Consider the following 57286-nt stretch of genomic DNA (forward strand, 5'->3'; position numbering starts at 1 on the left):
AAATAATTTTGCGGCGCGTCTGACTGCTAAGCATGCAGACGCTCGATTTGATTGCATAGCGAGTGAAAGAAAAATTATGTCTATCCTTTTATTATCTGGTAGCCCTTCGACGCCATCGCGCTCGGGTCGTTTGCTGCATGAAATTGGGCGTCGTCTGAACGCTCTTGGGAAGCAAACGGTTAGTATCCACGTTCGCGATTTGCCGCCACAAGCCTTGATGCATGCGGATTTCAGTGATCCTGAACTACAAGCGGCACAACAATTAATCAAACAAGCCGACGCGGTTGTCGTAGCTACGCCAATTTATAAAGCCGCCTACAGTGGCTTATTAAAAACTTTCCTCGATATTTTGCCGCAAGAAGGTTTGGCAGAAAAAATCGTGTTACCGCTTGCTGTCGGTGGTGGCCAATCTCACATGCTGGCGCTGGATTATGGTCTGCGCCCTATTTTACAAGCCTTGGGAGCTCAACAAGTATTGAACAGTATTTATGCTACTGAAGCGCAAGTCGTCTGGAATGAGGCCAGTGGTCTGCAGATTGCCTCAGAAATCGAAGGTCGCGTGCAGCAAGGCGTTGAGAGTCTGATCGACAGCCTGCAATGCAAAGCGGCAAAGCGTGCTAAGCGTCAAGCAGAACAAGAGGCCGAAGTGCGAACGCTGGCGCTGTTTGAGGCTTGATGTAATAAAGCATATTCAAGCCATAAAAACTTAACAGAATAAATTTCAATGTCGTATTTAAACATGCAGTTTAACGCTGCAGGGCGTCGCTTTATCTCCAACTTTATGAATCTTTCGTAGCAGAAGAAAAGGAATAGCAAAAATGGATCAACATCAAAAAAATCGCCGCCAAACCATCGCCATGCTATCTGCCATGTTAGCGAGCGGAATGACCAGCGTGGCTATTCCTGGCTTTGCAGAAAATAAAGTGAGCAGCACGTTACGTATCGGATACCAAAAATACGGCCCGCTGACAATTTTAAAAGGCACTGGCGCATTAGAAAAGCGTCTGGCACCGCTTGGCGTAGAAGTGAAGTGGACTGAATTTCCAGCCGGACCGCAATTGCTGGAAGGATTAAATGTCGGCAGCATCGATTTTGGTACCACGGGCGAAGCACCGCCGATTTTCGCACAAGCAGCGGGCGCGGATCTGGTCTATGTTGCCAATGAACCGGCAGCACCAAGTGGCGAGGCTATTGTCGTTCCAAAAAATTCCACACTGAAATCGGTTGCCGAATTGAAAGGCAAAAAAATTGTCTTGAATAAAGGCTCGAATGTCCATTACTTGTTAGTCAAAGTGTTAGAAAAAGCCGGTATTGCGTATCACGATGTACAGACAATTTTCTTACCACCCGCCGATGCCCGTGCCGCATTTGAACGCGGCAGTGTCGATGCGTGGGCAATTTGGGATCCGTTTCTGGCGGCTGCCGAAAAGCAATTGGGCGCTCGTGTATTGATCGATGGTAAAGGGGCGGTCAGCAATCATCAGTTTTATCTGGCAGCACGCCCGTATGCGCAAAAACGTCCTGACGTACTGCAAGCACTGCTGGATGAGTTGGGTCGCACTGATGAATGGGTATTGCAAAACGCCAAGCAAACCACAACAGTTTTTTCCGCGCAGACTGGTTTGCCAGCGGATGTGGTTGAACTTTCTAACTCTCGTTTTAGCTTTCATGTGCAGGCTATTAGTGAGCAAGTGATACGTGAACAACAAGGTATTGCCGACACGTTCGCTGATCTCAAATTGATCCCGAAAAAAATACAAATTAAAGACGCTGTTTTCGATCTCAAACTCAGCATCAAATAGTCAGCATTAAATAAGGAACATGGTATGAGTCTCAATATATTCTGGTTTATTCCGACGCATGGTGACAGCCGCTATCTGGGCACAACCAAGGGCGCGCGTGAAATCAATTACGATTACTTACGACAAATTGCAGTGGCGGCCGATACCCAAGGGTTTGACGGAGTATTGTTGCCTACCGGACGCTCTTGCGAAGATGCGTGGGTAGTTGCTTCCAGCCTCATGAGCGCGACCCGCAAATTAAAATTTCTGGTGGCATTACGCCCTGGCTTAACGACGCCAGGTTTGGCGGTGCGCATGGCTTCTACCTTTGATCGTTTGTCGAATGGTCGCTTGCTTATCAATATTGTCACTGGCGGTGATCAGGGTGAATTAGAAGCCGATGGCTTGTACGCTGATCATGCAAAGCGTTATGAAATCACCGATGAATTTTTACGTATCTGGCGTGCATCATTAGCAGGTGAAGGTGGTGAGGCTGGTTACGATTTTGAAGGCAAGCATCTGATCGTCAAAGGCGCTAAAACCTTGTACCCACCAGTGCAAACACCGCATCCGCCTTTATATTTTGGTGGTTCTTCAGAACCAGCGCATGAACTCGCGGCGGAGCAAGTCGATGTGTATCTGACCTGGGGTGAACCACCTGCCGCTGTCGCAGAAAAAATTGCCGATATGCGCGCTCGCGCAGCCAGGCATGGCCGCACTTTGCGTTTTGGCATACGTCTGCATGTCATCGTGCGTGAAACCAATGAAGAAGCCTGGGCCGCGGCTGACGATTTGATTCGTTATGTCGATGATGATGTGATCGCCCGCGCTCAAAAAGCCTTCGCCAAAATGGATTCCGTCGGACAGCAAAGAATGGTGGCACTGCATGGCGGCAAGCGCGACAAATTAGAAGTATCGCCAAATCTATGGGCAGGCGTTGGTCTGGTGCGCGGTGGCGCGGGGACTGCGTTGGTGGGTGATCCGGAAACGGTTGCAGCGAGGATCAAAGAATACGCCGATCTGGGTATCGATACGTTTATTTTTTCTGGCTACCCGCATCTGGAAGAATCGTATCGCTTTTCGGAATTGGTCTTCCCATTGATAGGCAAAACCTTACCAAGAGTGACGAGTTCTGTGACGGGACCATTTGGCGAGATCATGGCCAATGGCATTACGCCCAAAGTCTCGCAAAGTTAGTCGCCAACTTCGGGAGTCAAAAATGGGACCGTTCATCACTGACATATCTCCGGAACGCAGCAATGCGGAAGTTCCGCAGGCAGGCTTTAGCGCACAACCGAATCAGGTACTCAGTGCTGATTTGCACGCATTAGTTGCGCACGCTGGCAGATTTGTCCGGCATCTGACGCCATGGTTGCTGCCGTGGCTGGTGCCAATCATCTTGCTGGTGACATGGCAACTGGCGGCGCAGTTTGGCTATTTATCGAGTCGGATATTGCCGGAGCCGCTGGCAGTATTAAAAGCCTTCTGGAGTCTCACTATTTCTGGCGAGATTTTTATTCATGTCAAAACCAGTTTATGGCGTGCGATCTCGGGCTTTTTAGTTGGTGGTGGTTTGGGTCTGCTACTCGGTTTGTTCACCGGTACGTTTAAATTTGCAGAAACTTTGCTTGATTCCAGCCTGCAGATGATACGCAATATCCCGGCATTAGCTTTGATGCCTTTGGTGATTTTGTGGTTTGGTATTGATGAGACAGCAAAATTATTTTTGGTCTCGGTTGGCGTCTTTTTTCCGGTGTATCTGAATACCTTTCATGGAATACGCTCAGTAGACAAAGGCCTGATAGAAATGGCGCGCAGCTATGGCTTGTCAGGCTGGGCTTTATATCGTGATGTGATTCTGCCGGGGGCATTACCATCAATACTGGTTGGGGTGCGCTTTGCACTTGGTCTGGTGTGGGTGTTGCTGATTGTTGCCGAGACGATTTCATCGCAATCTGGCATCGGTTACATGACAATGAATGCGCGTGAGTTTTTGCAAACGGATGTGGTGCTGGTTGGCATTTTGCTGTACGCCTTGCTGGGGAAGCTCGCCGACAGTTTGTCACGCGCAGTCGAACATTACACCTTGCGTTGGCATCCTGGCTATCAAAGGAAAAATCAACATGGCTGAAATATTTGGATATCCGTCAACGACAGCGGCGCGTATTGCTGCTCTCCGTTTTGAACTGGAGGATGATTATCCTGTCATTGAGCGCACCGTGTCTGAACCAAAGCCCCAGCGTGGCACGGCAATCCATTTGCATGGCGTACAAAAGTCGTATGCCAGTCGCGAGGTTTTAAAAGCACTCGATCTGGATATTGCGCCGGGTGAATTTGTGGCGGTGATTGGTCGTAGTGGCTGCGGGAAAAGTACCTTATTGCGTCTGTTAGCAGGTCTGGAAAAAGCGGACGCCGGTGTGCTGGAGACCGGTGCCAAAGCGAAGATAGCGAGCATTCGTGAGCAAGATGGCGGTACCCGTGTGATGTTTCAGGATGCACGCCTGTTGCCTTGGAAAACCGTGCTCGACAACGTGCGCTTAGGTTTGCCGGGCGATACAAGCAGTAACAAGAAGCTTGCCCTCGGTGCATTAGAAAAAGTTGCACTTGCCGATCGTGCCAATGAATGGCCGGCGGTGTTATCTGGTGGTCAGCGGCAACGTGTTGCATTGGCACGTGCACTGGTGCATCAACCATCGTTATTATTACTTGATGAGCCGCTCGGAGCACTAGATGCATTGACCCGTATAGAAATGCAAAGCCTGATTGAACAATTATGGCAAGAGCAGGGTTTCACTGCATTGCTGGTCACGCACGATGTACAAGAAGCGATTGCGTTGGCGGATCGCGTGATTTTGATTGAAGACGGACAAGTGAGTCTGGATTTGAAAGTCAATTTGCCACGTCCACGAGCACGTGGTGATGCCTTGTTTGCTGAGTTGGAAGAACATATATTGGCACGAATTTTACAGCGCCCTGGCAGCATCGCTAACAACCAGACTGAAATAACGCCGTTGGCGACGTTTAATCCCTTAGCCTGGGCAATCTGACTTATTTTTTATATTTACTTCGAGCATATTTCCCCTTCACATTAACGAAAGCACACCATGACGATTCAAGCAATCAATGTACGAAATCAATTTCGCGGCAAAATCAAAGCCATTAACGAAGGTTCAGTCGTCTCTGAAGTCGATGTAGAAACGCCTGCCGGTATTGTGACTTCCGTCATTACGACGCGCTCAATCAGAGATTTGAATTTGGTTGTCGGTAGTGAGGTGGTGACTTTAGTCAAGGCGACTGACGTTTCTATCGCCAAACTATAAATCTAGATCAGCCATCACTGAAAAACAGTCAGTGATTTGAAAGGAAAAATAATGCGCCATGTGACTTTGCAAAATTATCTGAGTCGTCTGCAGAGCTCGCTCGCCAGCAGCAATTTGTGGATCGATGGTCAGGGTAGAGCGCGCGGTCGCTATTTCAATGCCAGTCTGACCAGCGCTTTTCAGGCGATACGGTCTGGCAATGATTTGCGTGCAATCGCTTTTGAAGGCTATGCGCGTAGCTATGATCCGAATGATCAAGGTCTTAACATCTGGCGTCTGCTCGATTACGTTGCCAATGATGAAGAATCGGTGGAATTAGATCGTTTGTGCCGCTTACTGCATACGATTAATTTTTATCGTCAACAAACGACACAGGAACTAGATTTATTTTTAAGTGTGCATAGCCGCTTGTTAGCTGCGGTGGAAGGTAACCACGGTGCGGCTTTTCGACGCATTTTAGACGTGTTGGAGTTGCCGCATCAGCAAATCGTTTTACAACTGCCGCAAATCACGCCCAGCCAACGCTGGGTGCTGACCCATGTCGCAGAAAATTATCGTCGCAATGGTTTCAGAATCGGTGTGAACGCCGCCAATCTGGAGCAAGCCAGCGATTTACTCGCGCGGGTCAGGCCAGACACCTTGAAAATCGATGTCAATGCGGCCAATAATCCGGCGGCACAGATTGTTTTACTAGAACAAGCCGATCGCGGACAGTGCCAAGTGATTTTCAGAAAAATAGAAAATGAACGGCAGCTCAAACAATTGCAAACGGGTAATAACACTGTGAGCCCTTATGCCGTGCAAGGTTTTCTATTTGATACGCCTAAGGCCAGCTTGTATCCAGAAGAAGAGCAAACCCTGATCACCGAGGCACCGCTTCAGCTCGATCATGTCTGCGTTTGATGTCATCTGCTATCGAACACAATGATAGCTAACAAATTAGCGCACAAAAGCACGTCGATATATCTTAAACGTCTAAAGACATAACAAAAAATTCGTTTTTCATATATGGAAAACCTGCCAATATGCAAGCTCTTTAGTTGAATCCGTAATAAGGACTGACACAAGAGCGCCCCGGCAGCGTGACGATTTGTGCGCTTTTTTCTGGTTTTACCAATAAAACCAGAAAAACTCGCTTCTCCACCATCCCTTGCCGGAACGTTCTATGTCAATTCTGTAAAAGGGCTAGGTATGACATTGGCAGCGTTACATTCTTCAGGCGGGGCGACGCGCAAGCGTGTGATTCCCGGCTTTCACCTTTCGCTAGGCTTTACCCTGTTTTATCTGGGATTGATCGTGCTCATCCCGTTGTCAGCGGTGTTTCTCAAGACGTTCACCATGACCTGGCCAGCGTTTTGGGAAACCATCACTTCAGACCGCGTGATGGCGTCCTATCGCCTGAGTTTTGGTGCTTCAGCCTTGGCGGCGTTGGTAAACGTGATTTTTGGCGGCATCGTTGCCTGGGTTTTGGTGCGCTACAAGTTTCCTGGCAAACGTATTATTGACGCGATGGTCGATTTGCCATTCGCATTGCCGACCGCTGTCGCAGGTATCACCTTAGCGACGCTGTATGCCCCAAATGGCTGGATAGGTCAATTGTTAGCACCACTGGGTATCAAAGTGGCTTTCACACCGCTTGGTGTGCTGGTGGCATTAACCTTTATCGGTTTGCCCTTCGTGGTACGCACCGTGCAACCAGTACTCGAAGAGGCTGAAAAAGAATTAGAAGAAGCCGCGTTAAGCCTCGGCGCAAATCACTGGCAAACCTTTACCCGTGTGACTTTGCCGACGATTCTGCCAGCCTTGATGACCGGCTTTGCCCTCGCATTTGCACGCGCGACGGGCGAGTATGGTTCCGTTATTTTTATCGCTGGCAATATGCCTATGGTGTCTGAAATTACCCCTTTATTCATGATTACTAAGCTTGAACAATACGACTACGCCGGTGCGACAGCCATTGCGGTCGTGATGTTGGTGTTGTCGTTCAGCATGCTGTTGACGATCAATGCCTTGCAAGCCTGGATGCGTCGTCGCCAATCTGCGGGGAGAGCACTATGAGCGCGATTTCTACGCCAACATTGCCGCCATTGCCAACACCGCGTCGTGTTGAACCACCGTTAAGTCTGGCAGCAACTACAGAGCCACGCTGGGTGCGGTATGCCTTAATGGCTGCAGCATTTGGTTTTCTGACGCTGTTTTTGTTTGTACCTTTGGTCGCTGTGTTTGCAGAAGCATTTAAAAAAGGCTGGCACGTCTATCTGGAATCGATTTCAGAACCGGATGCGCTGTCAGCGATACGTCTGACCTTGATCGCAGCGGGTATTGCGGTGCCTTTGAATTTAGTTTTTGGTGTGGCAGCGGCATGGACCATCGCCAAATTTGAATTTCGCGGCAAGAGCATTTTGCTGACATTGATCGATTTGCCGTTTTCAGTTTCGCCTGTGATATCTGGTTTGATTTATGTGCTCTTGTTCGGCGCGCAAGGTTGGTTTGGTGAGTGGTTGCGTGACCACGACATCAAAATATTGTTTGCCGTACCGGGCATTGTTTTAGCGACGATTTTTGTAACCTTTCCATTTGTAGCACGAGAATTGATACCGTTGATGCAAGCGCAAGGCAGCGAAGAAGAAGAGGCCGCGCTGGTGTTAGGTGCATCGGGCTGGCAAACCTTTTGGTACGTGACTTTGCCAAATATTAAGTGGGGTTTGCTGTATGGCGTGATCTTGTGTAACGCCCGGGCAATGGGTGAATTTGGCGCGGTGTCGGTGGTGTCGGGCCATATCCGGGGCGAGACCAATACCATGCCTTTGCAAGTAGAAATTTTATATAACGAGTACAACTTTGCGGCCGCTTTTGCTGTCGCCTCATTGTTGACTTTACTGGCCTTGCTGACCCTGGCCTTAAAAGCACTGGTCGAATGGCGCACTGCTGAAAACAGCGCGTCACTGACTGAAGCTAATTAAGTATTTGCCGGAGAAATTATGAGTATCGCAGTTAAACAATTACAAAAACGTTTTGGTCAATTTACCGCGCTCGATAACGTGTCGCTGGATTTTCCGGATGGTGAACTGACCGCTTTATTAGGCCCATCTGGTTGCGGTAAAACGACCTTGTTACGCATTATTGCTGGTCTTGAATATGCCGATCAGGGACAGATTTTGCTCGATGGTCAGGATGCTTCGCAACAGCACGTACGCGAACGTCAGGTTGGATTTGTGTTTCAGCATTATGCCTTGTTCAAACACATGACAATTTTCGAAAACATTGCATTTGGCCTGCGTGTTAAGCCACGCAATCAACGCCCGAATGAAGCGCAGATCAAAGAAAAAGTCACCAAATTGTTGGAGTTGGTACAGCTCGATTGGCTCGCAGATCGTTATCCTCCACAGTTATCAGGAGGCCAGCGGCAACGTATCGCATTGGCACGCGCACTGGCTGTCGAGCCGCGTGTGTTGTTGCTGGATGAACCGTTTGGGGCATTAGACGCCAAGGTACGTAAAGAATTGCGTCGCTGGTTGCGTAGACTGCATGATGACTTACATGTCACCAGTATTTTTGTCACGCATGATCAGGAAGAAGCATTGGAAGTTGCCGATAAAATTGTCTTGATGAATCACGGTAAAGTTGAGCAAGTCGGCGCTCCGGCAGAAGTTTATCAACATCCGGCGACGCCTTTTGTGTATGGATTTTTGGGCAATGTGAACCTGTTCCGTGGGCGTGTGCATGAAGGTGTTCTGGATGCCGATGGCGTGCCGTTTTCCGCGCCAGCTCATGCAGAAACCAAAGACGCATTCGGTACTGGTTATGTGCGTCCGCATGAGTTTGAAATTGATCGCTATTCGCCTGGTGCGGAAGGTTTGATCGCACAACTGCGTCGCATTCATAGCATAGGCCCGTTGGCGCAACTGGAACTGGAACGCGAAGATAACGGCGATGTGCTCGAAGTGATGATTTCCAGCGAGCGTTATCAGCAATTAAAACTCAAAGTCGGTGAAGTGCTGGTTGTGAAGCCTAAACGCTTACACGTCTTTGTCGATACGCATTAGTCAATATTAATCACAATATTAATCACTGAGTCAGTGCCCCAGAATCTCATTACCATATCGAGAGCCTATTATGAATTTTCAACAACTAAGATCCATCCGCGAAGCATCCCGCCGCGGTTTTAATTTGACCGAAGTCGCCAATGTTCTGTTCACTTCGCAACCGGGCGTCAGTCGCCAGATCCGAGAGTTGGAAGAAGAATTAGGCGTCGATATTTTTGAACGTAATGGCAAACGCCTGACTGGTCTGACAGAGCCAGGCAAAGGCATTTTGCCTATCGTCGAACGCTTATTGCTGGAAGCGGAGAATCTGCAACAGGCTGGCAATGAATACTCTGACCAGACCAAGGGCACATTGACGATCGCTACCACCCACACGCAAGCACGTTATGTTTTGCCTAAAGTTGTGCAGCAATTCCGTCAGGCTTTTCCAGATGTCAGAATTGCCTTGCAACAAAGTTCCCCTGACCATATCGCAGAATGGGTGTTGTCTGGTAAAGCCGATATTGGGATCGCGACTGAAGGCTTATCGCAATTTAAAGATCTGGTGTCATTTGCCTGCTACAGTTGGAATCATGTATTAGTGGTTCCTGAAGGTCATGCGTTGTTGAAAAAAGAACAGGTGAGTCTGGAAGATATTTCTAACTATCCGCTGATTACCTATGACGTAGGCTTTACTGGTCGCGGGCACATTGATGCTGCGTTTCAGCAAGCAGAATTGCGCACCGATATCGTCCTGACGGCAATGGATTCCGACGTGATTCAACAATATGTGGCGCTGGGTCTGGGGGTCGGTATTGTGGCGTCGATGGCAATTGAAGCCAATCGCGGTAACAATTTAAGGACGATTGCTGTTGATCACTTATTTACTCCGAATGTCACACGTTTAGCAGTACGGCGCGGCGCTTATTTGCGTACTTATACCTATGATTTTATCCGCCAGTTTGCACCTGATTTGAGCAAAGAAGAGATCATCAAGGCCGTTGGTGAAGCCGATGCCAGTCAGGCTGATTGATGTAGATTTGCTACGTAAGCTGAGGTGCTACGAGCAGGTCTGGCAGGTGTCGTGAAACTGTCATAGGTCTCTGCTAGAATGGACGGTGAACTTATTGTTGCCGTCTATTTTTTTTCGAGGCTCATCATGCTATATCCGGAATTGTTCAAATCCTTAGAGCAAGTGCGTTGGAATATGGATACCGATATTCCATGGGATCAATACGATGCGTCAAAATTAACACCGGAGCAGGCACAAACTATCAAAATGAACGCCATTACCGAATGGTCGGCCTTGCCTGCTACCGAGATGTTTTTGCGCGACAATCGCGACGATAGTGATTTTTCCGCATTTATGTCGATCTGGTTTTTTGAAGAGCAAAAGCACTCTTTGGTGTTGATGGAATATCTGCGCCGTTTTCATCCAGAATTGGTGCCCACCGAGGCGGAACTGGATAATGTCCGCTTTGAGTTTGATCCAGCCCCCCGTCTGGAAACCCTGATGCTGCATTTCTGCGGCGAAATCCGCTTAAACCACTGGTATCGCTGCGCGTCTGAATGGCATACCGAGCCAGTCATTAAACACATCTACAAAATCATCAGCCAGGACGAAGCCCGTCACGGCGGCGCTTACTTACGCTACATGAAAAAATCGTTGGCAGAAGTCGGCGATGTGGCACGCGCCGCGTTTGCCAAAATTGGCGTCTTGATGGCATCTGCACGTCGTACTGAAAAACCGTTGCATCCAACCAATCTCCACGTTAATCAGGCACTATTTCCACAAGATACGATTCAAAGCCGCTTGCCAGATCCTGACTGGCTTGAGCGTTGGCTGGATGGGCAGATCAAATTCGATGGTATATGGGAAAAGAAAGTAGTTGATAGGATTTTGCACAACATGTCTTTGCTCTTTGAACGCAGTTTTGACACTGTGCAAGACTTGAATCGCTACCGCAAAGAAATTTCTCAGCGTCTGGTGGTTCCCGCAGTATGAGTGACAATAGCACTAGCGCATCTCGTTGCCTGAACGAAGCTGCCGTGTACAATAGCCGCTGCCCAGCGGCTTTTTTGTGTCCGCTTTATTTTATTGCCAAGTGTTAAGTGATTTATGCCTGATTTTGAACAAAAAATAGCTTCCCGCGCCGATTTAGCTGCCCGTATTGCGAATTTGCCTAAGCCCGTGGTGTTGACCAACGGCGTGTTTGATATTTTGCATCGTGGGCACGTAACCTATCTTGCCCAGGCTCGTGCACTAGGGGCATCACTCGTTGTTGCGGTAAATACCGATGCGTCGGTTAAACGTCTGGGGAAGGGTGATGATCGTCCTATCAATTTGTGTGAAGATCGTCTGGCAGTATTGGCCGCATTGGAAGCCGTGAGTCTGGTCGTACCATTTGACGAAGATACCGCTTTAGAAGTGGTCCAACAGGCGCAGCCCGATATTTACGTTAAGGGCGGTGATTACCAGATGGATGCGATACCAGAAGGTCAGGCGGTATTGGCCTATGGAGGTCAGGTGCAGGCGATCGCGTTTGAACACGAACGTTCGACTACCCGTTTATTAGAAAAAGTTCGCGCCGCCAGCTAATCGTGATTTGCGTCTGGAAGGAGAAAACGCCATGTCAGAGACTGGCGAAAGCAATGTCAACCCAGCAGCATTTCCTTTCTGGCCGCATCACGTACGTTTCTGGCAAGCCAATACGCAAGATGATGCCGGCAGGCCGTTGTGGATAGGTGCAGCGACTTACGATGCCGGTGTGGGAATCAGCTATACCACTGGTCAAATTACGCATCATATTGCTGCCGAAGTCGATAAAGAACGCGATAAGCTGATTGCCGATTTACAGCAAACTGGTGCGCTGGTGATACAGTGGATTGATTCTTTTCAACCAACGCACGAAGGGCGTAATGGCGGCGCTGACCGCTTTGTGACGGATGGCAAGCTAGGTGTGATTGAATAACGTTGAACATACAACCCGAGACAGCGGGCGCGTATCATTCGCCTCAATAGGTTTTTTCTGCGGGGCTGTTGATGATGGGGATCTGTGTTCTAAACCGGCCCCGCCTTTATCACTCATCAAAGCTTTGAACACAAGGACGCTTCTCAAATTCTGCCTGCAAACCGTCCAGAAAAACTCTGGTTCTGGCAGGCATTAACCGGCGTCCCGGAAATACGGCCCAGACATCGATGGTGGGTAATTGCCAGTCGGATAGTACAGGTACTAAGGCACCACTTTCCAGATAAGTTTGGAGGAAGGTGTCCGACAGCATCAAAATGCCGTCACCATTTAATGCCAGACGTGTCAGCAATTCCGGTGAATTCGCAGTTGCCCGTCCTGGTGGAATACCTTCCCATTGTTCATTTTGGCGGCTTAACTTCCACATTGCGGGTTCGCCATTACGACCTAGCAAACGCAACGCGTCGTGTTCCATTAATGCTTCCGGTTCTGTTGGCATGCCGCGTCGTTGTAGGTACGATGGCGCTGCGTATAGGCCGGGTTTGAATACCGTCAGTCGTCTTGCCGCCAATGAAGCATCATCAGGTAAATCGCCAACCCGGATCGCCACATCGAAATTCTCTCCGATCAAATCAACACGCCGTGGCGACAGATCTAGCTCTAAAGAAATCGCCGGATATTGTTGAATCAACGAGGATAAAAAATGACTCATCTGATGATTCGCAAAATCGTTTGGCATCGATATCCGCAATCGACCTGAAGGCTGCGCTTGTCGATGCTGGGTCAAGGCCAAGGTTGCCTCCACCTCGTCTTGCACCTGTTGCGCGTGTTGCAGCACGCTTAGTCCAAAATCGGTGATGGTTAGTTGACGTGTCGTTCGTAATAACAGGCGCTCACCTAACTGCGTTTCCAGCGCCGAGATACGACGGGACAGGCTGGATTTTGGCATCGCCAAGCGATCAGCCGCCTTACTAAAACTGCCTTCTTCCACCACGCGGGCGAAGAGCAAGAGGTCATTAGCTTCGAGTTGCATCGTCTATTTTGCCAAATATGGAACAATAATATCCATTTTATGCTCTTCCGGATAAAAATTGGAACATATAAAGTAGCTACATCGCCATTCATTTTCTGAACAACATGAAGACAGAGATTGAATCGCAGATTTTAGATTGTCTAATTGATTACAGAGGATTATATGAATATTTTACAAATTAACTCCAGCGTTCGTGCATCAGCATCTCATTCCAAACATTTGAATCAGGTGATCGTTGAGCGTGTCCTTTCAGCACATCCGGAAGCGAATATCGTTTCACGTGATCTGGCACAGACACCACAACCGGTGCTCGATGAACAGGCATTACAGGCATTATTTACTCCAGCTGATCAACGCAATGCAGAGCAACAAGCGAGAGTCGCATTGGATGATGCCTTGATTGCTGAAATTCAGGCGGCGGACGTCGTTGTCATTGGTGCCCCTATGTACAACTTTGGCGTATCTGCACAATTGAAAAATTGGGTCGATGCGATTGCAAGAGCGGGCGTGACTTTCCGCTACGGTCAGAATGGTCCAGAAGGCTTATTGACTGGTAAAAAAGTCTATGTGGTGCTGACGCGTGGTGGCATGTATCGCAATACGCCGAATGATTCGCAAATGCCGTACCTGAAAAGCGTTTTTGGCTTCTTAGGAATGACTGATATCAGTTTCATATATGCCGAAGGTTTGGCAATGGGGCCAGATGCAGAAGCAGCAGCGTTGGCGTCCGCAAAACAGCAAATCGAAGAACTCGTAAGCGCTTAAATAAAATCAGAAAGCGAAAAAGGAAATAGTATGAAAACCGCAGAAAACTATGCATTACTCGTTGCCCGTGTTTTGATGGCTTTGATTTTCGTTGCATCAGGTGCTTCAAAAATCAGTGGATTTGAAGGCACACTTGGTTATATCGCAAGTAAAGGTGTGCCGTTCCCGGCGCTTGCTGCAATTGGTGCCATCATTGTAGAAGTAGGTGGTGGCTTAATGTTGATGGTGGGCTGGAAAGCCAGGTGGGCTGCTTTAGCGATGATGTTATTCACGTTTGCCGCTGCCTTTATTTTTCATGATTTCTGGAATGCGGGTGCCGATGCGGCGCAGAACCAGATGATCCATTTTATGAAAAATATTTCTATGGCTGGTGGTTTGTTGTTTGCTGTAGTGCATGGCAGTGGGAAATTCAGTGTTGAGCGTCAGTCATAAAGCGCATACCTGCAGATCGTAAGTTTATTGTTTCGTCATTTGTAACAACACCTGGGACTAGCCACGTCCCGGGTGTAATTTTTACTAATGTTTGCTATGCTTAGAAGACTAGATCTTGATTGATTTAGTTTCAATGCAACCAGAATGAGTTGTGTATGAGTTTTATCAGATCATGCTTTATTGTTCCGACTTTATTGGGGGTAATATGCGCTTTTCATTCTGGTCTCAGTTACTGAAACTGGGTATTGCTTGCCTCGTGAGCACTACGCTCTGTTTTCCAGTATTTGCCACCGAAAAATTAATCGTCTATGTAACGCCTGGTCTTGATTTGCCCTTCTGGCGAACCTTAGGTCATGGAGTTCAGGCATCCGCTACGGCAAATGGCTACCAATACGAAGTGTTCGATAGTAAAAACAGCGATGCCAATCAAATGGCGCACGTCAAGGCGGCGATTGCTAAAGGTGCTGCTGGCATTGTTATTTCCCCCACCGACAGCAAATCTGCGTTTGAAATTTTGGCGGTTGCCAGTCAGGCCAAGGTGCCAGTAGTGATTGCCGATATTGGTACCAACGGCGGTGAATTTGTTTCTTATGTTAAATCAGATAATTACAAAGGTGCGTACGGCGTTGGCGTTGCGTTAGCTGCTGCCATGAAAGAACGCGGTTGGACTAATGAGCAGTTTGCGATGTGCACCATTTCATTGGCGAGAAAAAATGGTCAGGACAGAACCAATGGTTTCAGGGATGCCATGAAAGAGGCTGGTCTGACCAATATGGTCGCGATCAAACAAATGCAAACCTATACGATAGAAGAAACCTATGGGTTTGTGACAGAGTTATTGGCGACTTATCCAAAGTTACGTGGCTTATTCATCGAAGTGGATAAACCCACATTAGGGGCGCTCAATGCACTCAAAGACAAACGTAAAAGTATGGATATTCTGGTTGGCTCTTTTGATGGTATTCCCGAGTTTGTTGATTTTCTCAAGGGTGGCTCCTTGGTCGCAGTAGGGATGCAACAACCGTATCTGATCGGTAGTAAGGCGGCAGACGCACTATTTGAGGCGATTAAAGGCCAGACACCGCCTAAACAAATCGTTGTACCCATATTGATTGCCACAAATAAGAATATTAATGAATTGTTGCCAACAGCCAATAAGACAGTTTTTGGATTAGAAATGAAGTGACTGTGGTTTGGTGACAACGTCAGCATCTTCCCAGAGGGGGATAAAAATGTTGTCACCATTCATGAGTTCATTTATTCAGTCGAATTTGCCTTGGCACCAGATCTCATTCTGAATCCTATGTGTATTACAAGACGAATCGTGTTTGTCACGAGTAACTCTTTTCTTTTATCTGTGATGATCAGCATATGCCCGTTTTTCGTTTGAAGCTGTGGCAACGTTTGGCTCTTAGCTACGGTACCGTGATCGCATTATTAGTCGTAACCAGTCTGGTGAGCTTGCAGATGTTATCGGAATTTCGCGCGACCACAGACGATGCACTTAAAGATAAGTATCCAAAAACAATACTCGTTGATGAAGTCAAAGGCGAGTTAGAGAAGATCGCCAGGGCAATGCGAAATACTTTATTTCTCACTGAGCCCGAGCAAATACAGACGCAGTTAAAAGATATCCAGTCTGCTAACGAGCGCATGTCAGTGACCTTGCAGAAGTTGAGAAATGAAATCACTACTGAACGAGGCCGTGCACTGATACATCAAATTGATGTGGTTCATTCCGCCTACATCGTTAATCAAGAAGACTTCGTCAATTTGGTTGGTGAGAAGCGCATGAGCGAAGCGCGTAATTTGTTGCTGGTCGATTTACATCCTTATCAAATTCAATATTTTGATGCTTTGCATGCGCTCAATCTTTATCAAAGCGAATTGATGGCGAATGCCAGCAGCGAAGTATCGCAAACATACTTTTTAGCGCATAAAGTTATTTTAATTTTGACCTGTTTTGCTGCTCTCTTGAGTTTGATTATTACCGTCTGGATCACCCGCTCATTGCTAAGGCAACTAGGAGGTGAACCAAATTATGCAGCGCAGATAGCGAATAAAATCGCCAGCGGTGATCTTCATGGAACGATCAATATCGCAAAAGGTGATTGCAGTAGTTTATTGTCTGTTATGAGCAATATGCGAGATGCATTAGCGGAGCGAACTGATGCTCTTGAGAGCGCTAATACCGAATTAGGAGCAATGGTCGCTACGTTAAAGCAAACGCAAGCAGATTTGGTTTCAAGTGAAAAAATGGCTGCTTTAGGAGCATTGGTTGCGGGTATCGCACATGAACTCAATACCCCAATAGGTAATAGTGTAATTACTGCTAGTACTTTGTTGGAACTAAGCGATAATTTTGCACATGACATTGCCAACAGCCAGTTGCGCCGCTCAGTATTGGATCGCTATGTCGAAGAAATGCAGCAGGGTAGCGCAATACTATTGCGTAACTTAAATCGTTCCAGCGAATTAGTGAACAGCTTTAAGCAACTGGCCACAGAAGAAGAGAATTCAGAATTCTGCGAATTTTATTTGTCTGATGTTGTGAATGAAAGTTTGCTTGCATTGCGTCCAGCCATGCATAACGTCACATGTGAAATTATTCAAGAGATACCGAAAGAATTGCGTCTGCAAAGTTATCCGGGGCCATTAGCATTAGTGATTGGTAATCTGCTCAACAATGCATTGATTCATGGCTTCGAGCATCGTTCGCAAGGTAAGCTTGAAATCGTTGCGCAAACTATTTCTGCGACGCATTTATTGCTTTCAATTAGTGATAACGGCGTAGGAATCCCCGCAGAAAATTTACCGCGAATTTTTGACCCATTTTTCACGACAAAATTGGGCATGGGTGGATCTGGGCTGGGATTGCACGTAGTTTATAACATTGTGCATAGCTTGTTGCATGGCAAAATTGAGGTAAGCAGTGGGCACGACAATGGCACTCGTTTTGACATCACCTTGCCAATCCGTGGGATGAGAAATCCTGGCCGTAAATTGGCTGCCGTCACCGAGGCAGCCAAAATATGAATGGCTAAATCAACGTCGCGAAATAGCCGAAAATAGCCGAAAATAGCCGAAAATAGCCGAAAATAGCCGAAAATAGCCGAAAATAGCCGAAAATAGCCGAAAATAGCCTAAATTTTTGATCAGTCTTGATCCAGATGCAAAGAAATAACGCCTGTTGTAGGTGTTGAACATGGTTCGTCATCAAACGCAATATCGCCATCCTGACGAGCTTCACCGTCAATTTTCAAATCTTTAAAATTGAACAGATCTTTGTCCATCAAGTGAGATGGTGCAACGGTCGATAAAGCCGAGAAAATATTATCAACGCGCCCCGGAAATTTTTTGTCCCATTCGCGCATTAAGCCTTTGATTTGCTTGCGTTGCAGATTCTCTTGCGACCCGCACAAATCACAAGGAATGATAGGGAACTGTTTGACTTCGGCATAGCGTTGGGTGTCTGCTTCTTTGACATACGCCATAGGACGAATCACGATGTGTTTGCCGTCATCGGATTGCAATTTGGCGGGCATGCCTTTGAGCTTGCCACCAAAGAACATGTTAAGGAAAAAAGTTTCTAGTATGTCGTCACGATGATGGCCCAGCGCGATTTTATTGGCACCCAATTCATCAGCTACGCGGTACAAAATGCCGCGGCGTAGACGCGAACATAGAGAGCACGTTGTCTTACCTTCTGGAATAAGACGCTTGACGATGCTATAGGTGTCCTGATTTTCGATATGGTAAGGAATGCCCAGCTTTTCCAGGTACGCAGGCAATATATCCGCCGGAAAGTTTGGTTGTTTCTGGTCGAGGTTGACGGCAACGATGTCAAAATGGATAGGCGCACGTTCGCGCAAGGTCATCAGGATATCGAGCAAAGCGTAACTGTCTTTGCCACCTGATAAACAGACCATGACTTTGTCACCGTCTTCTATCATATTGAAATCGCCAATCGCCTGACCAACCAGGCGACATAAACGCTTGTGCAGTTTATTATTTTCGTAGGTAATTTTTTCTTGTGACTTCGTTTCCGCAGGAGGTGTTTTTGCGGTGTCGAGAACGACGTCGATCAAGGATTCGTGATTAGCTTGCATGGAACTTACATTTCATTTTTGATCTGGAACACTTCTACCCCGACGCCTTCGCAATCTGGGTAAACATCTGGCTTCATGGTGGAGATACACACGGCGCGTACGCGTGGATGCGCCAGCATCAGTTGGGCAACGTCATCACACAAGGTTTCTTGCAGATGGACGTGGCCTTGAGCGATACGCTGTGCAATTGAGCTGCGGATAAAGTCATAATCAACCACTTCTTCCAGTTGATCGGCTTTAGGTGTCGAGACCGCAAGGGGAATATATAAATCAACGTTGATCAACACACGTTGCTCGCCTTTTTTCTCGAACTCATGCACGCCGATATTAATGGAGATTTCATAGTTACGCAAAAACAGGCGGCGACAATCGGTGAGTTGCGGATGGTGTAGGACGGATAACATAATGTGCTCGATGGTTTAAGAATGTGATTCGGTTGCAGTTGCGATAAACATGACATCGCGCTGCAAAGGGATAAGGTGCTGGCCGCCATCCACTAACAGCGTGGTGCCGGTAATTGCCGGACTATTCGCAATAAACAAAACGCTGCGTGCGATGTCTTCTGGTGTGCTCGAATAGCCTAAAGGTGTTGCTTGATGGGCGACGCTAAAATCTGCTTCGGTCTGGTGTCCGGATACCATAGTGATGCCAGGCGCGACACCAGCAACGCGTACCTTTGGTGCTAAGGCTTGTGCCAGCATCGTGGTGGCGCATTGCAAAGCCGCTTTGGATAAGGTGTAGGACAAAAAGTCAGGATTCAGATTGTACAGCTTTTGATCTAACAAATTGATGACGCAGGCTTGCTGGCCGTCTGGTGTTGCTGCATGTAAGGCTTGCGCGAGGATCACCGGCGCTGCCAGATTGGCGTGCATGTGCTGATCAAGGCAACGCTGAGAAAACGTGCTGGCGCGGTCCTCCTCAAATAAAGAGGCATTGTTGACGACGCAGTGAATCGCGCCCATCGCTTCCATTGCCGAACTGAACAATGCACGCGTGGCTTGTTCATTGCCCAGATCCGCTTGTATCGCCACAGCACGTTGTCCCATGGCGGTGATTTGCGCGACGACTTCAGCAGCGGCCTCGGCAGATGTACCGAAATGCACCACGATATCCCAGCCTTGTTGTGCCATTGATAAGGCAATATGCCGTCCTATGCGCTTGGCAGCACCGGTCACGAGCACCACCCTGCTTTGCGGCGCGGAAGCATTGCTTTGATTGCTTGAATGACTAGTTAAAGGCTGGTTCATGGAAATTCTTTACTGAGTGTTCTTCGTTTTTTATACAATGCCGATATGCAAAAATTATCTCTACCTCTGCCAGCGCCCGATGCCTTGGCTGCATCGCTAGCTTTGCAACACCTCATCATTGATGAAATTCACCAGCATCAGGGCTGGATTCCTTTTTCGCGCTATATGGAACTGGCCTTATATGCGCCGGACTTAGGCTATTACAGTGGCGGTGCCACAAAATTAGGCAAGGACGGCGATTTTACAACGGCTCCTGAAATGTCGCCGCTATTTGGCGCTACATTGGCGAATTTAGCCGCCAACATATTTACGCAAACCTCAGCCCAGGTCATGGAGTTCGGTGCCGGTACAGGTAAGCTGGCACGCGACTTTTTAACGGAATGTCAATTTTCTGGAATTACGATAGACCGCTATTTTATCGTGGAATTGTCCGGTGAGCTGCGCGCGCGTCAGGAAGATTTGTTGCAAGACTTCCCGCAAGTGACATGGTTGCAAGAAATGCCGGTGTCTTTTTCTGGCCTGGTTATCGGAAATGAAGTGTTGGACGCCATGCCAGTTGATCTGGTGATGAAGACGGAGCAAGGCTGGCGGGAGTTGGGCGTGGCGCTGGCAGATGCAGATGGCGAAACCGAACCACGGCTATTGTATCGCGAGCGCGCATGCGATCCGGCGCGGTTAGCGCAGATCCCAGAGGCTGAAGAGCTGCCGCAAGCCTACATGACAGAAGTGCATGCCATTGCTACTGGTTTTATGCATAGCCTCGCACGTATGCTCAAAGCCGGACAAACCGAAAACGGACGCGGCAGTGCCGCTATTCTGATTGATTACGGTTTTCCCGCGAACGAGTACTATCACCCGCAGCGCAATGAGGGGACCTTGATGTGTCATTACCGTCATCATTCCCACCCTGATCCATTTTATTTACCAGGTTTGCAGGATATTACGGCACACGTTGACTTTACGGCCATGGCAAAAGCAGCATTGGCGGGTGGTCTGGACTTGTTAAGCTATACCAGTCAGGCCGCCTTTTTGCTGGAATCCGGGATAGCGAACCTGCTGGCGCGTCAATCGCCAGAACAAGTGATGGCGTATTTGCCACAGGCTAATGCTTTACAGAAACTGGTGTCTCCGGCAGAAATGGGCGAGTTATTCAAAGTGCTGGTGGTGGGTAATGGCGTCGATTTGCCGGATGGCTTGCTACGTCACGATCGTTGCCATCGCTTGTAAATTTTTCACCAATTCTGATCAGCAACATTTGGCAACTCAAAGCCGATCAACATAGAGGCAATGAAAAATCCAAGACTTCGCAGGATGGGTGTACCCCGCCAATTGCTTGCGTACGCATTACCGCGCGGGTTGTAACTGCCGTGCAAAATGCGTATTGATATTGTTTAGCCTTGTCGCTAAGTTTTTTCTCTGTTCTTAATATACTGGGTAAGAGTATTTTCTTAACGCCCAAGTTTAACAATGGCAAATAGCTCAAATATTTAAATTGAAGGGGGAGTATCTGGTGCTACGTTGGCTGGTCGTGATTTTTCTGGTGGTGATTGTGTTCGCCCGCTGGCTCCCGTGGCTAGAGAAGCTGGGGCTGGGGCGACTGCCGGGCGATTTGCGCTTTCGGATAGGGCAGCGTCAGTATTCGTTTCCTTTTGCTTCGACTATCCTGATTTCAATGGTGGTGCTGTTGCTTGCACGGTTTTTCAAATAAAACAAAAAACTGTGGGCAACTTACAAATATTTATCCATCCTTGAGTAAATATACTTTGATAAGTTAAAGTTTCTCAGCTATTTCGCCGTCACTTCAATATAATGGTTTGAACAAAACAAAGTTGTGTCCCGCCACGGGAATGACCGCAAAAAGAACAGATTTTGCAAGGCGAGTATCAACAAGAAATTACGCTAAAGGTTGAAATGAGCGAACTCAGCGACATCAGGGCATTGCTCATTGAACCGCATCAAGGGATGCGGGTCAGTTTGCACAACATGCTGAATTTATGTGGCATTACAAAAATTGAACACGCATTGACCGCTGGGACTGCGGTGCGCAGTATTCAGGCCAAAGTCTATGATTTGATCCTTTGCGAATATGATCTTGGCGTCGGCCAGGATGGTCAGCAATTGCTCGAAGATATGCGCCACCATAAATTGGCACCACTGTCGACGATTTTCGTCATGGTTACTGCTGAGCGCTCTTACGCGAAAGTAGTCAGCGCGGCAGAATTAGCGCCGTCCGATTATCTGCTCAAACCTTTCACCGCCGATATGTTGCTAGAGCGCGTGATTCGCGCACTGGAAAAGCGGAAAGCTTTCGTCGACGTCTACAACTTGATGGAAACCGGCGCGATCGCCGAAGCGATTACGGCTTGTCATCATGGTGAACGCGAATATCCCAAATATGCGATTGATTTCATGCGCTTGCGCGCCGAGTTACACGTTGTTCTGGGTGAGGCTGCCGAAGCTGAAGAGTTATATACCCACTTATTTGAACTTAAAGCTGTTGCCTGGGCGCGTCTTGGCTTGGCTAAAACTTTGTTCATGCAAGGAAAGTATCAGGAAGCTGAGGCGATATTAAAAAGCCTGGTGTCAGAAAATAATAAATATATGGATGCCTACGACTGGTTAGCGAAGACCCATGAAATGATTGGTGAGCTACCAGAGGCCAAGGAAGTGCTTGATACGGCGGTTGGCGTTTCACCACATGCAGTACGCCGTTTGCGCAATCTGGGTAGGATTGCGATGGAAACCGGTGATATTGAAACTGCCGAAAATGTATTTAAAAAAGTCGTCAGTAAAGCCAAATTTTCTGAATTCCGTGATCCTGAAGATCATCTCAATCTGGTCAATGCGCTGGTTAAAAAAGGCGACACAGAGCAAGCGAAATCGGTCATTCGCGACATGGAAAAAAACATGGTCGGCATTAAAAAGACAGAGGCTTGTCGCGCTATTTCTGCCGCCATGGTTCATGCTAAAACGGGCGATTCCAGATTGGACGGTGAACTGGATGCTGCTGTAAATGCCAGTCGTGAAGACGTTGGTTTATCGACCGGTGCAAAACTAGGATTGGCAAGAACTTGCCTTGAAAATAATAAAGAAGGCGAAGCGTCTGAGATTATTCTTGACGTCATGAAAAACGCCAGCAATCAATCCGTCATTTCCAAGGCCGTTGGGATCTTTGAAAGTGCCGGTAAGGGTATGTTAGGTAAAGAGCTGGCGCAACGTAGCCAACGCGAAGTGATGGATCTGGTCGCGCTTGGTGTGCAAAAAGCAAAACAAGGTGATTTCCGGGGTTCAGTTGATCTCATGACCGCTGCCGCGCGCAAATCACCTGATAATCCACAGGTGGTATTAAACGCCGCGTTGGCTGCTTTGAAGTGCCTGGAAAATATGGGTTGGGACAATGCCATAGGCGAACAGGCGAAAATGTTGATTGAAGCTGGGCGCCGTCTTGACCCCATGAACCCTCGTTTGAAAGCGATTCGTGGTTTGTATGATGAATTACAGAAAAAATACGGCATGAGTGTCAATCGCGTGGCTAAAACCTAACTTATGTTTGTAATGTGATAGCCACCATTGAGTGCACTTTGAAGCCAGTACGTAGAACGCTGGAAAAACGGTGTTTGCATTGCCGGTAAATTTGCCAGACCTTTGGTTCATCATGTTTGAATATTTTTAGTGTGAAGTCGCAAATTTATGGCACGCATAGAATCAGCAAAATCACCTTCTTCGCCAACACTGTCGCCACGCGAACGTTTGCTGAGAAAAATTAATGATGAAAGCGATTTGCCCACGCTAGGTGCGGCGATTGCCAAGGTGGTTGAAATCACGTCGTCTGGCGAAGATTCGGTTTCTAAACTGGCGCATTTTATTCTTGCAGATGTCGGCCTGACGCAGAAAATTTTACGACTCTCCAACACCGTTCAATACCGTACCACTTCTGGGGCTGCGGTTACCACCATTTCTCGCTCCATTTTTTTGCTTGGCTTTGACACGGTTAAAACCAGTGCCATGGCAATGTTGTTGGTTGATTTTTTTAAAGACAAAGCGCAAGCAGTGAGTGTCCGCAAAGAATTGGTCCGCTCTTTGTGTGCCAGTATCATTGGTCGTGAAATGTCGCAAAGAGGGCGCTTCCCGGATGGTGAAGAGGCTGCCGTTGCTGCCTTATTTAAAAACATAGGCAGGGTATTGGTTGCCTCCTTTGATCATCAACTTTACTCACAAATACAAAAAGTTTCAGAGGGTGCCGAGTCAACTTCTGATGAAGCTTCATTACTCCTCTTAGGATGTAGCTTTGAACGATTTGGTGAAATGGCACTGCAGGAATGGAAAATCCCGGATGCTATAGTGCAGTCGATGGGTCCTTTAGCAAATGGCGAACAAAAAAAAGTCACACACCGCAACGACTGGCTCAAACAAGTCGCGAGTTTTAGCGACTCTTTAGCAGACCTTGTCATGAGCGGTAAACACAAATCGCCAGGCTATGCAAATGTCTTACTCAAGAAGTTTGGGAAGGCGCTGGAAATCGATCTGAAAACGATGGATGACATGTTGGTCAGAGTTGAAGCGGAAACCTTGCAACTGGCAAAAAGCATGAATATTTCGCTCGCTATGGACAATCCAGAATCAGATGAATTGCATCATGCGTCGGCGCTTCCGAGTGAATTTTTGATGAAATCGGAAGAGCTTGTGTCGGCACAAGAATCTGACCGGTATCCTAGTGGTAAACCGCTCAACGCACGTGATTTATTATTGGCCGGTGTACAGGATGTCACTCAGATGTTGGCGTCTGAAGATTTGCGTTTAAGCGACCTTATCTTACTGGTATTGGAAACCTTGTACACCAGCATGGGATTTCGCTTTGCGACGGTTTGCCTGCGTGATCTGGCAAGTGGACGCTACGTTTCGCGTGTTGCGGTTGGGGAAAAATACGCCGACCGCCAGAAAGGATTCGGTTTTCCGGCGAAGGCGGAAGCTGACTTGTTTCATTTATCGATGAGCAATAATGTTGATGTCATGATCTCTGATGCGACCGTGCCAAAAATCCTGACTTTGCTGCCTCTCTGGCATCGGGAGTTATTACCGGACGCCCGCAGTTTTATTATTTTGCCTTTAGTCATACAAAAAAAGCCTTTGGGTTTGTTTTATGCTGACCGTACTGTGACTGCAGAAGAAGGCGTACCGGCAGATGAAACTGCCTTGATTAAGACCCTGAAAAGCCAATTGTTGGCTGCGATGATGCGCGGGGGATAAAAATTCTCATAAGGGCAGTGTAGAGCGGTGGCATCCGATCAACTATGACTAAACGCAGGTTTAAAATATATTTTGTGTATTTAAACTGGTGCGACGACGAAAAAAGAGGAAGTCCGGCAGACTTCCTCTTTTTATTTTTGACTAGATGAACTTACGGCTCATCGTTTCAAACTATTACACGGCAAATCAGTGACGATCCCAGTGGCCTTCATGGAATTGCCAGCCACTGCCTTCATGCTCCCAACGATGTGGAACCCAGTAATAGCCTGGACGTGGCGCAGACCAATAACCTGGATGCCAGACATGACGACCACTTTCCCAGTACCACGCGCCGTCGATCCAGATATGACCATAGGCTGGTGGGGCGCTGACGATTTCCACTTGCGGTGGAGGCGGGGCTACCCTGACTACTGAGCTAACATAGTAAGGATGTCGCGGGGCTTCAACTACACAGCCAGTCAAGGAAGCGACTACCACGGCACTTGCTACTAAATATGAGATACGGTTCATGCTGTTTCCAAAAATATCAATAAAGCGATCATTAAGGTCAATGCGCCTTCAGGTCGCGAGCCAAGTTAAGGTCTATAACGCGAACTAACTCTAAACGGTGTACCGTTTTTCGCTTTGTTTTCTTGTTTGCCTTATTGAATTGACATCATGCCAGCGTTTAGTTCAGGGATATGCCCTGTTTTTTTGCCAATGCATCAATGTCTTGCCACATCGTCATTTGATTTAATAAACGTGTTGCCGGATCTATCATTGCGTTCAAATTGAAAAAACGCTCTAAGGATGTCTCATCAAAATTGCTGCGCTGAGAGAAGTTGATGCGACCATATTGTTTTCTGAATGCTGCTAATAAATCACCAGGCGCATCTTTATGCCACTTTTGCATCAAACCACCAACCATTAATGCAGCATCGGTCGTTTGTTCCAGACTGCGAGGATTTTTTGCCGCTGTGACATCACGATAGTCAAGCAAGCGTGGGAAATAAAACTGCTTAATCCAACTGGCTGGAATGCCACCCTCACGTTGTAAAAAGCCGCTACGCCAAAATTTCCAACTCTTATCGATTTCTGACTCGCTGACGAACTGGGTATCGGCTAACAAGACACAATCTTCTTCGAGGATCATTTCTAGCACGACAGGTAATCCGGCTTGATGGGCAATCTCTTCCAGTTCTGACATGACGGGTTTCTCGCCACGATTGTCCTGCAAAGTCGTGACAAATCGCCCCATCACTTCTTCATGCTGATGGTGAACCGCGCTGGTATTGCTACAAAAACCGGCACAAGCGGAGAAATACGCCATCAGTTCGCCGATTTGTACACCTGGTGTGTTGCTCGTGCCGGCATCGTTTGCGCCTGTCGCGTCAAATTGGTGTGCTGGTGTATTCGCTGCCAGCCCGTTTCTGAGGATGGGATACAACTGGGTCGTGAGCGCACCCAATTTGACTACGCTGCCAGCGGCGAGTTTGAATTCATTCATGTTCAGAGACTTTCTTCAAATAAAGCTAAAACTTGTTCTGGTGGCCGGCCTATTGCTGCTTTGCCGCGGAAACTAACGATAGGACGTTGCAGCAGGATAGGATGGGCGACGACGGCCTGTATTGCACGATCCGCGTCAGCATTTTCCAGTGTATTAGTTAGGTAGGCATCCTCGTTTGAGCGCAACATGGCTTGCACATTGCCACCGAGTTCTCTCAGGAGCGTGTTAAGTTGCGCTAAAGTTAGCGGCGTCTTTTGATAATCAATGATCTCGATAGGTATTTGTTTCTTTTCTGAGATGGCTTGTATCAGGGTCAAGGTTTCGCGGGACTTGGAGCAGCGTGGATTATGGAAAATTCGGATCATTTGGTTATGCTTGGATTCTTTGGATTCACGTGTTGCGGTGTTCGTACGGCTAGTTCCAGTTTCTGGTTGCAGTAGGGCATTCAATATCATTGAATAGCAAATAGCAGCATCGAAGCGTTGGGGAATGTATCTGTCTGGACTAATTCCCAAAGAGCGGCGACGTGATCAGTACCATTGACGACTCGCTTAATTAATGCGGCGTTTTAATTTACGCTATACATGAATTGCTATAAAAACAATAAATAGCAATTTGTTTAATGCGTTGCCATGCAGCGCAGAGGCTTCTTGCTCACCGGGTCGATTATAAAGCAAACGATTTTTTCGGATCGCTTTTTTGTGGCTGATAAATAAGCGCAAGAAAATAAGCGAAAGTTGAATATCGCCTCGTGAGAATCATCAAAAATATCACAACATGTTGGCCTTATATGAATTTTTACGACTGTGAGTGCTAACAGACTTAATGTGGGCAGAGGTGTTCTTTGGTTTTCCCATTGAAACTAGCGTAGCGCAAGCTTGGTCGATCGATTGGTGCCTGTTAATTCATTGTTCACTAACGCAAATGCAAGCGATGCCTTACACTTGCAAAATTTTCCAGAAATTGAATGAGGTTTTATGAAAGATTTTTTTAGTCAGTTGATGATTTTCTGGTCCCCCGCAGAGATAAGCGCGAACATCACAATTTTTCTGAATCTTGCAGGTGCTTTGGTATTGGGATGCTTCGTGGGTTACGAACGTACGTACCACGGCCGCGCCGCCGGCATGCGCACTTATGGCCTTGTTTGTATGGCCTCAGCAGCACTTGTGGTACTTGCGGGTTATCCGGAATTTTGGTTTGGCGGCAAAGTCTTGAGCCCATCGCCACCAGATCCAACTCGCGTCATGCAGGGGGTAGTGACGGGGATTGGCTTCCTTGGCGCGGGTGTCATCATGAAAGAGGGCTTTAGCATCAGTGGTTTGACGACAGCAGCGTCTATTTGGGCGTCTTCTGCGATTGGGATTCTCGTTGGGGTAGGGTTCTATGCCACAGCCATCTTATTATCGTTGCTATCCGCGGCATGCATGATCTGGGTGCATAAACTGGAACTTTCGCTCCCTTCCCAGGCAGCTGTCGCGATCATGATTCACTTCAAAAAAGGTTACCAACCCAAAGAAGCTGAAATGATGGGGGTTGCCAAAGAGCGCGGGTATCGAATGATGACCCGGACGTTGACGATTAATCACATGGAACACGGACTTGAGTGGAGATTTATTGCCGTCGCAGAAAATCGCCACCGGGCCATGTCGATTTGTGAATTGTCGGAAGAAATGGAAAAAGTTGAAGGAGTAGAATCTTTTCAGCTTGCGCACGCAAAAAGTTGAGGTATTTCCACAATTTTTTCAAATAGTCCTTGACAGAAGGTCTTTGCATCTCTATAGTTCTGAGTTCCCTACGGAGGGGTGGCCGAGTGGTTAAAGGCGACAGACTGTAAATCTGTTCTCTCTGAGTACGCTGGTTCGAATCCAGCCCCCTCCACCATAGGAAAAAGAATTTTTTTAGTAAGTATGCGGCTGAAGTGGTAGCCCCTGCGGGTGTAGCTCAATGGTAGAGCTGAAGCCTTCCAAGCTTATGACGAGGGTTCGATTCCCTTCACCCGCTCCAGTTTTATTTGCATGGTGTTTGTGCGAAACGAGCTGCCCTTGTAGCTCAGTGGTAGAGCACTCCCTTGGTAAGGGAGAGGCCACGTGTTCAATCCACGTCAAGGGCACCATGTAAACTGGTGTAGTCTAGTCTGAATTTGTCGGGCGCGTGCCTGAGTATTCTCATCAAAATCGTTAGGAGTCCAAAATGGCAAAAGGTAAGTTCGAACGCACCAAGCCGCACGTCAACGTCGGTACAATTGGTCACGTTGATCACGGTAAAACTACACTGACAGCAGCGATTGCGACAGTATTGTCCAAAAAATTTGGTGGCGAAGCAAAAGCCTACGATCAAATTGACGCGGCGCCAGAAGAAAAAGCACGTGGTATTACAATTAACACTGCTCACGTAGAATACGAAACAGCCGGTCGCCACTACGCTCACGTTGACTGCCCAGGCCATGCTGATTATGTTAAAAACATGATTACTGGTGCTGCTCAGATGGACGGCGCGATCCTGGTTTGCTCCGCAGCAGACGGCCCAATGCCACAAACACGTGAACACATCCTGTTGGCTCGCCAAGTTGGTGTTCCATACATCATCGTGTTCCTGAACAAATGCGACATGGTTGATGACGCTGAATTGTTGGAATTGGTCGAAATGGAAGTGCGCGAATTACTGTCCAAATACGAATTCCCAGGCGACGACTTGCCAATCATCCAAGGTTCCGCAAAATTGGCGCTCGAAGGCGACAAAGGTCCATTGGGCGAAGAAGCCATCATGAAATTGGCTGAAGCACTCGACAGCTACATCCCAACACCAGAACGCGCAGTTGACGGCGCATTCTTGTTGCCAGTAGAAGACGTGTTCTCCATCTCTGGTCGCGGTACAGTGGTTACTGGCCGTATCGAACGCGGTATTGTTAAAGTCGGCGAAGAGATCGAAATCGTTGGTATTAAAGACACAGTAAAAACAACATGTACTGGCGTTGAAATGTTCCGCAAATTGCTGGATCAAGGTCAAGCTGGTGATAACGTTGGTGTATTGTTGCGTGGTACTAAGCGTGAAGATATCCAGCGTGGTCAAGTGTTGGCAAAACCAGGTTCAATCAAGCCACATAGCCACTTCACTGGTGAGATCTATGTATTGTCTAAAGATGAAGGTGGTCGTCATACACCATTCTTTAACAACTACCGTCCACAGTTCTACTTCCGCACAACGGACGTAACTGGTTCGATCGAGTTGCCAAAAGACAAAGAAATGGTGATGCCTGGTGATAACGTATCTATCACAGTAAAGCTGATCAACCCGATCGCGATGGAAGAAGGCTTGCGCTTCGCTATCCGTGAAGGCGGTCGTACTGTTGGTGCGGGCGTTGTTGCAAAAATTATCGAGTAATAATTTAGTTGTAAAGCAATATAGCGACTTGCCAAGGTCGCTATATTGATCAAGTGGTAACAAGCAGTAGGGGTGTAGCTCAATTGGCAGAGCGTCGGTCTCCAAAACCGAAGGTTGTAGGTTCGATTCCTACCGCCCCTGCCACCATCAAGGCCGCAAGGCACCGAAAGTAAATTAAGTATGTCTAATCATTCCGTACAAACTGTAAGTACTTCCAATGACAAATATAAAGTCATATTGGCAGTTGCTGCGCTGGTTTCTGGAATTGCTGCTTTTTATATTCTCGCTGGTCAGTCTACCTGGGTTCGGGTTGCTGCACTGGTAGTCGGTTTGGGTATTGCTGTTGGCTTGGTTGCAGTGTCGGACATGGGTAGAAATTTTGTAGAGTTTGCAAAAGAAGCTGTTCGTGAAACGAAAAAAGTTGTTTGGCCTACACGTAAAGAAGCTGGTCAGATCACAGCGGTCGTGTTTGGTTTTGTTTTGATCATGGCGATTTTTCTCTGGGGAACTGATAAGTTTCTCGAGTTCTTGTTGTATGACGTAATCCTCGGATGGAAAAAATAATGAGCGATAACATTCAGGAAAACGAACAAGGTACAGCGCCAGAGGTGTCTGTACCTAAAAGTGCTAAAAAATGGTACGCAGTGCATGCGTATTCTGGCATGGAGAAAAGTGTCCACCGTGCTTTGTTGGAACGTATTGAACGTGCAGAAATGCAAGATTTGTTTGGCCGTATTTTAGTGCCAACAGAAGAAGTAATTGAAGTTCGTAATGGTCGTAAGGCAGTAACTGAGCGTCGTTTGTTCCCAAGTTATGTATTCGTTGAAATGGAAATGACTGACGATACATGGCACTTGGTGAAAAACACAAGCAAGGTAACGGGATTTATCGGTGGTAAGTCAAATAAGCCATCACCGATTCCTCAGCACGAAGTTGATAAGATTTTGCAGCAGATGCAAGACGGTGTTGAGAAACCAAGACCAAAAGTATTGTATGAAGTTGGTGAAATTGTCCGTATTAAAGAAGGTCCATTCACAGATTTCAATGGCAACGTTGAAGAAGTGAATTACGAAAAATCTAAAGTACGTGTAACAGTAACGATCTTTGGTCGTGCAACACCAGTTGAGTTAGAATTTGCTCAGGTTGAAAAAGTCTGAGTCGGGTAAAAAATATCGTTGATTAGTACGTTAAAAGACGTTTTAAAGCGCACTTTTTAAAACTAATTAGTAAGCAGGCAGAGGAGCCCGGCAACATTGAATGATGTTGTTGGGCGCTACTACTCATTTAATGAAGGAGCCAAACATGGCAAAGAAAATTATTGGTTTTATCAAGCTGCAAGTGCCAGCTGGTAAAGCAAATCCATCCCCACCAATCGGCCCAGCTTTGGGTCAACGTGGCTTGAATATCATGGAATTCTGCAAAGCATTTAATGCACAGACCCAAGGTATGGAACCAGGTATGCCGATTCCTGTTGTGATCACCGCATTTGCTGACAAGTCTTTCACATTCGTGATGAAGACACCTCCAGCAACTTACATGATCAAAAAAGCAGCTGGCATCACTAAAGGTTCTGCTAAGCCACATACTGACAAAGTTGGTAAGATCACTCGTGCGCAAGCTGAAGAAATCGCGACTGTAAAACGCGCTGATTTGACAGCAGCTGATATGGACGCAGCAGTGCGTACTATCGCTGGTTCCGCTCGCTCTATGGGCATCACGGTGGAGGGTCTGTAATGGCTAAGTTATCTAAAAAAGCAAAGTTGCTCGCAACTAAAGTTGATCGTCTGAAAGTGTACCCATTTGATAACGCTATCGCGTTGATCAAAGAATGCGCAACAGCAAAATTCAATGAGTCTATCGACGTTTCTGTACAACTCGGTGTTGATCCTAAGAAATCTGACCAAGTTGTTCGTGGCGCAGTTGTCTTGCCAGCTGGTACAGGTAAAACAGTTCGCGTAGCGGTATTCGCACAAGGCGCAAAAGCTGAAGAAGCTAAAGCCGCTGGTGCAGATATCGTTGGTATGGAAGATTTGGCTGAACGCATCAAAGGTGGCGATATGCCATTCGACGTTGTGATCGCTTCTCCAGACACTATGCGTATCGTTGGTACATTGGGTCAAGTTTTGGGTCCACGTGGTCTGATGCCTAACCCGAAAGTTGGTACAGTAACTCCTGACGTAGCGACAGCAGTTAAAAATGCTAAAGCTGGTCAAGTTCAATATCGTACAGACAAAGCAGGTATTATTCATACTACTATCGGTCGTAAGTCTTTCGCTGATGGTGATTTGAAATCTAACCTGGTTGCTCTGATCGAAGCATTGAACAAAGCTAAACCAGCATCCAGCAAAGGTGTGTATCTGCGTAAAGTCTCTATCTCATCTACGATGGGTGCAGGCGTACGTGTTGATCACGCTAACCTGGGTTAAGAAAAAAATTAAGTCCCTGTGCTGAAAAGCACGGGGCGCATCTTTGGGCTGGATGTTTGGAAATAAACATCCAGAGTGTCAAAGACCGTGGGGCTTAAATTAGGGTTTAAGTTAAACATCTGGAGAGCAATCGACAGAGCCCAACGCAGATGGTGTACCCGATCAAGTTTTGTAGTGAATACTGGTTCGCCAGTGAAACTCCTAACTTCGGACGCCGTGTTCGAAACGATATGAGGGAAGTACATCATTCCGATGTACCGACTGAGTATCATTAATGGAGGTTGACCGTGAGTCTCAATCTGAATGACAAAAAAGCCGTCGTCGCTGAAGTCTCTGCAAAAGTAGCAACTGCTCAGACTATCGTCGTGGCTGAATATCGTGGCATCCAGGTCGGTCATTTGACGCAATTGCGTGCTTCTGCACGTGCTCAAGGCGTTTACATGCGCGTGTTGAAAAACACACTCGCACGTCGCGCTGTTGAGGGAACTGTATTTGCAAGTCTCGCTTCTGAAATGACTGGCCCGTTGATCTATGCGATCTCGGACGATGCTGTTGCTGCTGCTAAAGTCGTTCAAGACTTTGCAAAAGGCAATGACAAACTGGTTGTTAAAGCGGGTAACTATGCAGGCAAATCGCTGGATAAAGCTGGCGTTGTCGCATTGGCAAGCATTCCTGCGCGTGAAGTACTGTTGGCACAAGTGTTGGGTATGATGCAGGCTCCTGTATCTGCTATGGCACGTGCTCTGGCAGCACTTTCCGCGAAGAAAGCATCCGAATCTCCTGCAGCACCAGTAGCTGAAGCTACTGAAGCCGCAGCAGAGTAAGAACTTTCTGTCAAATACCGTATCAATGTAATTAATTAATTGGAGTTTCAAATGGCAATTAGCAAAGAAGATATCCTGGAAGCCGTAGGCGCGATGTCCGTAATGGACTTGAACGACCTGGTTAAAGCTTTCGAAGAAAAATTTGGCGTTTCCGCTGCTGCAATGTCCGCTGGTCCAGCTGCTGCTGGTGCTGGTGCTGCTGCTGCTGAAGAACAAACAGAATTCAACGTAATTCTGGCTGAAGTTGGCGCGAACAAAGTTGGCGTAATTAAAGCAGTTCGTGAATTGACTGGTCTGGGCTTGAAAGAAGCTAAAGACGTAGTTGATGGCGCACCAAAAACAGTTAAAGAAGCAGTTTCTAAAGCTGATGCTGAAGCAGCTAAAAAGAAATTGGAAGAAGCTGGCGCGAAAGCAGAAATCAAGTAATGCTGTACATGGCAAACCTTCGGGTTTGCCAGAGTCAAAGTCAGGAATCTTCTCGAAAGAGAAGATTCCTCTTTGGCTTCTTTGTCGTTCAGGGTTGTTTTGCTGTTTATTAAGACCGAGGGCTGAGACTTGAGGTTTTTTGTCGCAGGGTTGATTTAATTTTGTGACAGGAATCCTGAATTCTCCATCCTTCCTTGTCACTCACGGAGTGTCCATGCACTACTCATTTACTGAGAAGAAGCGTATTCGTAAATCTTTTGCGAAGCGCGCCAACGTCCACAACGTTCCGTTCTTGCTGGCGACTCAAATCGAGTCGTATCAAAGCTTTTTGCAAGAAGACAGAACACCGGCAAACCGAAAAAATGAGGGTCTGCAGTCGGCCTTCACTTCGATTTTCCCTATCGTTTCACACAATGGATTCGCTCGTCTCGAATTCTTATCTTACGTTTTAGGCGATCCGGCATTTGACGTCAAGGAATGTCAACTGCGTGGTCTGACCTATGCGTCACCTTTGCGTGCGAAAGTACGTCTGGTGATCCTGGATAAAGAATCCCCGACCAAGCCTGTCGTTAAAGAAATGAAAGAACAGGAAGTCTACATGGGCGAATTGCCTTTGATGACGACCACTGGTTCCTTCGTTATTAACGGTACCGAGCGTGTGATTGTTTCCCAGTTGCACCGTTCTCCTGGTGTGTTCTTTGAACACGACCGCGGCAAAACGCACTCTTCTGGTAAGTTGCTGTTCTCAGCACGTATCATTCCTTACCGTGGTTCATGGCTGGATTTCGAATTCGATCCGAAAGATATCTTATTCTTCCGTATTGACCGCCGTCGTAAGATGCCAGTCACGATCTTGTTACGTGCTATCGGCATGAGCAACGAGCAGATCCTCGCTAACTTCTTTGTCTTCGATAATTTCAATCTGCATAATGATGGCGCAGAGATGGAATTCGTCGCAGAACGTTTGCGCGGTGAAGTTGCACGTTTTGATATTGCTGACAAGTCTGGCAAACTGATCGTTGCTAAAGACAAACGCATCAACGCTAAGCACGTTCGTGAAATCGAAGCAGGTGGCATCAAGCACATCTCTGTACCAGAAGACTACCTGTTAGGTCGCGTTCTGGCGAAGAACATCATCGACAACGACACTGGCGAAGTAATCGCTAACGCGAATGACGAACTGACAGAAGAATTGTTGGGTCGTTTGCGCGATGCACGCGTAACGGATATTCAAACTCTTTACACCAACGATCTGGATCAAGGTGCTTACATCTCCCAGACTTTGCGTGCAGATGACACAGCAGACCAAATGGCTGCGCGTGTAGCGATCTATCGCATGATGCGTCCTGGCGAACCGCCAACAGAAGATTCCGTTGAAGCATTGTTCAATGGCTTGTTCTACAGCGAAGAGCGTTATGACTTGTCCGCCGTGGGTCGTATGAAATTCAACCGCCGTATTGGCCGTGATGAATTGACTGGTGCCATGACATTGTCGAACGAAGACGTGTTGGCTGTGATTAAGATCCTCGTTGAGTTGCGCAATGGTCGCGGCGAAGTCGATGATATCGATCACTTAGGTAACCGTCGCGTTCGTTGCGTTGGTGAATTGGCTGAGAATCAATTCCGTGCTGGTCTGGTACGTGTAGAACGTGCTGTGAAAGAGCGTCTGGGTCAGGCTGAAGCCGATAACCTGATGCCGCACGATCTGATCAATTCCAAACCAATTTCTGCTGCAATCCGTGAATTCTTCGGTTCTTCACAATTGTCTCAGTTTATGGATCAGACTAACCCATTGTCCGAGATCACGCATAAGCGTCGTATTTCCGCACTGGGACCTGGTGGTTTGACACGTGAACGTGCAGGCTTTGAGGTACGTGACGTTCATCCAACTCACTACGGTCGCGTTTGCCCGATTGAAACTCCAGAGGGACCAAACATTGGTTTGATCAACTCGCTGGCGTTGTACGCTCGTTTGAACGAGTACGGTTTCCTGGAAACACCATACCGTAAAGTTGTCGACAGCAAGATCACTAACCAGATCGATTACCTGTCCGCTATCGAAGAAGGTCGTTACATCATCGCTCAGGCGAATGCGACGATCGACGGCGCTGGTACATTGACGGATGAATTGGTTTCTTCCCGTCAGGCTGGTGAAACAATTCTGGTTTCTCCAGAGCGCGTACAGTACATGGACGTGGCAACTGGTCAGGTGGTTTCTGTTGCGGCATCCTTGATTCCGTTCCTGGAACACGATGATGCGAACCGTGCGTTGATGGGGGCCAACATGCAACGTCAAGCAGTTCCTTGCTTGCGTCCAGAAAAAGCATTCGTCGGTACAGGTATCGAACGTACTGTGGCAGTTGACTCCGGTACAACGGTACAAGCATTGCGTGGCGGTAAAGTAGATTACATCGATGCGGGTCGTATTGTTATTCGTGTCAACGACGCTGAAGCGCAAGCTGGTGAAGTTGGTGTGGATATCTACAACCTGATCAAGTACACACGTTCCAACCAAAATACCAACATCAACCAACGTCCTATCGTTAAAGTCGGCGACGTGGTTGCTAAAGGTGACGTATTGGCTGACGGCGCGTCAACAGACATGGGTGAATTGGCTCTGGGCCAAAACATGCTGGTCGCGTTTATGCCATGGAACGGCTATAACTTCGAAGATTCGATCCTGATCTCCGAAAAAGTCGTTGCTGATGACCGCTACACGTCGATTCATATCGAAGAATTGTCGGTTGTTGCTCGTGATACAAAGTTGGGCGCGGAAGAGATCACACGTGATATCTCCAACCTGGCTGAAAACCAATTAGCACGTCTGGATGAATCCGGTATCGTCTACATCGGTGCAGAAGTGACCGCTGGCGACACACTGGTCGGTAAAGTGACACCAAAAGGTGAAACTCAGCTGACACCAGAAGAAAAACTGTTGCGCGCAATTTTCGGTGAAAAAGCATCTGACGTAAAAGACACATCCCTGCGCGTGCCTTCAGGCATGGTTGGTACAGTCATTGACGTTCAAGTGTTTACTCGCGAAGGTATCCAACGCGACAAACGCGCACAACAAATTATCGATGATGAATTGAAGCGCTATCGCCTCGATCTGAACGATCAGTTGCGTATTGTTGAAGGCGATGCATTTGAGCGTCTGGAACGTATGTTAGATGGCAAGATCGCTGATGGCGGTCCAGCTAAACTGGCAAAAGGCAGCAAGATCACGAAAGAGTATCTGGCGAGCATCGACAAATACCACTGGTTCGACATTCGTCTGGCATCAGATGAAGCAGCGAACGCATTGGTAGCGATGAAAGATTCTATCGCCGAGAAACGTCATCAGTTTGATCTGGCTTTCGAAGAAAAACGTACCAAGCTGACACAAGGCGATGAGTTGCCACCAGGCGTACAAAAAATGGTCAAGGTTTACCTGGCTGTTAAACGTCGCTTGCAACCAGGTGACAAAATGGCGGGTCGTCACGGTAATAAGGGTGTGGTTTCTCGCATCGTTCCTATCGAAGACATGCCATACATGGCTGACGGTACTCCAGCGGACATCGTGTTGAACCCATTGGGTGTTCCATCACGGATGAACGTTGGTCAGGTTCTGGAAGTCCATCTGGGCTGGGCTGCTAAAGGTCTGGGCTTGCGTATCGGCGAAATGCTGAAAGCAAAAGCACAAGTTGAAGAACTGCGTGAATTCCTGAAAAAGATTTATAACGAATCTGGTAAAACGGAAGACATCGACGGTTTGAGCGATGCTGAAATCCTGGAATTGACGAATAACCTGAAAAACGGTGTTCCGTTTGCAACTCCGGTGTTTGACGGTGCCCACGAAAGTGAAATCCGCCGCATGCTGGATCTGGCTTTCCCTGACCATATTGCGCAACAACTGGGTATGACACCATCGAAAAACCAGGTAACACTGTTCGACGGTCGTACTGGTGAAGCGTTTGAACGTAAAGTAACTCTGGGTTACATGCACGTTCTCAAGCTGCATCATCTGGTTGATGATAAAATGCATGCCCGTTCGACTGGTCCTTACTCTCTGGTTACTCAACAACCATTGGGCGGTAAGGCACAGTTCGGTGGTCAGCGTTTCGGTGAGATGGAAGTTTGGGCACTGGAAGCATACGGCGCGTCTTACGTCTTGCAAGAGATGTTGACAGTCAAGTCCGATGACGTCAATGGACGTACTAAAGTCTACGAAAATCTCGTTAAGGGCGATCACGTGATCGACGCTGGCATGCCAGAATCGTTCAACGTGTTGGTCAAAGAGATTCGTTCTTTGGGTATCGACATCGATCTCGAACGCAACTGATCAAAAAGCCTGCTACGCGTTTGATAGCGATGTGGCAGGTTTTTTTAAGTAGTAACAAGTATTTAGTAGTAAAACCATCGCCCGAATTCGCTTCGGGCGTTGGTCATTCAGCTAGCCAGCAGTTTGGAAGCGGATTTTCGTTCCCGGTATCAGCGGAACCAGCGTCGAAAGACCCGGCTCTCCCGTTGATGCGAACAGGGTAAGGCGAAAGACCTTCTGTTGCAGCACCATTCAGCCACCAAGCGTTTTCAAGCGCTTAACTGGAGTGATATACATGAAAGCCCTGCTCGATCTTTTCAAGCAAGTCCAACCAAACGAACAATTCGACGCGATCAAAATTGGTCTGGCGTCACCGGATAAAATCCGTTCCTGGTCCTACGGCGAAGTTAAAAAGCCGGAAACCATCAACTACCGTACGTTCAAACCGGAACGCGACGGTCTGTTCTGTGCCAAAATTTTTGGCCCGATCAAAGATTACGAATGCTTGTGCGGTAAGTACAAACGCCTGAAACACCGTGGTGTCATTTGCGAAAAGTGCGGCGTTGAGGTGACATTGGCAAAAGTGCGTCGTGAACGCATGGGCCACATTGAACTGGCATCCCCGACTGCACACATCTGGTTCCTGAAATCTCTGCCATCCCGTTTGGGTATGGTACTCGACATGACATTGCGCGATATCGAACGCGTTCTGTACTTTGAAGCATACGTCGTGACCGATCCTGGCATGACGCCGCTGAAAAAATGCCAGATCATGTCGGAAGATGACTACGCTGCTAAATACGAAGAGCATGGCGATGAATTCACTGCGTTCATGGGTGCAGAAGGTATCCGTGAATTGCTGCGTTCTATCGACATCGATCGTGATGCAGAAATTCTGCGTACAGAACTCAAAGAATCTAAATCTGAAGCTAAGATCAAGAAATACGCTAAGCGTCTGAAAGTATTGGAAGCATTCCAACGTTCTGGCATCAAGCCAGACTGGATGATCATGGAAGTGTTGCCAGTGTTGCCGCCAGAACTGCGTCCATTGGTACCGCTGGATGGTGGCCGTTTCGCAACTTCAGATCTGAACGATCTGTATCGCCGCGTCATTAACCGTAACAACCGTCTGAAGCGCCTGATGGAATTGCGCGCCCCAGAAATCATCACACGCAACGAAAAGCGTATGTTGCAAGAAGCGGTTGACTCCTTGCTCGATAACGGTCGTCGCGGTAAAGCCATGACAGGCGCGAACAAGCGTCCATTGAAGTCTCTGGCTGAGATGATCAAAGGTAAAGGCGGTCGTTTCCGTCAGAACTTGCTGGGTAAACGTGTTGATTACTCCGGTCGTTCCGTTATCGTGGTGGGTCCACAACTGAAATTGCATCAGTGCGGTCTGCCAAAATTGATGGCGTTGGAATTGTTCAAACCATTCATTTTCAATAAATTGGAATTGATGGGTCTGGCAACAACCATCAAAGCAGCGAAAAAATTGGTTGAAATCCAAGAACCTGTCGTTTGGGATATTCTGGAAGAAGTCATTCGCGAACATCCAATCATGTTGAACCGTGCACCTACATTGCACCGTTTGGGTATTCAAGCGTTTGAGCCAGTATTGATCGAAGGTAAAGCGATCCAGTTGCACCCACTCGTTTGCGCGGCGTTCAATGCCGACTTCGACGGTGATCAAATGGCGGTTCACGTTCCACTGTCTATCGAAGCGCAAATGGAAGCACGCACATTGATGCTGGCGTCCAACAATATTCTGTTCCCGTCCAACGGCGAGCCGTCTATCGTGCCTTCTCAGGATATTGTTTTGGGTCTGTACCATGGTTCCCGCGAAGCCATCAATGGCAAGGGTGAGGGCATGATGTTCCCTGACGTATCCGAAGCGATCCGTGCATGGGACAACAAAGAAGTGGAATTGGCAACGCGCGTGACAGTGCGTATTACAGAATATCCAAAAGATCCAGTCACTGGTGAATTCGTTAAAACAATCAAACGTTACGAAACCACCGTTGGTCGCGCGATCCTGTCAGAAATTCTGCCAAAAGGCTTGCCATTCACCGTACTGAACCGTGCGTTGAAGAAAAAAGAAATTTCTAAACTGATCGATACATCCTTCCGTAAGTGCGGTCTGCGCGCAACGGTCGTGTTTGCTGATCAATTGATGCAAATGGGTTTCCGCTTAGCGACACGCGCTGGTATCTCCATCTGTATCGATGACATGTTAGTACCACCACAAAAAGTCACTCTGTTGGCAACAGCAGAACACGAAGTGAAACAGATCGAACAGCAATACGCTTCCGGTCTGGTAACTGCGGGTGAACGTTACAATAAAGTGGTCGATATCTGGGGCAAAACAGGTGATGAAGTCGGTAAGGCCATGATGGAACAGCTGAAAGTAGAAGCTGTAACACGTCGTGACGGTACTGTCGGCACACAAGAGTCCTTCAACGCGATTTACATGATGGCTGACTCCGGTGCGCGTGGTTCTGCGGCACAGATTCGTCAGTTGGCAGGTATGCGTGGTCTGATGGCGAAACCAGACGGTTCGATTATCGAAACACCAATTACAGCGAACTTCCGCGAAGGTCTGAACGTTCTGCAGTACTTTATTTCCACTCACGGTGCGCGTAAAGGTCTGGCAGATACGGCGTTGAAGACAGCGAACTCGGGTTACCTGACACGTCGTCTGGTTGACGTTACACAAGATCTGGTTGTGGTAGAAGACGATTGCGGTACAGCAAACGGCTCCTCCATGAAAGCGATCGTTGAGGGCGGTGAAGTTAACGTGCCTTTGCGTGAATTGATCCTGGGTCGCGTTGCTGCGAACGATATCGTTAATCCAGAAACACAAGAAACACTGTACGAAGCAGGTACTTTGCTCGATGAAACTTCTGTTGAAGAAATCGAACGTCTGGGTATCGACGAAGTGAAGGTCCGTACACCACTGACATGTGACACACGTTACGGTCTGTGCGCTATGTGCTACGGTCGTGATCTGGGTCGCGGCTCTATGGTGAATGCTGGTGAAGCAGTTGGTGTTATCGCTGCGCAGTCCATCGGTGAACCAGGTACACAGTTGACAATGCGTACGTTCCACATCGGTGGTGCGGCGTCTCGTGCAGCAGTGGCTTCTTCTGTTGAAGCAAAATCTAACGGCACGATCCGTTTCACAGCGACAATGCGTTATGTGACCAACGGTAAAGGCGATCAGATCGTGATTTCCCGTTCCGGTGAAGTCCTGATCACTGACGACCACGGTCGTGAGCGTGAACGTCATAAAGTACCTTACGGTGCAACATTGATCGTTAAAGATGGCATGGTGATCAAAGCTGGTACAGCATTGGCAACATGGGATCCATTGACACGTCCAATCATTACCGAATACACCGGTACGGTGAAATTCGAGAATGTCGAAGAAGGCGTGACTGTTGCAAAACAGGTAGATGAAGTCACCGGCTTGTCAACACTGGTAGCGATCGATGCGAAACGTCGTGGTAGCGCAGCAGGTAAAACACTGCGTCCACAGGTTAAGCTGTTGAACGAACAAGGTGAAGAAGTCAAGATCTCTGGTACCGAACACGCAGTAACGATCGGCTTCCAGGTGGGTGCGCTGATTACCGTGAAAGACGGTCAGCAAGTTCACGTTGGTGAAGTACTGGCGCGTATCCCGACTGAATCACAAAAAACACGTGATATTACCGGTGGTCTCCCACGCGTTGCTGAATTGTTCGAAGCACGTTCACCAAAAGATGCAGGTATGTTGGCTGAGGTAACTGGTACGGTTGCGTTTGGTAAAGAAACCAAAGGTAAGCAACGTCTGGAAATCACCGACATGGACGGCGAGAAGCACGAGTTCCTGATCACCAAAGACAAACAAGTTCTGGTGCATGACGGCCAAGTGGTGAACAAGGGTGAGATGATTGTTGACGGCCCAGCCGATCCACAAGACATCCTGCGTTTGTTGGGTATCGAAGCGCTGGCACGTTACATCGTTGATGAAGTTCAAGACGTGTACCGTTTGCAAGGCGTTAAGATCAATGACAAGCACATCGAAGTGATCGTACGTCAGATGTTGCGTCGCGTTGTTGTGGTTAATCCAGGCGACACGAACTACATCGTTGGTGAGCAAGTTGAACGTTCTGACCTGTTAGGTGAAAACGATCGCGTGACTGCGGCGAACGGTATCCCTGCAACATATGAAAATATCTTGTTGGGTATTACCAAAGCTTCCTTGTCCACTGACTCGTTCATCTCTGCGGCTTCCTTCCAGGAAACCACACGTGTTCTGACCGAAGCAGCGATCATGGGCAAAAAAGATGGTCTGCGTGGCTTGAAAGAAAACGTCATCGTTGGTCGTCTGATCCCGGCTGGTACAGGTCTGGCATTCCACCGCGCTCGCAAGTTGAAAGAAACGTGGGAAGCGGATGAGCGTCAAGCAATGTTGGATGCAGAAAAAGCGATTTTTGCTCCAGCCCCTGAAGTTGCAGCATCTGATGTCACTGAAGGCGAAGCTTAAGCTTCTCTGAAGTAATCTGAAAAGGCACCGCAGTTCATTCTGCGGTGCCTTTTTTTATTTCTGTAGGCGGAGCAACCCGCGCGGAACTAACGGCGTGGCGGGTTTGACCTGTCCTGCAAGACGATGAGAAGCGATGGCCAAACAAAGAACGGTGACGACACAAAGCCCCCATAAAGGTATCATGGCACCGTTGCACAATATAATTATTACCCCTCATGTCCGAACAAACACTCCACGCCAATTCAATACTCGACGCCAGCAAAATAGCCGCCTTGCGCGATGCGTTTGGCATGTTGCTGGATATCGAAGTCGTACAAGAAACGGGTTCGACCAATAGCGATCTGATGGCACGTTTGCTGGAACTACAAAAGCCAGTATTTCGCCTTGCCGTACATCAGACGGCAGGGCGTGGTCGTGCAGGTCGTAGCTGGAGTTCCGAGGCTGGCGGCATGCTAATGTTCTCTATTGCCTGGCCGATGACACAAGCGTCGCATCAACTCATGGGCCTACCATTGGCAGTGGGTGTTGCATTGGCGGAGACGCTGCATAGCCTGGATTTACCAGTCCAATTAAAATGGCCAAATGATGTCTTACGCGACGGTAAAAAGCTCGCCGGGATATTGATAGAAAGCGCTGCAAAAAAAGATGGCGGCACCTGGATCGTTGCTGGTATAGGTTTAAACTTACAAGTGTCCGATACATTTGAAGCACAAATCGGGCGCCCAATAGCTGAAGCACCGTGGTTAGCACGCATGGATAGAAATGCATTAACTGCTGCGTTGCTGAACACGCTGGCACGCGCATTCGACCAATTTGAACGTGAAGGGTTTTCGGCTTTTTTAGCGCGTTGGAATAAGCTCCATGCGTACGCAAATCAAGAGGTGCGCATCATTGATCAAGGTCAGGTCTTGCAAACAGGCTTTGCGCTTGGTGTCGATGCCACTGGTTGTCTGGTATTGCAAACAGCGAGCGGGCAGGTCAGTATTGTGGCAGGGGATGTTTCTTTGCGACCACTTGAATAAACGAAAAAACGACGACATGCTATTACTGATAGACGCGGGAAATACCCGCATTAAATGGGGTATTCCGGATACCCAACAATTGCCAGCGCCCGCGCAACCAGCGTGGCGGAAAATTACCTCTGTTGCGCATGATCAGACTGATCAACTACTCGCTGAATGGCAGCAGCACAAGGTCACCCGCATTCTGATTTCTAACGTTGCAGGGTCAGACGTCAAAACACGTTTAATGAATTTGTTAGCCCAAGCGTTTCCAGGCCTGACACCCGAATGGTTTGTCTCACAAGCGGATTGTGCCGGCGTCACTAACAAATATCAAAATCCGCAGCAATTGGGCTGTGATCGCTTCGCCTCCGCGATTGCCGCTGCCTATTTATATCCATCGCAACATGTGATCGTTGCGACATGCGGTACAGCGACGACCGTCGATGCCGTTACCGCACAATCAGAGTTTGCCGGTGGCATGATCTTGCCTGGTCTTAAACTCATGGCCGAATCGTTAGCGCGAAACACAGCGCAATTGCCACAGGTCGCTGAAAGCATACAAGTCGACCAACCGTTCGCGAATAATACCGACCAGGCGATTGTCAGCGGCTGCATTCATGCCCAGGCTGGTGCCATTACTCTCGCCTACCATGCACTACACAAAAAACAAGCGGAACCGGTGATTTGTCTCATTTCTGGCGGTGCCGCGCCGTATCTTCTGCCACATCTGTCATTTCAGTGTGAACATATCGCTAATCTTGTCTTGACGGGACTGTTTGTCGTGGCACAATCAAACCCACGCTGAATTCATCTAATTACTATCATGTTGCGATTTTTTTTCTGGTTTCTGTTGGTTGTTAATGCCTTGATCCTGGCGTTCAATTTTGGCTGGCTAGGCAATTGGCCCTTAGAAACCCATGAACCGGAAAGACTCAAGCAACAACATCATGTGAATCAACTGGTACAGGTTCCAGCCAGCGTGGCATTGGCACCTGTTGCATCTGCTGCAACAGCGACGGAAAAGAAAAACGAAATTACCGCCTGTGTAGAAATCGGCAATTTCTTGCAATCTGATGCGCCAAAAGTCGAAGAAAAACTGAAAGCACTCGCGCTCGGTGATCGTCAATCACGATTGAACGTCAGCGATTCAGCGACCCACATGGTCTACATCCCTTCTCAAGGCAGCAAAGAGGGTGCGGATAAAAAAGTTAGTGAACTTCGTCGCATCAATGTCACCGATTTTTTTGTGATTCAGGATCAAAGCCCTTTGCGTTGGGGTATTTCTTTGGGTGTGTTTAAAACCGAAGAAGCGGCAAAGCAACACCTCGCAGCATTAAATACCAAAGGGGTACACACTGCCCGCATTATGCCGCGCACCGTAACGACGAATAAATTCTCGTATCAATTACGGGCATTAAATACTGATGAAAAAGCCAAATTCGACGCACTGAAAGCTGAATTTCCGGCGCAAGAAGTACGCAATTGTCAGAATGCCGCCTACGGAAAAAACTGAGTGCTAAATATTTGAGCGGATTGTTAGTGTGGGTGTAACCCGCGCGGTCGTAGTGTCAAACTGCAGCCCTACCCCATACTCACCATTCTGCAAGCGGTTGACGGTAGGTGTAACTCAAGGAAACGACATTAAACCCTCGTAAATTCCCACCAAGCGAGAATTTAAGCTTGAGCTTTTCCCATGAAGTGCTAGCATGGACAGACTAAATTCATTTGTTGGTATTGATTTTTATGAGTCTGAGTTCAGCAGCACCAGTGGCTACGAGTGAACGAGTATTACATGTGTTGGCATGTGTTGCCCGACAAGGGCAGGCAATGTCCGCGCGTGAGTTGGTGGCGCAAACGGGATTGCCACTAAGCACTATTTATCGCCATCTGGCGGCATTAAAAAAATGGGGCTGGGTGCAAGAGCATGCGCGCAGCGGTTTGTATGAGCCGGGGCCGTTAGCAGTGCAATTAGCACACGGTTTTGATCAGCACTCATGGCTCATGCAAGCAGCACGAGCGGATATTGAGCAACTGGTTGAACGTTCCGGTGAAAGCGTTGGCCTGCTTTGTTATCTGGATGGCCAAGTGATCTGTCTGGATATGCAAGAAAGCCAGCAAGCTTTGCGCTGCTCGTTCGCAAAAGGGCGAGCCAATTCAACAGTACGTGGTGCATCAGCCAAAGCTTTGCTCGCATTTCTGCCTGAGCAGACGCAGTTGCAACTACTTGATCAAAATTTCTTACAAGCGCAGCAAGATAGAACAGCGTTAGAACAAAGCTTGCAACTCATACACCAACAAGGCTACGCTACCAGTGAAAACGAAATTGATGACGGCGTCTGGGGTGTCAGTGCCCCCATTTTTTCTGGCAAACATCAAGTGATCGCCACTTTGTCCTTGATGGCACCAGCGCAGCGTGCAGCGAGCCGCCACAATGATTTGATCCATATGACGGTGACGGCAGCGCATCGTATCAGCCGCGTCCTTCAAGAGTAAAACCTATAATAAAAAACCTACAATAAAAAAACCTGCAATCGTAAAAACTAAAAGACCAAAACGGAGAACTCGCTATGCATCCTTCTTTCCATTTTAAAGCCGGCAGCGTGCCGCTACTGATTTCCATGCCGCATGTAGGCACGACAATTGCACCTGAAGTTGCTGCACAAATGTTGCCAATTTCAGAGGTCAAAGCTGACACCGACTGGCATTTACCTTTGCTCTATAACATGGCTGACGAACTAGGTGCATCAACGATCGCTGCCGAATATTCACGTTATGTGATAGACCTCAATCGCGCACCGGACAATGCGAATCTGTATCCAGGGCAAGATACGACAGGCTTATGCCCCATAGATACTTTCGACAAACATCCGCTGTACGCGTCTAAAAATTTGCCCGATCAGACAGAAATAGAACGCCGCATTACCACTTACTGGCAACCATATCACCAACAATTAAACGCGGAATTGGAGCGACTATTGCGCATCCACGGTCACGTCGTTTTATGGGACGCTCACTCGATTGCGTCGGTGGTGCCGCGCTTTTTTGAAGGTAAATTACCAGACCTGAACTTTGGTACTGCCGATCAAAAATCCTGCGCCAGCGGTTTGCAAGAAGCGCTACAAGATGTTTTGTCACAAGCACCAGAAAGCAAAACATACACCCATATTTTTAATGGCCGTTTTAAAGGTGGCTATATCACACGTCATTACGGTCAGCCACAGCGCAACATTCATGCGGTGCAATTAGAAATGAGCCAATGCGTGTACATGAACGAAGCCGCACCATTCGCCTATCGCCCTGACCTTGCACAGCAGGTGCAACCGGTGCTTAAACAAGCGTTGCAAACTTGTCTGAACTGGGTACAGCAAGGAGCGTCCAAATGAGCCAGCAAAGCCTATTTGCAGCAAATGCTTACCTGCCGCAGGGATGGACAAAAAATGTACGCCTGCATTGGGATGCCGCTGGTGCTTTAATTGAGATTGAAGTCGGCATTCAAGTACGCGCTGGAGAAACACAAGCCGAATTTGTTGTGCCGGGAATGACCAATTTGCATTCACACGCATTTCAACGCGCCATGGCTGGCATGACCGAAATGGCGGGCGAATCCAAAGATAGTTTCTGGACCTGGCGCGATCTGATGTATCGCTATGCATTGCACATCACCCCGGAACAAATACAAGCGATTGCGGCGCAGCTGTATATGGAATGTCTGCGCCAGGGTTATACCTCCGTTTGCGAATTCCATTATTTGCACAGAGCAATCGATGGTAGTTGGTATGCACGTCCGGCAGAAATGGCGCAGCGTGTGATTGCGGCCGCCACCCAAACTGGCATTGGCATCACCATGTTGCCTGTGTTGTACAGCTATGCCGATTTTAATGCGCAAGCTTTGCGCGATGATCAACGTCGTTTCAAGACTTCTGTCGATGATATTTTGCGATTGGTCGAAAATCTGGAAGCAGAGCGCAGTGCCCAAATTGAAGTCGGCGTCGCCCCGCATTCGCTACGCGCGGCCAGCATAGGGCAAATCCGCGAAGTCCATGCAGCGCTGCCAGCACAGCGGCCTTTGCATATCCATATCGCGGAACAAACCAAAGAAGTCGATGCCTGCCTTGCCGCAACTGGCAAACGTCCGGTGGAATTATTGTTGGAAACGGGTCTTGTTGATCAGCGCTGGTGTCTGGTGCATGCGACGCATTTGACCAAAGCAGAAGTGCAAGGCATCGCCGCCAGTGGCGCCGTCGCCGGTATTTGCACCACCACAGAAGGCAATCTGGGTGATGGATTTTTTGACCTGCCAGATTACATCGCCGCTGGTGGGCGTTTCGGTATTGGCAGTGACAGCCACGTCTCGCAAAGTCCGGTGGAAGAATTGCGTTGGCTCGAATACGGTCAGCGTTTGCGCTTGCAAGGCCGCAATATCGCCAGCGCTGCTACTCAACGTCAGGTTGGCGATTTCTTGTGGCAGCACACATTACAAGGCGGCGCACAAGCCAGTGGCCGTCAGGTCGGACAACTCGCCAGCGGCTATCGCGCCGATATGCTGATTCTCGATGACCAACATCCCAATCTGGCCGGGCTGGCAAGTAGCGCAGTCCTCAATACGTGGATCTTTGCAGGTAACGACAATTTGGTACGCGATGTGTACGTGGCTGGTAAGCGCGTCGTGCAAGAAGGTCGTCACGTTGAGCAGAGTGAGATTCAGCAAGCTTATGTTGAATGTATGCGGAGCTTGCGGAGTTTGTAATGTTGTTTGTTTCGATGTAAAAAAACGAGGACAGATGAGCCTCGTTTTTTTCGCGTGGATTGTAGATTCTTTACTTATTTTCCCTGAACCCGCATGAGCAGTAATTCACCATTCCAACGTCGGTTATTAATGCGCATGAGCAGATAACTGAGAATCAGTAAGCAAGCTGCATATACTGGTCCTACATAAAACAGATGCTCATTATTAAAATATATGCCAAGACCAATGAGTGCAGTCATCATGACTAAGCATAGAATAAGTTTTGGTGTTGAAATTTTGCCCGGTTTGTTAAAGCTCGCGAGAAAAATCGCAAGCACATTGGCGAACAAGCATTCAAATGGAAGTAGCCAATAGTCCGGTAACGAGTACACAAACGCGAAGAAATGATCTTTATCGAAAAGCAATGCAATTGCCTGATACGCCACCACGCCGATCAATAGCAACCCACCCTGCATTTCGATAGACGACATTAACATATTATTCGCGAGTTTTCTTTGTTGAACTTTTCCCGGTAAGAGAAAAAAGCGGCCGACTTTGATGATGGTGCGAATTAATTTACTTTGCGCATGTCCATATGCCAGTTGGTTTCCCAGGTTTTACCGTTGTCGTTGGACATGGCCTGTTCCCAATGTGCACTGTCGGCGGTGATGTCGGACCAGGTATAGCGTACCAGTATGGCTTGATCTCCCAACATATCAGCGCCTTCGAATACACCGACGCCATTGCTGAATTTACCAACAACCGGGGGATTCAAACTGCCCTGTAGATTCAGCCCACCGCTATCGTTATCCAACCAGTAAATGCTCCATAATTTCGTGACAGGATTGAATAGACGCAAGGACATGCCAACCAGATCAGGACGCCATTCTGGCGCAATAAAATCATCGTAATTGCCGATACCGCCAGGTAAGGCAGTGATGGTTTGTGAGGCTTCGAAGGTTTCCCATTCTGTGCAGGCTTGTAAGCGCTGGCGCAGGCGGCGATTGGTGATGGCCCATGATCCAAATAGAAAATCGAAATCGTGCTTGCCGTCGTGTACTGTAGCATTATTCATGATGTGCTTTCATAGGAAAATGGATCGCAGGAATAACGATGGAATGGGAGCTTTGTATGCACGCTAAGATGCTTTCGCGTGGCCCGGAAAGCCATGCTGCGCTTTGATAAAAATCGGACTGGCATTGTATTAAATCAGTGAGATTTGCGAACTGACGTATCAATACGTAGTCCTGATCCGACCCCGCACCCGAAGAAAGAGAAAATCCGTAATGTAAGACCTTGATCCCGGCAGATGCTTGCAACGGTACTGATTGTGTGGAGACCAGATGATGAAACTGCGCAGACTGGTCAACCTTTAATTGGTAGCTTCTGATTTCGATGACTTCTTCCACTTTTTCCTCATTTTTATGATTGCTGAAGTAGGTATATGGTAGAGTCGAGCAGCGTATTTACCAATGCAAGATCGAAGCTATTTAGACCGAATCAGCCACATGATTGAAAGACTTTTTGGAGTTTCACTTTGAATTTTGAACTTGATAGTTATGACCGCAAAATTATCGCTTTGCTACAAGAAAATGCGCGGCTGAGCTGGTCAGAAATCGGGCGTCAGATTCATCTGACTTCACCTGCCGTAGCAGAGCGGGTAAAGCGTTTGGAAGAAGCGGGAGTGATCATGGGGTTTACTACCCGGATCAACCTGCGTGCTTTGGGTTATAGCTTTGAAGCGATGATACAAGTCACGGTGGAGTCGCATGACGCGTTAGATCGCTGGGCGGCAGCGCATCCTGAAGTGTTGGCAGTGCATGCCACGACGGGCAATCATTGCGCAATTTTACGGTTGGCTGTCAGTGCGCCAGAACACTTGCAAAGCTTGTTGAAATCCTTGGGAGACATCGGTAAAACCTCGACCTCGGTGATCTTGTCATCGCAGTGTGAAGAGCGACCGCGTTTGCCTGCGGATCAGTTGCCTAGGGGGTGACTTTTTTTGATGAAAAAATAATCCCCTAATATCCATGCGGCTCTCAGGCTTAAAGTCAGCCACGAGGCGCATGAATATTAGGGGATTAAAAAGTGATATAAATTTATTTTGTTCGTAATCTGCCAGCCGCTTCACGCAACATATTTTCTGTGGTTGCCCAATCAACACAGGCATCGGTGACTGAGCAGCCATATTTTAATTGGCTGAGATCGGTGGGAATGGCTTGATTGCCAGCCACGATATTGGACTCAATCATGACACCGACGATCGCGTCATTGCCGTTGGCAATTTGATTGATGACATCGGCCATGACCAAGGGTTGCAATTCTGGCTTTTTGTAGCTGTTCGCGTGAGAACAATCGACCACAATGTTTGGCGGCAGTTTTGCCTTGACTAATGCTTGCTGTGCCATCGCAACCGAGACCGTATCGTAGTTAGGTCGATCACCACCGCCGCGTAATACCACATGACCATATTGATTACCGCTGGTGCGCACGATAGAGACACGCCCCTGACCATTCAGACCGAGGAATGAATGGGGATGTGAGGCGGATAAAATCGCATTAATCGCAATGCTGATATCGCCATCAGTACCGTTTTTAAAACCGACCGGTGTCGATAAGCCCGATGACATTTCGCGGTGCGTTTGTGACTCCGTGGTGCGCGCACCGATCGCCGTCCATGCAATCAAATCACCGAGGTATTGTGGCGAAATCGGATCAAGCGCTTCGGTACCTGTTGGTAAGCCTAATTCGCATACATCAAGTAAAAACTTGCGGGCTTTTTCCATACCCTGATCAACGCGGAAAGAGTCATCCATATCCGGATCGTTGATATAACCTTTCCAGCCAGTCGTGGTGCGTGGTTTTTCAAAATACACACGCATCACTAAAACCATCACGTCTTTGACTTCTTCTTGCAGCGTCTTCAGGCGGCGTGCGTAATCTAAGCCGGCAACGGGATCGTGGATAGAGCAGGGGCCGACGACAACGAAAAGACGTTTGTCTTTACGTTCCAGAATGTTACGCAGGGTTTCGCGGCTTTGTTCAACCACATCACCTGCCAGATCGCTCAATGGCAAACGGGCGTGTAATTCTTCTGGTGTGGGCATATTGTCAAACGAGCTGACATTGATATTTTCTAAAATGGTATGGGTCATCGTGTTTTAAGCAAAAATTGAATTCGGGGGATTCCGGACTAAGCGAGTAATCAACGGTGCAACGCGCAAGCTCGATAGCGGCGTAAGCAAGGTGAACAAGCGCCACCTGATCCAGTGTGAGGCTCAGGCATAGTAAGAGAAGCGAACTCGTGGTAACAAGTGGCAACGCAGGCGTTTTAAGCCGCAAACAAAGCTGCAAACTAAGCTGCAAATCAAGCGCGGAATCAGTTTCCATAGCTATTATGCCGCATTTTTGACGCGCTGCAAAAATACCAGTTGTGTGATCGGTTATCGATATCTGTTATGCATCAATAATATAGATAGCACTTGATCTGTTACCTATCACTTTTTGTTGCACGTGGCACAATAGCGTTTTGTGCTTATATGAAATGGCAGAAGTCATGCTTAGTACCGCTCAATTACAAGAATTTCAAACACAGGGTTTTTTGGTCTTACGCCAGGCTGCACCAGCCGCATTTTGCGAGCAAGTCATTGCCTATGCCGAACAACAATTGGCAGATCATGTGCTGCCGATAGAATACGAGGCTGATACGCGTTATCCCGGAGCACCGGCCTCACGTGAGGCAGAGGGCGGCCATACAGCCCGACGCCTATTACAGGCATACGCCCGTGAGCCGTTGTTGGCGCAGTGGGCGACCGGAGAAACTTTGTCTGCGCCTTTACTGCAATTGCTAGGCGAAGGTGCGTTGATGTCTCAAGTGCATCATAATTGCATCATGACCAAGCAACCTCAATATTCCACCGCGACTGGCTGGCATCGCGATAGCCGCTATTGGAATTTTGAGCGTGCAGCATTGGTGTCATCATGGCTGGCATTACGTGATGAGACGATAGAGAACGGTTGTTTGCTGGTCATTCCTGGCTCACATCTGATCAGTGTCGATGCGGAGCAGTTGGATCCTGCCCAATTTTTACGTACCGATCTCGCTCGGAATCAATCTGTGTTGGCACAGGCTGTACCAGTTGCATTAAGTCAGGGCGACGTATTGCTATTCCATAGCAATTTGTTCCATGCAGCAGGAAAAAACCAGACGGCTGCGACCAAGTTTTCTATGGTTTTTACTTACCGTGCAGCTGATAATCTGCCGCTGGCAGGTTCCAGATCGGCCAGTTTGCCGGAACAAACACTTTAATCAAAAGCAGGTATAGTGGGCACCTGACAGGCGCGACCAGAATTGGTTTCGAAGGCGCTTCTATAGAATTTATACTCAACCCTATTTTTCTTTAACAGGAGTAAGCATGTCATCTACATTGAAATTATGCGTACTGGCGAGCGCACTATTGGCTGGTCTGGCGCAGGCACAAACGGTGGAATTACAATTCGTTGATGCCAACGGTATTGTCGGCCCGGCTGGTAAAGTGACTTTGGAAGATACCGCGTACGGCCTACTGATTACGCCAGATCTGTCTGGCTTGCCTGCAGGTGTTCATGGTTTTCACGTGCATGCCAATCCATCCTGTGCGCCTGGCATGAATAACGGTGTGGCAACGCCAGCACTGGCTGCCGGTGGTCACTGGGATCCGGAAAAGACTAATGAACATCTTGGACCTTACGGTAAAGGCCACAAAGGCGATTTGCCAGCCTTGTATGTCACTGCGGACGGTAAAGCAACATATCCAGTACTTGCGCCACGCCTTAAAGCCGCTGATTTGGCGGGGCACGCCATCATGGTGCACGCTGGTAGTGACAATCATAGCGATCATCCCGCACCTTTAGGCGGTGGCGGAATGCGTATGGCGTGCGGCGTGGTGTCGTAAAAACGGTCTGCACGAATCTGAATTTTCTATTTTCACAGCAATCCCAGAAACCTTACGCAAGCAAATCGTGGCGTAAGGTTTTTTTTCATATGGTGCTTATGTTCTCGCGCGGCTATTTCAATTTTTTCCTGTCCTTTGTCTTTGCATTGTTGTGCCAGCCTGTGATTTGTGCCGCGCAAAATCAACCGCTTCCAGCTATCACTACCGTCTCAGCATGTAGCGACCCAACTCCGCTGAAGTTTGACCTGATGATACCCAAAGCATCGGCAGTGGCTGCTTACCCGGCGGTGATCGTCGTGCATGGTGGTGGTTGGATGGGTGGCAGCAGAAAAGACTATCAAGGTTTGCAATCCCTGCTAGCCAATATGGGGTTTGCGAGTATGAGCATAGACTACCGGCTGGCACCGCAAGCACTCTTTCCGGCGCAGATTGAAGATCTTAACTGTGCAATTCGTTGGTTGCATCAACACGCTACTGAATATCAGATTGATCCTGAACGGATCGGTGGTTTTGGCATTTCCGCAGGCGCACATCTGACCGCATTGGCAGCGCTGACATCGGGCAAGTGGAATACTGTTGATCGTGGTAATCAATCCAGCGATCGTTTACGTTGTGCGGTATTGCATGCGCCACCTTTAGATTTTCCGGATTGGTGGCAAAGTGCTGATCCACAGATAACCGGTACTATTTCACCGCGCTTTATGTTGAATAATTTGTTTGGCAAAGATTATTCGCAGGCAAAAAACGCTTATAAAGAAGCTAGTCCGTCGACGTATGCGGCGCACGCGCAAAAAGAAAAGACGCCACCATTGCTGATTATTCACGGTGAACAGGATGTCACCGTGCCTATCCGTGCTTCACAGACGTTTGTTGATCAGCTTGCTGCGCGTGGTATGGCAGCGGAGTTAATACGGATTCCCGATGCCGACCACTTTGGTTTTGGTTCGCAAACCAGGCAGGTGCTGGAAAAAATTCGAGGTTTTTATTCGCAATGTCTGAAGTGAATGATTTGAGTGGCGACAGTGTTGTCGGTGAGTTGTCGATAAGTACACTGAACGACTTTACTTGATAGAAAAAAATATTGTCGCTAAGATATCCCCGATTTATGAACCAAAACCAGTCATCGTATGTCCCAAGCATGCTTCAATATTTGTCAACCTCAGGAATGTGATGAAATTAAATAAAGTAATCCTGAATTACGCCGCCGGGTTAAGCTTGCGAACGACGTTGGTATCTGCGCTTCTGAGTGTTTTTTTCTTGGTTCAAAGTGGTGCCGCAACTGCTGCCACAAAAGATCCTCAAGCAGTGGTAGATAGCAAAGCTGCGCAGGAAGTTGTTTTCCTGACCAATGATGCGGTTGATGCCAAGGGGCAGCCTATGCCCATGGATAACGTCAGCAATTTACTTGACTATATCGCCATGGAAGAGAAGTTTAAGTTGCGATGGGTGCGTACGCCCTGGCAACGCGCAGTCAAAGTGGCTGAATCAGGCGGAGGCGTGATTTATGGCATGAGTCGTGTCAAAGACCGTGAAAAAATTTATCACTTCTCGTTACCAGTGCAACTCCATTACGTATTTTTGGTGACACGTTCTGATGCTCAATTTACTTACAATAGTTATGCTGACTTGCGCGGTAAGACAATCGGTATTCCACGCGGGTTTATGTTTAACGATGAATTTGAAACGCTTCGAGACAAATTGTTTAAAGTCGAAAATGATGGACACGATACCATCGCTCGTCTCAATAAACTGATGTTCAAACGCATGGACGCTGCCTTATTCAATTCCGCAAATAAGAATCCACGCTTTTTAGAGCGTCGTTTGCAAAATGCCAGGGTCGATCAGCAAGGCATGTTCCCACAATTCGATAATGTAGAAATTACTGTATTACCGAAACCCGTTTTTATTGATGCGGTTCATTTTGCTGTGCGTGCGGACAAAGATGACGGCATTATCGATAAAATCAATGACGCCATTGTGAAAGCCAGAAAGGCAGGCATTCTGGAAGATATTCCAAGTTCTTTCAATTAGTATATAAATACAGAGGCATCTAAAAAATTTAGACGCCTCTGTTTATGATTACAATTCCAGTGCGATCAATTCTTGTATCGTCTGGCGGCGACGAATTTGTGTCACCTTCTCACCATCAACCAAAATTTCCGGAATCAAAGGACGCGAGTTGTAGTTCGAAGACATGCTGGCGCCGTAGGCTCCCGTGTCATGGAATACAAATAAATCACCAATGTCACAGACAGGTAAATCCTGCGATGTCAGCACGCCGCCTTCTTCTTGTGTGAACACATCACCTGATTCGCATAAAGGCCCGGCGACCACGCTGGCGCGCAGCTCGTTAGTGCGCGGCGTGCCATTTGCAGCGAGAGCACTGATGCGGTGGTAGCTACCATACATGGCTGGGCGGGCGAGATCATTAAAGCCCGCATCGACCAAAGAAAAGAAGTTATTGCCGCTTTGTTTTTGTGCTCGTAATTCAGAAATCAAAATACCAGATTGTGCGACCAGAAAACGTCCTGGTTCAATTTCCATACTGATTTTGTGTCCCAGATGTGCTTCGATTTCTCTGCGTGCTTTATCCCAGATGTGGAAATAATGCGCGGTATCGACGATCGCTTCGCCTTCACGATACGGGATGGATAAACCACCGCCAATTGAGATCGCTTGCAAATCCCGTCCAGCCAGTTTGACCTGACTGATCATTGCATCACACACGCTTTGCAAATGATCATAGTCCACACCAGAACCGATGTGCATGTGTAATCCGATGAGTTTCAGAGCATATTGATCAATTAGCTGATACGCCGCTGGCAATTCTTCAAACCAGATTCCGTGCTTACTCTGTTCGCCACCGGTATTCGTTTTACGGCTATGGCCATGACCAAAGCCTGGATTGATACGCAACCATACCGGATGTCCAGGGTGTGCCTCACCAAGTTGTTTGAGCATATCCGGTGAACCGCAATTGACCGGAATATTTAACTCCACCACGCGCTTCAATGCGTGACGATCTAACAGATCTGCCGTGAACACAATTTGTGCATGCGTCTGATCTGCATCCTGAGTTGGTGTAAAACCTGCCACCAATGCGCGTTCCACTTCACCGAGTGAGACAGAATCGACCATCACACCCTGTTCACGCATCAGTCGCAACAAATGGACATTGCTCGACGCTTTTTGAGCAAAGCGAATTACATCAAATTGTTTCAACAGGCTGATTTGCTCACGAATAATGCTGGCATCGTACGCCCAGCAAGGGGTTTGATATTCTCGTGCAATAGCGGCGATCTGGGCATTGCTGATATGGGTTGCCATGATGATTTTCGTCTAGTCGGAAGAGTTTAGTGTAAGCTCTACTTTAACAAGCAGTTTCATGCAGATGAATAGTGATTCATAAGCAATTCAGATGCAGATGATGGAATTCAATTGAAAATGACGATAAAACCTTATGAATCCCAAGATTGATCAATTTGACCAAAAAATCCTGCAATTATTGCAACAAGATGCCCGCATGTCGCATGCAGAAATTGGTCGTCAGGTACACCTGAGCCAACCAGCGGTGTCCGAACGTATCAAGCGACTCGAAGCGTCCGAAGTCATCCGCGCGTATCGTGCTGACATTAACCCCAAAGCCTTGGGCTACCAGATTACCGCTATGATACGCCTATCGACACAGCAGGGCAGGCCCTATGCCCAGTATGTCGCGACTTGTCCTGAAATTATTGATTGCTATACCGTCACAGGTGAAGATGGCGCTGTCATGCGGGTATTGGCAACTGATGTCGAGCATTTGCAGCGTATTATTAATGAATTAAATGTGTTTGGCTCAACCTCGACAGCGATAGTCTTGACCACGCACGTCGCCGGAAAAGCCATTACCGCACCGTAGTTTTAGTGTCGCACGCTTTGCTTTGCGTCTGCGCAAGCAAAGCCCGTGCTGAACTTCTATAATGGCAAGCTGTCATATTGCAACTGTGCGCCACTATTATTGTCAAAGAGAGAACCATGCTCGAACCGTCTTCCCCACGTAAATTCCGGTTATTCGCTATCGTTGCCGCTGCGGCTTTGATCGTGTTGGGCGTTTTATTTTATCAATCACTGTCTGGCAAAACCACAATCCCCGACGTGACTTTTACCAATTTGAAGGGTGAAAAAATCAGTGCCCAAAACTTGCGTGGCAAAGTCGTCATGGTCAATTTCTGGGCAACCTCGTGTTCGACGTGCGTCGCTGAAATGCCCAAGATGATCAGCACCTACAACCAATATCATAATCAAGGCCTCGAATATGTGGCAGTGGCAATGAGTTACGACCCA

General features: G+C 47.9%; 58 protein-coding genes and 4 tRNA genes (2 of these 62 only partly in view). 50 read left to right on the forward strand and 12 right to left on the reverse strand.

Annotation, left to right across the window (positions count from 1 at the left end):
- The 15 genes from ACO0KY_RS00830 to ACO0KY_RS00900 all read left to right on the forward strand — a co-directional run.
- Positions 1–6 carry the 3' end of a sulfate ABC transporter substrate-binding protein gene (locus ACO0KY_RS00830; RefSeq protein ID WP_423043476.1) on the forward strand. Its footprint begins 1044 nt before the window's first position, so 6 of the gene's 1050 nt are visible here — the last part of the coding sequence; the start codon falls outside the window, past its left edge; it ends in the stop codon at positions 4–6.
- A 70-nt stretch (positions 7–76) separates the two neighbouring features.
- Positions 77–676 carry an NADPH-dependent FMN reductase gene (gene ssuE, locus ACO0KY_RS00835; RefSeq protein WP_423043478.1) on the forward strand — a complete coding sequence of 200 codons (600 nt, stop codon included), beginning with the start codon at positions 77–79 and terminating at the stop codon, positions 674–676.
- Positions 677–818: 142 nt separating this feature from the next.
- Entirely contained in the window at positions 819–1802 is a 984-nt protein-coding gene (locus tag ACO0KY_RS00840) for a sulfonate ABC transporter substrate-binding protein (RefSeq protein WP_186912795.1), read from the forward strand.
- Positions 1803–1826: 24 nt separating this feature from the next.
- Entirely contained in the window at positions 1827–2978 is a 1152-nt protein-coding gene (gene ssuD, locus ACO0KY_RS00845; protein WP_423043480.1) for an FMNH2-dependent alkanesulfonate monooxygenase, read from the forward strand.
- Positions 2979–3000: 22 nt separating this feature from the next.
- Positions 3001–3912: an aliphatic sulfonate ABC transporter permease SsuC gene (gene ssuC, locus ACO0KY_RS00850; RefSeq protein ID WP_423043482.1), complete on the forward strand. Its 912-nt coding sequence runs from the start codon at positions 3001–3003 to the stop codon at positions 3910–3912.
- Positions 3905–4828: an ATP-binding cassette domain-containing protein gene (locus ACO0KY_RS00855; protein WP_423043484.1), complete on the forward strand. Its 924-nt coding sequence runs from the start codon at positions 3905–3907 to the stop codon at positions 4826–4828. The genes ssuC and ACO0KY_RS00855 overlap by 8 nt, the downstream gene beginning before the upstream one ends.
- A 57-nt stretch (positions 4829–4885) precedes the next feature.
- Positions 4886–5101, forward strand: coding sequence for a TOBE domain-containing protein (locus ACO0KY_RS00860; RefSeq protein WP_186912798.1), 216 nt, complete (start codon positions 4886–4888; stop codon positions 5099–5101).
- Between the two features lie 51 nt (positions 5102–5152).
- Positions 5153–6004, forward strand: coding sequence for an EAL domain-containing protein (locus ACO0KY_RS00865; RefSeq protein WP_186912799.1), 852 nt, complete (start codon positions 5153–5155; stop codon positions 6002–6004).
- 288 nt (positions 6005–6292) lie between these two features.
- Complete coding sequence (gene cysT, locus ACO0KY_RS00870) at positions 6293–7159, forward strand: sulfate ABC transporter permease subunit CysT (RefSeq protein ID WP_423043486.1); 867 nt, start codon at positions 6293–6295, stop codon at positions 7157–7159.
- Positions 7156–8064, forward strand: coding sequence for a sulfate ABC transporter permease subunit CysW (cysW, locus tag ACO0KY_RS00875; RefSeq protein WP_423043488.1), 909 nt, complete (start codon positions 7156–7158; stop codon positions 8062–8064). The genes cysT and cysW overlap by 4 nt, the downstream gene beginning before the upstream one ends.
- 18 nt (positions 8065–8082) lie before the next feature.
- Entirely contained in the window at positions 8083–9147 is a 1065-nt protein-coding gene (locus ACO0KY_RS00880) for a sulfate/molybdate ABC transporter ATP-binding protein (protein ID WP_186912801.1), read from the forward strand.
- A 70-nt stretch (positions 9148–9217) separates the two neighbouring features.
- Positions 9218–10159: a CysB family HTH-type transcriptional regulator gene (locus ACO0KY_RS00885; protein ID WP_186912802.1), complete on the forward strand. Its 942-nt coding sequence runs from the start codon at positions 9218–9220 to the stop codon at positions 10157–10159.
- A gap of 126 nt (positions 10160–10285) precedes the next feature.
- The gene (locus ACO0KY_RS00890) at positions 10286–11131 is read left to right on the forward strand and encodes a ferritin-like domain-containing protein (RefSeq protein ID WP_186912803.1); all 846 of its coding nucleotides are present in this window, start codon (positions 10286–10288) and stop codon (positions 11129–11131) included.
- 114 nt (positions 11132–11245) lie between these two features.
- Positions 11246–11725: a D-glycero-beta-D-manno-heptose 1-phosphate adenylyltransferase gene (rfaE2, locus tag ACO0KY_RS00895; RefSeq protein WP_423043491.1), complete on the forward strand. Its 480-nt coding sequence runs from the start codon at positions 11246–11248 to the stop codon at positions 11723–11725.
- Between the two features lie 31 nt (positions 11726–11756).
- A complete protein-coding gene (locus tag ACO0KY_RS00900; protein ID WP_423043493.1) occupies positions 11757–12098 on the forward strand; it encodes an LssY C-terminal domain-containing protein in 342 nt (113 codons plus the stop codon).
- A 109-nt stretch (positions 12099–12207) separates the two neighbouring features.
- Here the strand turns inward: ACO0KY_RS00900 and ACO0KY_RS00905 are convergent, their stop codons facing one another.
- Entirely contained in the window at positions 12208–13128 is a 921-nt protein-coding gene (locus ACO0KY_RS00905) for a LysR family transcriptional regulator (RefSeq protein ID WP_423043495.1), read from the reverse strand.
- A gap of 162 nt (positions 13129–13290) precedes the next feature.
- On the opposite strand from ACO0KY_RS00905, the gene ACO0KY_RS00910 reads away from it, so the two are divergent.
- From ACO0KY_RS00910 to ACO0KY_RS00925, 4 genes are all read left to right on the forward strand, one after another.
- The gene (locus ACO0KY_RS00910; protein WP_423043497.1) at positions 13291–13893 is read left to right on the forward strand and encodes an FMN-dependent NADH-azoreductase; all 603 of its coding nucleotides are present in this window, start codon (positions 13291–13293) and stop codon (positions 13891–13893) included.
- Between the two features lie 30 nt (positions 13894–13923).
- Positions 13924–14325, forward strand: a complete 402-nt coding sequence (locus ACO0KY_RS00915) for a DoxX family protein (protein WP_186912808.1) — start codon at positions 13924–13926, stop codon at positions 14323–14325.
- Positions 14326–14530: 205 nt separating this feature from the next.
- A complete protein-coding gene (locus ACO0KY_RS00920; protein WP_186912809.1) occupies positions 14531–15511 on the forward strand; it encodes a substrate-binding domain-containing protein in 981 nt (326 codons plus the stop codon).
- 185 nt (positions 15512–15696) lie between these two features.
- Positions 15697–17361 (forward strand): ATP-binding protein, encoded by a 1665-nt coding sequence (locus ACO0KY_RS00925; RefSeq protein ID WP_423043500.1) that lies wholly within the window; start codon positions 15697–15699, stop codon positions 17359–17361.
- Positions 17362–17480: 119 nt separating this feature from the next.
- Here the strand turns inward: ACO0KY_RS00925 and ttcA are convergent, their stop codons facing one another.
- From ttcA to ACO0KY_RS00940, 3 genes are read right to left on the reverse strand one after another with little or no spacing between them, the layout of a single operon-like run.
- Positions 17481–18434 carry a tRNA 2-thiocytidine(32) synthetase TtcA gene (gene ttcA, locus ACO0KY_RS00930; protein ID WP_423043502.1) on the reverse strand — a complete coding sequence of 318 codons (954 nt, stop codon included), beginning with the start codon at positions 18432–18434 and terminating at the stop codon, positions 17481–17483.
- 5 nt (positions 18435–18439) lie between these two features.
- Positions 18440–18838: a dihydroneopterin aldolase gene (locus ACO0KY_RS00935; RefSeq protein WP_186912811.1), complete on the reverse strand. Its 399-nt coding sequence runs from the start codon at positions 18836–18838 to the stop codon at positions 18440–18442.
- Between the two features lie 15 nt (positions 18839–18853).
- Positions 18854–19681: an SDR family oxidoreductase gene (locus tag ACO0KY_RS00940; RefSeq protein ID WP_423043504.1), complete on the reverse strand. Its 828-nt coding sequence runs from the start codon at positions 19679–19681 to the stop codon at positions 18854–18856.
- Positions 19682–19726: 45 nt separating this feature from the next.
- On the opposite strand from ACO0KY_RS00940, the gene ACO0KY_RS00945 reads away from it, so the two are divergent.
- From ACO0KY_RS00945 to ACO0KY_RS00960, 4 genes are all read left to right on the forward strand, one after another.
- Positions 19727–20908 carry a class I SAM-dependent methyltransferase gene (locus ACO0KY_RS00945; RefSeq protein ID WP_423043506.1) on the forward strand — a complete coding sequence of 394 codons (1182 nt, stop codon included), beginning with the start codon at positions 19727–19729 and terminating at the stop codon, positions 20906–20908.
- A 283-nt stretch (positions 20909–21191) separates the two neighbouring features.
- Positions 21192–21389, forward strand: a complete 198-nt coding sequence (locus tag ACO0KY_RS00950) for a DUF2905 family protein (RefSeq protein WP_186912814.1) — start codon at positions 21192–21194, stop codon at positions 21387–21389.
- A 203-nt stretch (positions 21390–21592) separates the two neighbouring features.
- Positions 21593–23224: a tetratricopeptide repeat-containing response regulator gene (locus ACO0KY_RS00955; protein WP_186912815.1), complete on the forward strand. Its 1632-nt coding sequence runs from the start codon at positions 21593–21595 to the stop codon at positions 23222–23224.
- 147 nt (positions 23225–23371) lie between these two features.
- Positions 23372–24928: an HDOD domain-containing protein gene (locus ACO0KY_RS00960; RefSeq protein WP_423043509.1), complete on the forward strand. Its 1557-nt coding sequence runs from the start codon at positions 23372–23374 to the stop codon at positions 24926–24928.
- 186 nt (positions 24929–25114) lie between these two features.
- Here the strand turns inward: ACO0KY_RS00960 and ACO0KY_RS00965 are convergent, their stop codons facing one another.
- The 3 genes from ACO0KY_RS00965 to arsC all read right to left on the reverse strand — a co-directional run bounded on the left by ACO0KY_RS00965 (position 25115) and on the right by arsC (position 26869).
- Positions 25115–25438, reverse strand: coding sequence for a hypothetical protein (locus ACO0KY_RS00965; RefSeq protein WP_423043511.1), 324 nt, complete (start codon positions 25436–25438; stop codon positions 25115–25117).
- A gap of 157 nt (positions 25439–25595) precedes the next feature.
- Positions 25596–26414, reverse strand: coding sequence for a hypothetical protein (locus ACO0KY_RS00970; protein WP_423043513.1), 819 nt, complete (start codon positions 26412–26414; stop codon positions 25596–25598).
- A gap of 2 nt (positions 26415–26416) precedes the next feature.
- A complete protein-coding gene (gene arsC / locus ACO0KY_RS00975) occupies positions 26417–26869 on the reverse strand; it encodes an arsenate reductase (glutaredoxin) (protein WP_423043515.1) in 453 nt (150 codons plus the stop codon).
- Between the two features lie 522 nt (positions 26870–27391).
- On the opposite strand from arsC, the gene ACO0KY_RS00980 reads away from it, so the two are divergent.
- From ACO0KY_RS00980 to ACO0KY_RS01075, 20 genes are all read left to right on the forward strand, one after another.
- Positions 27392–28138, forward strand: coding sequence for an MgtC/SapB family protein (locus ACO0KY_RS00980; protein WP_423043517.1), 747 nt, complete (start codon positions 27392–27394; stop codon positions 28136–28138).
- A 72-nt stretch (positions 28139–28210) separates the two neighbouring features.
- Positions 28211–28295 (forward strand) — tRNA-Tyr (locus tag ACO0KY_RS00985).
- 49 nt (positions 28296–28344) lie between these two features.
- Positions 28345–28418 (forward strand) — tRNA-Gly (locus tag ACO0KY_RS00990).
- A 34-nt stretch (positions 28419–28452) separates the two neighbouring features.
- A tRNA-Thr gene (locus ACO0KY_RS00995) sits at positions 28453–28527 on the forward strand.
- Between the two features lie 77 nt (positions 28528–28604).
- Positions 28605–29795, forward strand: coding sequence for an elongation factor Tu (gene tuf, locus ACO0KY_RS01000; RefSeq protein ID WP_423043519.1), 1191 nt, complete (start codon positions 28605–28607; stop codon positions 29793–29795).
- 68 nt (positions 29796–29863) lie between these two features.
- Positions 29864–29939, forward strand: a tRNA-Trp gene (locus ACO0KY_RS01005).
- 36 nt (positions 29940–29975) lie between these two features.
- Positions 29976–30359, forward strand: a complete 384-nt coding sequence (secE, locus tag ACO0KY_RS01010) for a preprotein translocase subunit SecE (protein ID WP_186913844.1) — start codon at positions 29976–29978, stop codon at positions 30357–30359.
- Positions 30359–30952 carry a transcription termination/antitermination protein NusG gene (gene nusG, locus ACO0KY_RS01015; protein ID WP_186913845.1) on the forward strand — a complete coding sequence of 198 codons (594 nt, stop codon included), beginning with the start codon at positions 30359–30361 and terminating at the stop codon, positions 30950–30952. The genes secE and nusG overlap by 1 nt, the downstream gene beginning before the upstream one ends.
- Before the next feature lie 145 nt (positions 30953–31097).
- Positions 31098–31529 (forward strand): 50S ribosomal protein L11, encoded by a 432-nt coding sequence (gene rplK, locus ACO0KY_RS01020; protein WP_186913846.1) that lies wholly within the window; start codon positions 31098–31100, stop codon positions 31527–31529.
- The gene (gene rplA, locus ACO0KY_RS01025) at positions 31529–32221 is read left to right on the forward strand and encodes a 50S ribosomal protein L1 (RefSeq protein ID WP_186913847.1); all 693 of its coding nucleotides are present in this window, start codon (positions 31529–31531) and stop codon (positions 32219–32221) included. The genes rplK and rplA overlap by 1 nt, the downstream gene beginning before the upstream one ends.
- 287 nt (positions 32222–32508) lie before the next feature.
- Positions 32509–33045: a 50S ribosomal protein L10 gene (gene rplJ, locus ACO0KY_RS01030; protein ID WP_186913848.1), complete on the forward strand. Its 537-nt coding sequence runs from the start codon at positions 32509–32511 to the stop codon at positions 33043–33045.
- Between the two features lie 51 nt (positions 33046–33096).
- Complete coding sequence (rplL, locus tag ACO0KY_RS01035; RefSeq protein ID WP_422990939.1) at positions 33097–33471, forward strand: 50S ribosomal protein L7/L12; 375 nt, start codon at positions 33097–33099, stop codon at positions 33469–33471.
- A gap of 214 nt (positions 33472–33685) precedes the next feature.
- Positions 33686–37792, forward strand: a complete 4107-nt coding sequence (gene rpoB / locus ACO0KY_RS01040; RefSeq protein ID WP_422990940.1) for a DNA-directed RNA polymerase subunit beta — start codon at positions 33686–33688, stop codon at positions 37790–37792.
- A gap of 274 nt (positions 37793–38066) precedes the next feature.
- Positions 38067–42296: a DNA-directed RNA polymerase subunit beta' gene (gene rpoC / locus ACO0KY_RS01045; protein ID WP_423043523.1), complete on the forward strand. Its 4230-nt coding sequence runs from the start codon at positions 38067–38069 to the stop codon at positions 42294–42296.
- A 215-nt stretch (positions 42297–42511) separates the two neighbouring features.
- Complete coding sequence (locus ACO0KY_RS01050) at positions 42512–43318, forward strand: biotin--[acetyl-CoA-carboxylase] ligase (protein ID WP_423043525.1); 807 nt, start codon at positions 42512–42514, stop codon at positions 43316–43318.
- Positions 43311–44105 carry a type III pantothenate kinase gene (locus ACO0KY_RS01055; RefSeq protein WP_423043527.1) on the forward strand — a complete coding sequence of 265 codons (795 nt, stop codon included), beginning with the start codon at positions 43311–43313 and terminating at the stop codon, positions 44103–44105. The genes ACO0KY_RS01050 and ACO0KY_RS01055 overlap by 8 nt, the downstream gene beginning before the upstream one ends.
- A gap of 18 nt (positions 44106–44123) precedes the next feature.
- Positions 44124–44813, forward strand: a complete 690-nt coding sequence (locus ACO0KY_RS01060) for an SPOR domain-containing protein (protein WP_423043529.1) — start codon at positions 44124–44126, stop codon at positions 44811–44813.
- A 230-nt stretch (positions 44814–45043) separates the two neighbouring features.
- Positions 45044–45793, forward strand: coding sequence for an IclR family transcriptional regulator (locus ACO0KY_RS01065; RefSeq protein WP_423043531.1), 750 nt, complete (start codon positions 45044–45046; stop codon positions 45791–45793).
- Between the two features lie 74 nt (positions 45794–45867).
- A complete protein-coding gene (hutG, locus tag ACO0KY_RS01070; protein WP_423043533.1) occupies positions 45868–46683 on the forward strand; it encodes an N-formylglutamate deformylase in 816 nt (271 codons plus the stop codon).
- Positions 46680–48047, forward strand: a complete 1368-nt coding sequence (locus ACO0KY_RS01075; RefSeq protein WP_423043535.1) for a formimidoylglutamate deiminase — start codon at positions 46680–46682, stop codon at positions 48045–48047. The genes hutG and ACO0KY_RS01075 overlap by 4 nt, the downstream gene beginning before the upstream one ends.
- Positions 48048–48121: 74 nt before the next feature.
- Here the strand turns inward: ACO0KY_RS01075 and ACO0KY_RS01080 are convergent, their stop codons facing one another.
- The 3 genes from ACO0KY_RS01080 to ACO0KY_RS01090 all read right to left on the reverse strand — a co-directional run bounded on the left by ACO0KY_RS01080 (position 48122) and on the right by ACO0KY_RS01090 (position 49435).
- The gene (locus tag ACO0KY_RS01080; protein ID WP_423043537.1) at positions 48122–48517 is read right to left on the reverse strand and encodes a hypothetical protein; all 396 of its coding nucleotides are present in this window, start codon (positions 48515–48517) and stop codon (positions 48122–48124) included.
- 80 nt (positions 48518–48597) lie between these two features.
- Positions 48598–49101 carry a hypothetical protein gene (locus ACO0KY_RS01085; RefSeq protein ID WP_423043539.1) on the reverse strand — a complete coding sequence of 168 codons (504 nt, stop codon included), beginning with the start codon at positions 49099–49101 and terminating at the stop codon, positions 48598–48600.
- The gene (locus ACO0KY_RS01090; protein WP_423043541.1) at positions 49094–49435 is read right to left on the reverse strand and encodes an NIPSNAP family protein; all 342 of its coding nucleotides are present in this window, start codon (positions 49433–49435) and stop codon (positions 49094–49096) included. Before ACO0KY_RS01090 ends, ACO0KY_RS01085 begins: the two co-directional genes overlap by 8 nt.
- Before the next feature lie 128 nt (positions 49436–49563).
- On the opposite strand from ACO0KY_RS01090, the gene ACO0KY_RS01095 reads away from it, so the two are divergent.
- Positions 49564–50022: an Lrp/AsnC family transcriptional regulator gene (locus tag ACO0KY_RS01095; RefSeq protein WP_423043543.1), complete on the forward strand. Its 459-nt coding sequence runs from the start codon at positions 49564–49566 to the stop codon at positions 50020–50022.
- Positions 50023–50125: 103 nt separating this feature from the next.
- Here the strand turns inward: ACO0KY_RS01095 and ACO0KY_RS01100 are convergent, their stop codons facing one another.
- Entirely contained in the window at positions 50126–51181 is a 1056-nt protein-coding gene (locus ACO0KY_RS01100) for a 3-deoxy-7-phosphoheptulonate synthase (RefSeq protein WP_423043545.1), read from the reverse strand.
- Positions 51182–51582: 401 nt separating this feature from the next.
- Here ACO0KY_RS01100 and ACO0KY_RS01105 point away from each other — a divergent pair, with 401 nt between their 5' ends.
- The 4 genes from ACO0KY_RS01105 to ACO0KY_RS01120 all read left to right on the forward strand — a co-directional run bounded on the left by ACO0KY_RS01105 (position 51583) and on the right by ACO0KY_RS01120 (position 54991).
- The gene (locus ACO0KY_RS01105; RefSeq protein WP_423043547.1) at positions 51583–52335 is read left to right on the forward strand and encodes a phytanoyl-CoA dioxygenase family protein; all 753 of its coding nucleotides are present in this window, start codon (positions 51583–51585) and stop codon (positions 52333–52335) included.
- A gap of 106 nt (positions 52336–52441) precedes the next feature.
- Positions 52442–52960, forward strand: coding sequence for a superoxide dismutase family protein (gene sodC, locus ACO0KY_RS01110; RefSeq protein ID WP_186913865.1), 519 nt, complete (start codon positions 52442–52444; stop codon positions 52958–52960).
- A 248-nt stretch (positions 52961–53208) separates the two neighbouring features.
- Positions 53209–53964, forward strand: a complete 756-nt coding sequence (locus ACO0KY_RS01115) for an alpha/beta fold hydrolase (protein WP_423043550.1) — start codon at positions 53209–53211, stop codon at positions 53962–53964.
- Positions 53965–54130: 166 nt separating this feature from the next.
- Positions 54131–54991, forward strand: coding sequence for a substrate-binding periplasmic protein (locus ACO0KY_RS01120; protein ID WP_423043552.1), 861 nt, complete (start codon positions 54131–54133; stop codon positions 54989–54991).
- A 48-nt stretch (positions 54992–55039) separates the two neighbouring features.
- Here ACO0KY_RS01120 and lysA read toward each other — a convergent pair whose 3' ends face one another.
- Complete coding sequence (lysA, locus tag ACO0KY_RS01125; RefSeq protein ID WP_423043554.1) at positions 55040–56287, reverse strand: diaminopimelate decarboxylase; 1248 nt, start codon at positions 56285–56287, stop codon at positions 55040–55042.
- A gap of 133 nt (positions 56288–56420) precedes the next feature.
- Between lysA and ACO0KY_RS01130 the strand changes: the two genes are divergently transcribed.
- Positions 56421–56861: an Lrp/AsnC family transcriptional regulator gene (locus ACO0KY_RS01130; RefSeq protein WP_422990963.1), complete on the forward strand. Its 441-nt coding sequence runs from the start codon at positions 56421–56423 to the stop codon at positions 56859–56861.
- 116 nt (positions 56862–56977) lie between these two features.
- On the forward strand, positions 56978–57286 hold the 5' portion of the coding sequence (locus tag ACO0KY_RS01135; RefSeq protein ID WP_423043556.1) for a peroxiredoxin family protein. It continues 213 nt past the right edge of the window; only the first 309 of its 522 coding nucleotides appear in the window; it begins with the start codon at positions 56978–56980; the stop codon falls past the right edge of the window.

Origin of the sequence: Undibacterium sp. Dicai25W, from assembly GCF_049340505.1 — a bacterium.
Lineage (GTDB): Bacteria > Pseudomonadota > Gammaproteobacteria > Burkholderiales > Burkholderiaceae_D > Undibacterium > Undibacterium jejuense.

Bases quoted from the DNA above. Each gene is read 5' to 3' on its own strand.
- ACO0KY_RS01065 (WP_423043531.1), top strand. From the start codon at position 45,044: ATGAGTCTGAGTTCAGCAGCACCAGTGGCTACGAGTGAACGAGTATTA.
- ACO0KY_RS01105 (WP_423043547.1), top strand. From the start codon at position 51,583: ATGCTTAGTACCGCTCAATTACAAGAATTTCAAACACAGGGTTTTTTG.
- ACO0KY_RS01100 (WP_423043545.1), bottom strand. From the start codon at position 51,181: ATGACCCATACCATTTTAGAAAATATCAATGTCAGCTCGTTTGACAAT.
- rplL (WP_422990939.1), top strand. From the start codon at position 33,097: ATGGCAATTAGCAAAGAAGATATCCTGGAAGCCGTAGGCGCGATGTCC.
- ACO0KY_RS00920 (WP_186912809.1), top strand. From the start codon at position 14,531: ATGCGCTTTTCATTCTGGTCTCAGTTACTGAAACTGGGTATTGCTTGC.
- ttcA (WP_423043502.1), bottom strand. From the start codon at position 18,434: ATGCAAGCTAATCACGAATCCTTGATCGACGTCGTTCTCGACACCGCA.
- secE (WP_186913844.1), top strand. From the start codon at position 29,976: ATGTCTAATCATTCCGTACAAACTGTAAGTACTTCCAATGACAAATAT.
- ssuE (WP_423043478.1), top strand. From the start codon at position 77: ATGTCTATCCTTTTATTATCTGGTAGCCCTTCGACGCCATCGCGCTCG.
- rpoB (WP_422990940.1), top strand. From the start codon at position 33,686: ATGCACTACTCATTTACTGAGAAGAAGCGTATTCGTAAATCTTTTGCG.
- ACO0KY_RS00935 (WP_186912811.1), bottom strand. From the start codon at position 18,838: ATGTTATCCGTCCTACACCATCCGCAACTCACCGATTGTCGCCGCCTG.
- ACO0KY_RS00940 (WP_423043504.1), bottom strand. From the start codon at position 19,681: ATGAACCAGCCTTTAACTAGTCATTCAAGCAATCAAAGCAATGCTTCC.
- ACO0KY_RS00840 (WP_186912795.1), top strand. From the start codon at position 819: ATGGATCAACATCAAAAAAATCGCCGCCAAACCATCGCCATGCTATCT.
- cysT (WP_423043486.1), top strand. From the start codon at position 6,293: ATGACATTGGCAGCGTTACATTCTTCAGGCGGGGCGACGCGCAAGCGT.
- ACO0KY_RS00945 (WP_423043506.1), top strand. From the start codon at position 19,727: ATGCAAAAATTATCTCTACCTCTGCCAGCGCCCGATGCCTTGGCTGCA.
- ACO0KY_RS01115 (WP_423043550.1), top strand. From the start codon at position 53,209: ATGATACCCAAAGCATCGGCAGTGGCTGCTTACCCGGCGGTGATCGTC.
- ACO0KY_RS01080 (WP_423043537.1), bottom strand. From the start codon at position 48,517: ATGTCGTCTATCGAAATGCAGGGTGGGTTGCTATTGATCGGCGTGGTG.
- rpoC (WP_423043523.1), top strand. From the start codon at position 38,067: ATGAAAGCCCTGCTCGATCTTTTCAAGCAAGTCCAACCAAACGAACAA.
- ACO0KY_RS00905 (WP_423043495.1), bottom strand. From the start codon at position 13,128: ATGCAACTCGAAGCTAATGACCTCTTGCTCTTCGCCCGCGTGGTGGAA.
- ACO0KY_RS00865 (WP_186912799.1), top strand. From the start codon at position 5,153: ATGCGCCATGTGACTTTGCAAAATTATCTGAGTCGTCTGCAGAGCTCG.
- ACO0KY_RS00980 (WP_423043517.1), top strand. From the start codon at position 27,392: ATGAAAGATTTTTTTAGTCAGTTGATGATTTTCTGGTCCCCCGCAGAG.
- ACO0KY_RS00955 (WP_186912815.1), top strand. From the start codon at position 21,593: ATGAGCGAACTCAGCGACATCAGGGCATTGCTCATTGAACCGCATCAA.
- ACO0KY_RS01075 (WP_423043535.1), top strand. From the start codon at position 46,680: ATGAGCCAGCAAAGCCTATTTGCAGCAAATGCTTACCTGCCGCAGGGA.
- ssuD (WP_423043480.1), top strand. From the start codon at position 1,827: ATGAGTCTCAATATATTCTGGTTTATTCCGACGCATGGTGACAGCCGC.
- ACO0KY_RS00890 (WP_186912803.1), top strand. From the start codon at position 10,286: ATGCTATATCCGGAATTGTTCAAATCCTTAGAGCAAGTGCGTTGGAAT.
- nusG (WP_186913845.1), top strand. From the start codon at position 30,359: ATGAGCGATAACATTCAGGAAAACGAACAAGGTACAGCGCCAGAGGTG.
- ACO0KY_RS00855 (WP_423043484.1), top strand. From the start codon at position 3,905: ATGGCTGAAATATTTGGATATCCGTCAACGACAGCGGCGCGTATTGCT.
- ACO0KY_RS01120 (WP_423043552.1), top strand. From the start codon at position 54,131: ATGAAATTAAATAAAGTAATCCTGAATTACGCCGCCGGGTTAAGCTTG.
- ACO0KY_RS00880 (WP_186912801.1), top strand. From the start codon at position 8,083: ATGAGTATCGCAGTTAAACAATTACAAAAACGTTTTGGTCAATTTACC.
- ACO0KY_RS01085 (WP_423043539.1), bottom strand. From the start codon at position 49,101: ATGAATAATGCTACAGTACACGACGGCAAGCACGATTTCGATTTTCTA.
- ACO0KY_RS00925 (WP_423043500.1), top strand. From the start codon at position 15,697: ATGCCCGTTTTTCGTTTGAAGCTGTGGCAACGTTTGGCTCTTAGCTAC.
- ACO0KY_RS00965 (WP_423043511.1), bottom strand. From the start codon at position 25,438: ATGAACCGTATCTCATATTTAGTAGCAAGTGCCGTGGTAGTCGCTTCC.
- ACO0KY_RS00885 (WP_186912802.1), top strand. From the start codon at position 9,218: ATGAATTTTCAACAACTAAGATCCATCCGCGAAGCATCCCGCCGCGGT.
- ACO0KY_RS00860 (WP_186912798.1), top strand. From the start codon at position 4,886: ATGACGATTCAAGCAATCAATGTACGAAATCAATTTCGCGGCAAAATC.
- ACO0KY_RS00900 (WP_423043493.1), top strand. From the start codon at position 11,757: ATGTCAGAGACTGGCGAAAGCAATGTCAACCCAGCAGCATTTCCTTTC.
- ssuC (WP_423043482.1), top strand. From the start codon at position 3,001: ATGGGACCGTTCATCACTGACATATCTCCGGAACGCAGCAATGCGGAA.
- ACO0KY_RS00915 (WP_186912808.1), top strand. From the start codon at position 13,924: ATGAAAACCGCAGAAAACTATGCATTACTCGTTGCCCGTGTTTTGATG.
- tuf (WP_423043519.1), top strand. From the start codon at position 28,605: ATGGCAAAAGGTAAGTTCGAACGCACCAAGCCGCACGTCAACGTCGGT.
- ACO0KY_RS01060 (WP_423043529.1), top strand. From the start codon at position 44,124: ATGTTGCGATTTTTTTTCTGGTTTCTGTTGGTTGTTAATGCCTTGATC.
- ACO0KY_RS00910 (WP_423043497.1), top strand. From the start codon at position 13,291: ATGAATATTTTACAAATTAACTCCAGCGTTCGTGCATCAGCATCTCAT.
- lysA (WP_423043554.1), bottom strand. From the start codon at position 56,287: ATGGCAACCCATATCAGCAATGCCCAGATCGCCGCTATTGCACGAGAA.
- rfaE2 (WP_423043491.1), top strand. From the start codon at position 11,246: ATGCCTGATTTTGAACAAAAAATAGCTTCCCGCGCCGATTTAGCTGCC.
- arsC (WP_423043515.1), bottom strand. From the start codon at position 26,869: ATGATATTGAATGCCCTACTGCAACCAGAAACTGGAACTAGCCGTACG.
- rplA (WP_186913847.1), top strand. From the start codon at position 31,529: ATGGCTAAGTTATCTAAAAAAGCAAAGTTGCTCGCAACTAAAGTTGAT.
- ACO0KY_RS01050 (WP_423043525.1), top strand. From the start codon at position 42,512: ATGTCCGAACAAACACTCCACGCCAATTCAATACTCGACGCCAGCAAA.
- cysW (WP_423043488.1), top strand. From the start codon at position 7,156: ATGAGCGCGATTTCTACGCCAACATTGCCGCCATTGCCAACACCGCGT.
- rplK (WP_186913846.1), top strand. From the start codon at position 31,098: ATGGCAAAGAAAATTATTGGTTTTATCAAGCTGCAAGTGCCAGCTGGT.
- ACO0KY_RS01130 (WP_422990963.1), top strand. From the start codon at position 56,421: ATGAATCCCAAGATTGATCAATTTGACCAAAAAATCCTGCAATTATTG.
- hutG (WP_423043533.1), top strand. From the start codon at position 45,868: ATGCATCCTTCTTTCCATTTTAAAGCCGGCAGCGTGCCGCTACTGATT.
- ACO0KY_RS00970 (WP_423043513.1), bottom strand. From the start codon at position 26,414: ATGAATGAATTCAAACTCGCCGCTGGCAGCGTAGTCAAATTGGGTGCG.
- ACO0KY_RS00960 (WP_423043509.1), top strand. From the start codon at position 23,372: ATGGCACGCATAGAATCAGCAAAATCACCTTCTTCGCCAACACTGTCG.
- sodC (WP_186913865.1), top strand. From the start codon at position 52,442: ATGTCATCTACATTGAAATTATGCGTACTGGCGAGCGCACTATTGGCT.